We start from the raw sequence: 55295 nt of genomic DNA, 5'->3' as shown, positions 1-55295 counted from the left end.
GCGCGGTCGGCTACTGCCAGTCGGTGATCCGCGAACCGCGCAACACGATCCTGGTGCTGATCTCCGACCTGTACGAAGGCGGCGTGGCGGAGGGGCTGCTGCGCCGGGCCGCGGAACTGGTCGCGAACGGGGTGCAGTTCATCACCTTGCTGGCGCTGAGCGATGAAGGGGCGCCGGCCTACGACCGCGACCTGGCGGCCAAGCTGGCGGCGCTGGGCGTGCCGTCGTTCGCGTGCACGCCGCAGGCGTTTCCAGGGTTGATGGCGGCCGCCATTCGGCGCGACGACGTGGCCGCGTGGGCCGCAGGGCAAGGGTTGGTGACGAGTCGCGCGTAGCCCGGATGCCAATTCGGGATGTGTCCGACAAACCCCGGATTGGCATCCGGGCTACAGGAGCTGGTCCGCCAGCGCCTCGATGTCGGCCCGCTGGTGCAGGCGCACCAGCCAGCGTGCCGGGATGCCGGCCTTGCCGTAGAACGCGCCGGCCAACTGGCCGACGATGGCCGCCGTGGTGTCGGCGTCGCCGCCGAGGTTGGCGGCACGCAGCACCGCGGCCTCGAAGCTGTCGGTGTGCGCGAAGCACCACAGTGCGGCTTCGAGCGACTCGATGCAGTAGCCGGAGCCGACGATCTGCGACTCGGTTTTCTGCAGGTAGTCGCGCGCGGCCAGCGCCTGCACTTTCGGCATCGTGGGCGCCGCCAGCCGGCTCTCGAGCACGGCGTTTTTCGGCGCACCGTCCAGCGCGTTGGCGATCAGCTCGGCGAACAGCGCGCAGCTTTCGACGGCTTCGGGCGCGGCGTGCGTGGTGGTCGAGCTGCGGCGAGCCAGCTCCAGCGTCGCCTGGAGGTCGGGATGGCCGAACAGCACCGCCGGCGCCAGCCGCATCAGCGAGCCGTTGCCGGCGCTGCGAGGGTCGGTCGAGCCGGCCACCGGGTCGCGCGTGTCCAGGTAGCGCGACAGCGCGGCGGACACCGTCATGCCGATGTCGAAGCAGTCGCCGGTCGCGCTCAGGTAGCCGTGGTGCCACCAGTTCACGTAGCGGTTCATCTGGTCTTCGGCATCGAAGCCGTGGCATTCGACCAGGCTGGTCGCCAGGCACAGCGCCATCGAGGTGTCATCGGTCCACTGGCCCGGCTGCAGCCCGAACGGCCCACCGCCGACCATGTCGGTCAGCGGTTCGAAGCTGCCGCGGCGGCGGAACTCCAGCGTGGTGCCCACCGCATCGCCGCAGGCCAGCCCGAGCAGGCAGCCGCGGTAGCGGTCGAGCAGCGTGGCGTGGCTCGTCATGTCGGCGTGAGCCCGAGGAAGTGGTCGAGCATGTGGAAGTGATCGTCGAGGAACTGGTCTTCCATCGCCGGCAGGTCGCCGATCGGCGTCCACAGCGCGGCGGCGGCATCATCGCCGGCCACCACCTCGGGCAGCTCGCGGCCGCCGAGGTCGAAGTGGTGGGCGTGCGTGATGGTGCGCCCGCGCTGGCTGCGATCGGGGTGGTCGAACACCGCGGTCGCGCGCAGGCACTGGCGCATGCTGGCATCCAGCAGGTGCAGCTGGGTCTCTTCGCGCAGCTCGCGCAGCGCCGACTGGTAGGCGGTCTCGCGCGCCTCGATGAAGCCGCCCGGCACCGCGTACAAGCCCTTGCCCGGCGCCTGCCCGCGCTGCACCAGCAGCACATGGCCGGCGCATTGCACGATCGCGTCGACGGTGACGAACACCGGCGCGTACGGCGCGGCGGCCCACGAGGCCTTGTAGGCCTTCAGCATGCGCCACTCCTCGGCCAGCGCGTCGAACAGCGGCAGCCGCGACCAGGCGCGCAGGAAGCCGAGCGTGGTCGAGGGCGCCTGGCCGACCAGCGCGGCCAGCGTCGCGTCCAGGTCATCGTGGGCGCAGGCGAAGAAGGCATCGCGCAGCGCCGTGCCGTCCGCGGCGGCCACGCGCTCCACGCCGTGCAGCCGCCAGCCGGGGAAGCCCTGCAGGTACTCGCTGGTCGCATCCTTGAAATGGCCGACCAGCGCGATCCGGCTGGTGCGCGGTTCGGTGCGCTTGGCGATCAGCGACTGCACGCCGTCGTGCACCGCCTTCAGCCAGCGTGTCTCGTCGTAGTAGTCGCGCACCGGCAGGAAGTCGATGCGGGCGCGTTCGTCCTCGGGCAGCGCGAGGCGGATCATCTCGGCGCGTTCTTCCCAGGTGAACGGGTTCTTTGGCGACCGCGCCTGGTGGGCCGAGCCGATCACGACGACGACGTTCGGCGCCAGTGCGAGCGCCTGCTCCAGCAGCGCCAGGTGGCCGTTGTGGAAGGGCTGGAAGCGGCCGATGTAGACGGCGGTGTCGAAGCGGTCGCCCGGCTGTGCCGACGGATGGGAGGGGATGGTTCTCATTCGATGGTTCTCACGCAAACGCCGCCGCGATGGGCATCTGCCGTCCGCTGCCGAAGGCGCGGGGACGGACGCGGATGATGGGTGGCGCCTGGCGCCGCTTGTACTCGTTGCGCGCGATCATGCGCCGCACCCGCTCGACCAGCGCGCGGCCTTCGTCGCCGGCCTGCAGGCGCTCGACGAAGGCGGCCGCCTGGGCATGCTCGCGGCGCGACAGCCGGTCGCCTTCGATCAGCACCTTCAACACCTCGTCGAGCACCTCGTAGGGCGGCAGGCTGTCGGTGTCCTTCTGGCCGGGTGCGAGTTCGGCCGACGGCGGCTTGTCGATGATGGCGGCCGGGATCAGCTCGCGGCCGGCCGCGGCGTTGACGTGGCGCGACAGCGCGAACACCTCCGTCTTGTACAGGTCGCCGATCAGCCCGAGGCCGCCGTTGGTGTCGCCGTACAGCGTGCAGTAGCCGACCGAGATCTCCGACTTGTTGCCGGTGGTCAGCAGCAGGTGGCCGAAGCTGTTGGAGTATTCCATCAGCGCGGTGCCGCGGATGCGCGCCTGCAGGTTCTCCAGCGGCAGGCCTTTCAGCGGCGTGCCGAAGCTGCGCTCGAACTGCGCCGCGTAGCCGTTGACCAGCTCGGCGATCGGGTGGGTGAACAGCTCGATGCCGAGGTTGCGGCACAGCGTCACCGAATCGTCGACCGAGCCGGCCGACGAGTAGTGGGACGGCATGGTCACCGCGCTGACGTTGTGCGGCCCGAGCGCCTGCACGGCCAGCGCCAGCGTCAGCGCGCTGTCGATGCCGCCGGACGAGCCGACCACCGCCTGCCGGAAGCCGCAACGCCGCGCATAGTCCGTCAGGCCGAGCACGATCTGCGACTGGTAGAACGCCATCGTCGGCAAGCCGTCGGCCGGCACCGGCGGCGGCGTGTCGCCGGCCAGCGTCAGGAAGCGGCCGCGCTCGAAGCGCAGCGTCGTGACGTCCTCGACGAAGCGCCGCGCCTCGTAGACGACGCGGCCGTCGGCCTCGGTCGCGAACGACGCGCCGTCGAACACCAGCTGGTCGTGGCCGCCGATCTGGTTGACGTACAGGATGGGCAGGCCGTGGCGGCGGCTCGCGTCGCCGAAGATCTGGTGGCGCTGCTCGCGCTTGCCGATCTCGGACGGGCTGGCGTTGATCGAGACCACCAGGTCGGGCGCGGCGTCGCGCATGCGCTCGAACGGGTTCACCGCGTAGTCGCCGGCGACGTCGTTCCAGCCGTCCTCGCAGATCATCATGCCGACCTGCGCGTCGCCGATGCGCAGCACCTTGGCGACGTCCGGGCCGGGTTCGAAGTGGCGGCGCTCGTCGAAGATGTTGTAGGTGGGCAGCAGCTGCTTGGCGTAGCGCAGCACGATCTCGCCGGCATGCAGCACCAGCAGCATGTTGTGCAGCCGCTTGCCGGGGCCGTCGCGCCGCAGCGGCGCGCCGACCACCCAGTGCAGGTTGCGCAGCTGGCGCGAGGCCTGCAGCAGCGTGTCGAGCCCGTCGTCGACACGCTGCAGGAAGCCGGGCTCCTCGAGCAGGTCGGCGGGGTAGTAGCCGCTCAGGCACAGCTCGGTGAAGACGATCAGTTCCGCGCCCTGCGTCGCGGCCTGCTGCGCGGCGGCGATCATCTTCGCGACATTGCCGCTGACGTCGCCCACCGTGGGGTTCAGCTGGGCGACCGTGATCTTCAGCATGCGTTCTCCTTCAGGCCGGGACGTTGAAGACCTGGCGCAGGTAGGCGAGGAAGGTCTGGTCGTCGCACAGCGTCTTGCCCGGGCTGTCGGACAGCTTGGCCACCGGCTGGCCGTTGCAGCGCGTCAGCTTCATCACGATGTTCAGCGGCACGAGGCCGACGTCGTTCGACAGGCTGGTGCCGATGCCGAAGCCGAGCTGCGTGCGGTCGGCGAAGTGGCGGTACAGCCCGAGGGCCGTCTCGATGGTCAGCCCGTCGGAGAACACCAGCCGCTTGGTGTGCGCATCGATGCGCAGCTTGGCGTAGTGGGCCAGCGCCTTCTCGCCCCACACGACCGGGTCGCCGGAGTCGTGGCGCAGCCCGTCGAACAGCTTGGCGAAGTAGAGGTCGAAGTCGGCCAGGAAGGCGTCCATGCCGACCACGTCGGTCAGCGCGACGCCCAGGTCGCCCCGGTATTCCTGCACCCACTCCTCGAGCGCGGCCTTCTGCGAGTCGCGCAGCCGCACGCCGAGCGCCTGGAAGGTCTGCAGGTACTCGTGGGCCATCGTGCCGATCGGCACCAGGCCCAGTTCCTTGGCGAGCAGCACGTTGGAGCTGCCGCGGAAGTACTGCGGCAGCTCGGCCTTCAGCGTCGCCACCACCTCGCGCTGCCAGGCACCGCTGTAGCGCCGGCGCACGCCGAAGTCGAAGAACTCGAGCGGGTGGCGGCGCGCGGGCTCGGCCTCGAAGTGGCGCAGCGTCGCGATCTTGGCCTGCAGCCGCGCGCGGCCCTGCGCCAGCGCGGCCGCGGCATCGAAGCGGCGGAAGTACAGCTCGTTGACGATGGCCAGCACGAAGATCTCGAAGGCCATCACGTGGACCTGCGGACCCTTGGCGGTGATCTCCAGCGTGTCGCCGTTGGCCTGCGCGTGGATGAAGACGCGCTGGAACTGGAAGATGCGCAGGAAGTCGACGAAGTCCGACTTGATGAAGCGCAGCGCGCCGAGGTAGGCGAGTTCGTCCTCGCTGAAGCGCAGCGCGCACAGGTGGTCGAGTTCGCGGTTCACGTCGCCGACCAGCTCGGCCAGCGGATACGCCGGCTGGTTGCGGCAGACGAAGCTGTACTCGGTCTGCGTCTGAGGGTGCCGATGCAGCATCGTCTGCCACATCGTGAACTTGTAGAGGTCGGTCTCCAGCAGGCTGTGGATGACGGGGGGCATGCTTGCTTTCATGACAGGCGGTTCAGCATCGGGTCGCTGCCGGCGAGTTGAACACCTTGGGCCGACATCGCGGCGAAAAACCCCTGCTGCTGCGCCTCGAAGCCGCCGACCGGGCTGATGCAGTCGGTCAGCAGCACGACGCGTTCGAGCTGGCGGCGCGGCAGGTGGGCCACCACGTGCTCGACGGTCGCCTTCACGCAGTGGCTGCCGGCTTCGCCGGCGACGAGGATGCGGTCGGCCTGGTCCAGGCGCTCGATCAGCGCCTGGTTCAGCTGCGTGCCGGGGTCGGCGCTGTCGGGCACCTCGGCCTGCACCGCGCTGTAGTGCTCGGTCCACGGGTTCTCGCCCTTGCTGACCATCTCGACCTGGCCGAGGCGGCGGTCTTCCCAGGCGTTGCAGGCGGCGCGCACGTCGGCATGGACGTTGTGGCCCCAGCTGCCGATCTCGCAGTGCACCGGCCAGACCATCAGCGTGTAGCGGCCGCGGGCTTCCAGCGCGTCGAGGTAGGGCAGCGTGCGCGCCAGCGCGGCCGCGTCGCGCGGGCGGAAGGCGCCGTCGCGCACCTGGCGGGCGGTGATGGTGGTGAACGGCGTCACCGGTTCGCCCTCGCCGGTCTGCCAGAAGGTGGGGTGCGCGATGTCGACGTGGTGGTGCGAATCGAGTGTCACGGTGATGTCGGTGATCGCGTCGCCGGCCAGGCGGATGAACCGGGCCAGGCGCTGCATGTCGGCATGGGCGCCGGCCACCGGCAAGGCCGGCGCGATGGCCTTGCCGGTGAGCGGATCGAGCGGGCGCCAGGCGGCGGGCAGGTCGCAGAAGTCGTTCTGCGGATCGATGATCAGGAGCTGGGTGCGGAGGCTCATCGCGGTCTTTCGTCTTGAACGTGCTTGTACTCTAATCTTGTTAGATCAACATTGCAACTAACTAAAAGCTCTGCTTTGTATCTTTTATCGAACCGTCTTAGTTCCGGGATGGATCTAAGATCGCGGGATGCCTGCCGAGACGCTCCCGCCCGTGATCTGCACCGTCGACGTCGTGCTGCTGACGCTTCGCGATGATGCCTTGCATGTCGTGTTGCACAAGCGCGACCGCGAGCCTTTCCTGGGCGCGCTCGCCTTGCCGGGCGGGTATGTGCATCCGCAGGAGGACCAGGGCACCGAGGATGCTGCGGTCCGCGTGCTGCGCGACAAGGCCGGCCTGGAGAGCCCGTACCTGGAGCAGCTGGCGACCTTCTCGGGGCCGGGGCGCGACCCGCGCGGCTGGTCGGTGTCGGTCGCGTACTGCGCGCTGGTGCCGTCGGGGCTGGTGCCAGTCGATGCGCCGCAGCTGCGGGTGATGCCGGTCGACCGCTTGCCGGCGTTGCCGTTCGACCACAAGAGCATCGTCGACCAGGCGGTGGCGCGGGTGCGGGTGAAGAGCCAGTACTCGTCGCTGCCGGTGCACCTGTGCGGCGAGCGCTTCACGCTGCCGCAGCTGCAGGCGGTGTACGAGGCGGTGTTGGGCGAGCCGGTCAACAAGGTGAGTTTCCGCCGCAAGATGGACGAGCTGGGGATGCTCGAACCGATCGCCGGCGAACAGGAGCTGGGCCGGGCCAACCGGCCGGCCCAGCTGTACCGCGTGCGCCGGGAGTTCCGGCGCACGCTGTCGCTGCTCGACAGAGGGATGTGAGGGGCGATCCCCGGATTGGCATCCGGGCCACGAGCGCAGCGACGACTGGGGGGCCGTCATTCACGCGGCGATCAGCTCCGCCTGCAACGGGGCCGGCACCACCGCGTAGTGGTCGAACTGCATCGAGTACTGCGCCCGCCCTGACGAGAGCGCGCGCAGGCTGCCGATGTAGCCGAACATCTCCTTCAGCGGCACGTGTGCCTCCAGCGCCGTCGCGTTGCCGCGCGGATGCTGGGCGCGCACGTGGCCGCGCCGGCGGTGCAGGTCGCCGATGCTGTCGCCGAGGTAATCGGCCGGCGTGACGACTTCCACCGCCATCACCGGCTCCAGCAGCACCGGCGCCGCGCGCGCGACGCCGTCGCGGAAGGCCGCCACCGACGCCAGCTCGAAGGCCAGCACCGACGAGTCGCGCTCGTGGAAGCTGCCGTCGAGCAGCGTCACTTCCACGTCGACCACCGGATAGCCCGCCAGCACGCCCGCCTCGGCCGCGCGCCGCACCCCCGACTCGACGCCGGGGATGAACTCGCGTGGTACCGCACCGCCGGTCACCAGGTTGACGAAGCGCAGCCCGTCGCCGCGTGCCAGCGGCGCGATGCGCAGGCTGACGCCGGCGAACTGCCCGGGGCCGCCACTCTGCTTCTTGTGCACATGGCTCACCTCGACCATTCGCGTGATCGTCTCGCGGTACGCCACCTGCGGCCGGCCCACGGTCACCTCGACACGATGCCGCGTCCGCAGCTTCTCCAGCGTCACCTCCAGCTGCAGCTCGCCCATGCCCGACAGGATGGTCTGGCCGGACTCGGCATCCTGCCGGATGCGCAGGCTCGGGTCTTCCTTCGCCAGCGCGCCCAGCGCCTTGCCGAGCTGCTGCTGGTCGGCCTGCGTGCGCGGCTCCACCGCGACGTGGATCACCGGTTCCGGGATCGCGATGCTTTCCAGCACCACCGGATGGCGCTTGTCGGCCAGCGTGTGGCCGGTGGTCGTGTCCTTCAGGCCCACGAGCGCACCGATGTCTCCCGCCTGCAAGGCCGGGACTTCCACATGCTTGTCGGCATGCACTTCGTACAGGCGCGCGACGCGCTCGGCCCGGCCGGTGCTGGTGTTGAGCACGCTGTCGCCCGGCTCCAGCCGGCCGCGGTAGACCCGCACGAACACCATCGCGCCGTGGTCGTCGCTCGCGACCTTGAACGCCAGGGCCGCGAACGGGCCGTCGGCATCCGATTCGGGTTGACCCTCGGACGCGACTTCGCCCGGCGCCGGCAGGTAGTCGACGACCGCATCCAGCAAGGGCTCGACGCCGCGGTTGCGGAAGGCCGAGCCGGCCAGCACCGGCACGAAGGCGCCCGCCAGCGTGCCGGCGCGCAGGCCCGCCCGCAGCTGCTCGACGGACGGCTCCTCGCCCTGCAGCCAGGCCTGCAGCAGCGCATCGTCGCGCTCGACCACGGCCTCGACCAGGCGGGCACGCGCCAGCGTCGCCTGCGCCTGCAGCGCGGACGGAATCGCTTCCACCCGCGGCGGTGCGCTAGCGTCCGGCGCGTCCCAGACCAGGGCGCGGCGGCCGAGCAGGTCCACGACGCCGAGGAACCCGTCCTCGGCGCCGATCGGCAGGTACAGCGGCACGGCCTTCACGCCCAGGCGCTCTTCGATCATCTGCACGACACGGGCGAAGTCGGCGCCCACTCGGTCGAGCTTGTTGATGAAGGCGATGCGTGGGACGCGGTACTTGTCGGCCAGGCGCCAGTTGGTCTCGGTCTGCGGCTCGACGCCGGCGACGCCGTCGAACACGACGACCGCACCGTCGAGCACGCGCAGCGAGCGGTTCACCTCGATGTTGAAGTCGATGTGCCCGGGCGTGTCGATCAGGTTGATCTGCGCACCGTTCCAGAACACGGTGGTGGCCGCGCTGTTGATCGTGATGCCGCGCGCCCGCTCCTGCGGGTCGTAGTCCATCACGGTGTTGCCGGCGTTGACGTCACCAATGCGGTGATTCGATCCCGTGTAGAACAGGATGCGTTCGGTGGTCGTGGTCTTGCCGGCGTCGACATGGGCAATGACGCCGATGTTGCGTAGAAGTCTGGAGTTCTTGTTCATGACGAATCTTTCAAACTGGGGCTGGTTCGGCCGGCCCCGGCGAAGATCCGCCGCGGGGCTAGCCCGTAACTTGCATGGAAGTGGTGGTGTCGGACACGCCAAAGGACGAGCGCAAGCTCCCCGTGCTTCGGCGGTCTTGAATCGTGGCAATCAACTTGTCGTAGGTGCGCATGGCAGTCACAGTGCAAACTCGAAAACAAAAAACCCCGGGGGCAATGCCGACCGGGGTTTCGGGGACCGGAAGGCGCTGGGCCTTCCGATGTCGGGAAGACCTTGAACTACATGACGGCGTTCGTCAAAAGAACGGGCAACACGTCGCCACGCGACGGTGCTGCTTGCGAAATGGCTTCAAGGTTCTTCAACATGGGTGCGATTGTCCTACGGGTGCAGATCACCTGCTTTCGGTGGGGCTTCCGCTTTGGTGTGGAATGAGTTCATGACTTCAACCAAGATTTTCCTGGCCGGTGCGACGGGTGTCGTCGGAAGCCGGCTCATCCCGCTGCTGGTCGGCGCGGGGTACAACGTGTTCGGCACGACGCGCACGCAGGCGAAGTCGGCCGCGATCATGGCCGCAGGTGCCGAGCCCATCGTGCTCGACGTGTTCGATGCGGCGGCGGTGAAGGCGGCGGCGATGCGGCTGAAGCCGCAGGTCGTCGTGCACCAGCTGACCGACCTGTCGCTGCTGGCCGACCCGGCGACGCGCGACGAGGCATTGGCCCGCAACGCGCGGCTGCGCATCGAGGGCACGCGCAACCTGGTCGATGCCGCGGTGGCCAGCGGTGCGCGCCGCATGGTGGCGCAGAGCATCGCGTGGGTTTATGCCGCCGGCCGCGAGCCGCATGCGGAGACCGATCCGCTGGACCTGCAGGCCGAAGGGGTGCGCGCCCGCACCGTGGAAGCGGTCGCGACGCTGGAGCGGCTGGTGACGCAGACGCCGGGCCTCGATGGCGTGGTGCTGCGCTACGGGCAGTTCTACGGGCCGGGCACCGGGGCGGACAGCGCGGCTGGAAAACCGTCAGCCCTGCACGTGGATGCTGCTGCCTATGCGGCCCTGCTGGCGGTCGACCGCGGCGCGCCGGGCATCTACAACGTGGCCGAGCCGAGCTGGCAGGTCACCGGCGACAAGGTGCGGCGCGAGCTCGGGTGGGACGCGGCGTTCCGGTTGCGCAGCTAGGCCTGCCACACGCCATAACCGGCTTCGCGCAATGCGATGCCGAGTTCGACCTCCATGTCGCGCGCGCCGTCGTACGGCATCGGGTTGTAGACCTCGTACAGCTCGGGCCGCAGCCGCACGCCGTACTCCCGCACGAATCGGTTGGCCTGGATGCCGGCCTTGTGCTTGTCGAAGCGCAGGTCCGGATCCAGCCCGGTCATGCCGACGTAGACGAAGGGCTTGCCGAGCTGGTAGTCCGGGTTGGCCTTGCGGAAGCCCGGCTCGTTCCACACCGCGTCGGCCAGCTCCACCACGTAGACGCTGTAGTGATGCTTCGGCCGACGCGGCATGTCCTCAGGCCGGCTTGCCGCGTGCCACCAGTTCGGCGTGGCGTGTCGCGTCGATGTTGCTGCCGCACATGACCAGGCCGACGCGCCGGCCGTCGAGCTGCGCCTTCAGCGGCCCGAACAGCGCGGCCACCGCCGCCGCGGGTGCCGGCTCGACCGCGAGCTTCATGTCGACCAGCAGGTCGTGCATGCCGCGGCACATGTCGTCGTCCGACACGCGCACGATCTCGTCGACGAAACGCCGGCACACGCCGAAGCTGTAGGGCAGCGCATACGGTGCGCCCAGGCTGTCGGCGATGGTGTCGACGGCCTCCAGCCGCACCGGCGCGCCGGCCTGGAAGCTGCGGAACATCGCATCGGCACCGAGGGGCTCGACGCCATAGACGCGGCAAGCGGGGTTGAGCTGCTTGACGGCGGCCGCGATGCCCGAGATCAGCCCGCCGCCGCCCACCGGCACCACCACCGCATCGAGCCGCGGCACCTGCTGCATGAACTCGAGCCCGACGGTCGCGGTGCCCAGCGTGGTCAGCGGGCCGTCGAACGGGTGGATCATCGTGCGGCCTTCGTCGACCACCAGCGCCTGCGCGCGGGTGAACGCCTCGTGCACGTTCGGCACCAGCACGACCTTGGCGCCGAAGCCCTCGCAGGCCGCGATGCGCAGCGGGCTCGCGTGCTGCGGCATCACGACGGTGGCGCTGGTGCCGGCGATGCGCGCCGCGTAGGCGGCGGCGATCGCGTGGTTGCCGGCGCTGGCGGCGACGATGCCGCGCGGCTTCGCGTCCGCGGGGATGGCTTCGACGCAATTCAACGCACCGCGCAGCTTGAAGCTGCCGGTGGTCTGGAACAGTTCGAGCTTCAGCCAGACCTCGGTGGACGGCTGCAGGCGGGTCGCCGCAGCGCCGGTCTGCCAGCGCCACACGGGGGTCTCTCGCACCTTGCCGGCCAGGCGGGCGGCCGTGCTGCGGATGTCGTCCAGGGAGGGGAAGGGCGGGGTGTCGGGGGCCATGCGCGGATTGTCCGTGCAATGGCCGGGCCGGCGGCGGCCTCGGATAATGCAGGCCATGACCCCCACCGGCGATGGCGACAAGTTTTTCGAGCGGCTCACGCGCAGCCTGGACGACGGCAGCTTCGTCAAGCTGGTGCTGGCCAAGTACCGCGGCCCCGAGCCGGACCTGCAGCGCGCCAGCGTGCGCCGCATCCGCGTGCGCGACGAAGAGATGCTCAGCTTCGTCTACACCCACCGCACGCGCGACGTGACGAAGAACATGCCGCTGGCCGAGGGCCTGCAGAGCCTGCACGAGCGGGCGCTCGAGCTGTTCGGCCACCTGCACCTGCAGACCCGCGGCGAGGACGTGCAGCTGATGGTGAGCAAGAAGGGCCAGCAGACGCTGCGTGTCGCCGCGGTCGAGCGCGAGGCCGACGAGGCCGGCGCGCACGACCGCGAGAAGCACCGCTTCGTCGACCTGGCCAGGCCTTTCCTGACCGATCTCGGCGTCACCACGCCACAGCACCAGCTGGTGCCGGCGATGGCGCGCAAGTGGAAGCAGATCAACAAGTTCGTCGAGGTGCTGGACAGCGCGCTGAAGGCCTCGCCGCTGCGCGACGCGAAAGGCGTGCGGGTGCTCGACTTCGGCGCCGGCAAAGGCTACCTCACGTTCGCGATGCACGACTACCTGCAGGCCTCGCGCGGCATGGACGCGCAGGTCACCGGCGTCGAGCTGCGCGAGGACATGGTGCGGCTGTGCAATGCCGCGGCGCAGCGCAATCGCATGGCCGGCCTGAGCTTCCGCCATGGCGACGTGCGCACGCATGCGCGCGAGCCGGTCGACGTGATGATCGCGCTGCATGCCTGCGACATCGCGACCGACTACGCGATCGACATGGGCATCCGCTCGGGCGCGTCCATCATCATGTGCTCGCCGTGCTGCCACAAGCAGATCCGCCCGCAGTTGCTGAGCCCGCACCCGCTGCGGCCGATCCTGCAGCATGGCATCCACCTCGGGCAGGAGGCCGAGATGCTGACCGACGGCCTGCGCGCACTGCTGCTCGAATCGCAGGGCTACGACACGCAGGTGTTCGAGTTCGTCGCGCTGGAGCACACCAGCAAGAACAAGATGATCCTCGCGGTGAAGCGCGCGCAGCCCAGGCCGGTGGACGAGGTGCTGGCGCAGATCCGCGAGATCAAGGCGTTCTACGGCATCCGCGAGCACTGCCTCGAGACGCTGCTCGCGGCGGCTTGATCATCCGGCCAGGATCAGGTCGGCGGCCTTCTCCGCGATCATGATCGTCGGCGCATTCGTGTTGCCGCCGATCAGTGTCGGCATCACCGAGGCGTCGACGACGCGCAGCCCCTGCAGCCCGTGCACGCGCAGCGACGGGTCGACCACGGCCATCGGGTCGGTGCCCATCCTGCAGGTGCCGCTCGGGTGGTAGATCGTGTCGGCGCGGTTGCGGATCACGTCGCGGATCTGGTGGTCGCCCTCGACGCCGCGCGTGAACAGGTCGCGCGTGACCCGCGACGCGATCGCCGGCGCCTTCAGCAGCCGTTGCGTCAGCTTCCAGCCCTCGAGCAGCACCTCGAGGTCGTCGGGATCGTCGAAGTACTTCGGGTCGATGCGCGGTGCGTCGCGCACGTCGCCGCTTTCCACCAGCGCCGTGCCGCGGCTGCGCGGGCGCAGCAGGCAGACGTGGCAGGTCAGGCCGTGACGCAGGTGCAGCTTGCGCGCATGGTCGTCGACCACCGCGATGACGAAGTGCAGCTGCACGTCGGGTGCCGGCGAATCGGGCGACACGCGCAGGAAGCCGCCGCCCTCGGCGAAGTTGCTGGTCAAGAGGCCGGTGCGCTCGCGCCGGTAGCGCATGAACTCACGCAGCGTGTTCCAGCTGCCGGCCGGCGAGAAACCGAACAGCGCGGTGTCCGGCACGCGGTAGCCGAATGCGAAGTCGACGTGGTCCTGCAGGTTGTGGCCGACGCCGGGCAGGTGGTGCTTCAGGTGGATGCCGGTGCGCTGCAGCTGCGCGCCGTCGCCGACGCCCGACACCTGCAGCAGCTGCGGCGACTGCAGCGCGCCGGCGCACAGGATCACCTCGCGGCGCGCCATCAGCCGTTCGACGTGGCCGCCGCGCGCGATCTCGATGCCGGCCGCACGCTTGCCGTCGAACAGCACGCGCAGCGTCTGTGCCCGGGTGAACACGTGCAGGTTGTCGCGCACGCCCATCACCGGGTGCAGGTAGGCGCGCGCCGCGCTCCAGCGCTCGCCGCGGTGCTGCGTGACCTGGTAGAGGCCGAGGCCGTCCTGCTGCGCGCCGTTGAAGTCGTCGTTGATCGGGAAGCCGGCCTCGCGCGCCGCCTGCAGGAAGATCTGCTGCCATGGATTGGCGCTGCGCAGCTCGCCGACGTGCAGCGGTCCGCCCTGGCCGTGGAAGGCATCGTGCAGGCGCTCGTTGTCCTCGGCCTTGCGGAAGTACGGCAGCACCTCGTCGTAGGACCAGCCGGTGTTGCCGAGCGAAGCCCAATGGTCGTAGTCCCAGCGGTGGCCGCGCGTGTAGATCATCGCGTTGATGGCCGACGAGCCCCCCAGCGCCTTGCCGCGCGGCTGGTAGCCGCGGCGGCCGTGCAAGCCGGGTTGCGGCACGGTCTCGAAGGCCCAGTTGTTGAGCCGGGTCGGCAGCATCGCGACCGCGCCGACCGGCATCTCGAACAGCGTGCCGCGGCCCTCGCCGCCGGCCTCGACCAGGGCCACCGAGTTCGCCGGGTCGGTGCTGAGCCGGTGCGCCAGCACGCAGCCGGCCGAGCCGCCGCCGACGATCAGGAAATCGACCTCGCTCGTCACGCGCTCTCCCTGTGGTGGTGGGGCGCATGCTCGGTGCAGCGCACCGTCGCTGTCAACCGGGCCGCCCCAAGCCGGCCCGCATGCCCTCGGGGGATCGGTCGATGTACCCGTCGACCGAGGAGTCGTCCATGCTTCAGGCGACGGTGGGACCGAACTGCGAGGGCGCCGGCAGGATCAGGTCGTCGATCGACGGCAGCCCGCCCAGCAGCATCGGCGTCCAGTGCTCGGCCGGCGCCGGCGCATGGAACAGGAAGCCCTGGTAGGCATCGACCCCCAGCATCTGCAGGAAGCGCAGCTGCGCGCCGCGCTCGACGCCCTCGGCCACCACCTGCAGGTGCAGGTTGTTGGCCAGCGTGACGATGGAGCGCACGATGCGCTCGCGCCGCGCATTGCCCGGCAGGTCGAGCAGGAAGCTGCGGTCGATCTTCAGCACGTCGATCGGCAGGTCGGCCAGCTTCGACAGCGACGAGTAGCCGGTGCCGAAGTCGTCGATCGAGATCTTGAACGACCACTCGCGCAGCAGCTTCAGCTGGGCCAGCGCGCGGTCGGGCCGCTCGGCCAGGAAGGTCTCGGTGACCTCCAGGTCGAGCGCGCCGACCGGCACGTCGTAGCGGCCGACCGCGGCCAGCACGGTCTCGAACAGGTTGTCGCGGTCCAGGTCGCGCGCCGACAGGTTGACCGCGACGCGCGGCGCGGTCGCGCCGGCCGCCATCCACAGCGCGAGCTGGCGGCACACCTCGTCGAGGATGTAGTCGGTGATGCGCGACACGCAGCCCATCTGCTCGGCCACCGGCACGAACTCGGCCGGCGACACCACGCCCAACCGCGGGCTGTTCCAGCGCACCAGCGCCTCGAAGCCGAGCAACTGGCCGTTCGAGCGCACCTGCGGCTGGTAGACGACGTGCAGCTCGTTGTCGTCGATCGCGCGTTCCAGTGCCGACTCGATCGCGATGCGGCGGCTGACGGCGCGCTCGCTGACGGGCGTGCCGATCTCGTCGGCCGCGGCGCCGCCTTCGCGCGCCAGCTCCATCGCGACGCCGCTGCGGTGCATGACCTCGGCCGCCTGCGCGCTGTCGGTGGGGAACATCGCGGCGCCGATCGCCAGTTCCACCAGCACGTGGCCGCTGCCCAGCTGCAGCTGCAGCGGCAACGCGCGGCGCAGGCGCGCCACCGCCATCGTCGCCTGCGCCGCCGGCACCGGCGGCAGCGCGATGCTGAGCATCGAGCCGCGCGTGCGGGCGAGGTAGCTGTCCTTGCCGCCGGCCTCGCGCAGCGCATTCGCGAACGCGACGATGAACTGGTTGCCCTGCGCCATGCCGAAGCGCGCGTTGACCTGGCGCAGCGAGCCCATGCCGCACGAGACCACCGGGATCACCATGCCGGGCGCCAGCTCGAAGCGCTGGCGCTCCAGCCACTGCGCCATGCCCTCCGGCCGCGGCAGCCCGGTGACGAGGTCGTGCGAGGCCAGGTACTCCGCCTCGGCCTGGCTGCGCACCAGGTCGCGCTGCAGCTCGCGCAGCTCGGTCACGTCCTGCAGGCTGACCGCGAAGTGGCCGTCACCGCACGGGTAGCGGTGCCGCACCAGCAGCCGGCGCGGGGCCTCGGCATCGCCGACCCGCCATTCGGTGCCGGCATCGAAACCGGGGACAGCGCTACCTTCCGGTGCCGCCGACTGCAGCCAACGGCTCAGCGGCTGGCCGTCGACGACTGAGCCTACGAGCTGCGCGAACAGCCGGTTGCCGCGGCGCACGCGGCCGTCGTCGCGGCACACGACCACCGCGGTGCCCTGGTTCTCGAACAGGTTCTCGTACAGGTCCTGCATGCGCTGCGCATGCTGCTGCGAATGCTTGACCGCGCTCAGCACGCGGAACACCGCCAGCGGCAGGCAGAGGTTGAAGAAGGTGAACAGCAGCCCGTGGATGTACATCGGCGAGGTGTCGAGCGTGACGTCGAGGCCGAACAGGTTGGGCATCAGGATGCCGGTGGCGGCCAGCGTGAACGGCACGACGTTCAGCGCCATCAGCGCGACGGCGACCCGGTAGCCGCGCAGCAGCCCGGCGAGCAGCGGCGCCGAGTAGCAGAACACGTAGCCCAGGCGCTGCACCTCGGGGATGCGCACGCAGGTGGCGATCACCAGGCCGGCGGCGTAGACGATCACGATCAGGCCGTTGGCGCTCGCGCGCGGGTGCTGCGTCGACCAGCGGATCGCCGCCAGCAGCGCGACGTAGAACACCACCACGATGACCAGGATGTAGTAGACGCCGCGCTGCAGCCCGAGCCACGAGCTGTGCAGCGCGATCGCCGCCTCGAGCGTGATGCCGCTGAGCAGGACGATGCGCAGCGCGCTCAGCTGAACGCGGCTGTCGGTGTCCTGGGACGGGCGGCCCGGTAACAACAAGAAGGCGTGCAAGGACGCCCAGAGGCGCGCACCCGTCGAGATCAGTCGGCGGAGCATGGGGGTCTGGCGAGGGAGGCTATCCGGCAAAGTTGCTGAGTGTGCCCGGCGCTGGTGCGCAGGGGCCAGTGGCGTGCGTGAACGACTTCACGAGCCGGCGGGCTGTCCTCGGGAAAACCCCTGCATCCAGTGGCGGACGCGATCGGCGGACCGGCCTGCAGCGATGGGTCAGGACGGTGCCGCCGGCCCGATGCCGCGTGCGCGGTCGGCAGCGAACTGCCGCGCGAAGTCGGTGAAGCGTCCGGCGTCCAGCGCTTCGCGCACCTCGCGCATCAGGTTCAGGTAGTAGTGCAGGTTGTGGATGGTGGTCAGCATCGGCCCGAGCATCTCGCCGCAGCGGTCGAGGTGGTGCAGGTAGGCACGGCTGAAGCCGCGGCAGGCGTGGCAGCTGCAGGTCTCGTCGATCGGGCGCTCGTCGGTGCGATAGCGGGCGTTGCGCAGCCGCAGGTCGCCGAAGCGGGTGAACAGGTGGCCGTTGCGCGCGTTGCGGGTGGGCATCACGCAGTCGAACATGTCGACGCCGGCGGCCACGCCTTCGACCAGGTCTTCCGGCGTGCCCACGCCCATCAGGTAGCGCGGCTTGTGCGCCGGCAGCCGGTGCGGCGTGTGGGCCATGATGCGCTGCATCTCGGGCTTGGGCTCGCCGACGCTGACGCCGCCGATCGCGTAGCCGGGCAGGTCGAGCTCGACCAGCGACGCGAGCGACTCCTCGCGCAGGTTCTCGAACATGCCGCCCTGCACGATGCCGAACAGCGCGTTCGGGTTCTCGTTGCGCTGGAACTCGGCCAGGCAACGCCGTGCCCAGCGCAGGCTCAGTTCCATCGAGCTGCGCGCCTCGGCCTCGGTGGTCAGGTGGCCCTTGCTCTCGTAGGGCGTGCACTCGTCGAACTGCATCACGATGTCGCTGTTCAGCGCGTGCTGGATCTGCATGCTGGTCTCGGGCGTCAGGAACAGCTTGTCGCCGTTGACCGGGGACGCGAAGCGCACGCCTTCCTCGCTGATCTTGCGCATGTCGCCCAGCGACCAGACCTGGAAGCCGCCGCTGTCGGTCAGGATCGGCTTCGTCCAGCCCTCGAAGCGGTGCAACCCGCCGAACTGGCGCAGGATGTCGACGCCCGGGCGCAGCCACAGGTGGAAGGTGTTGCCGAGGATGATCTGCGCGCCCATCGCTTCGAGCGAGGCCGGCATCACGCCCTTGACGGTGCCGTAGGTGCCCACCGGCATGAAGATCGGGGTTTCGACGACGCCGTGGTTCAGCGTCAGGCGGCCGCGGCGCGCATGGCCTTCGGTCTTGAGGAGGTCAAACTGGAGCATCGGGCGATTGTCCCGCAAGCGCTGCGCTGCGGCGTTCCAGCAGCATCGCATCCCCATAGCTGAAGAAGCGGTAGCCCTGCGCGATCGCGTGCGCGTACAGCGCCTTCACGTGTTCGTACCCGGCGAACGCGCTGACCAGCATCAGCAGCGTGCTCTTGGGCAGGTGGAAGTTGGTGACCAGCACGTCGACCACGCGGAAGCCGAAGCCCGGCGTGATGAAGATGTCGGTGTCGCGGCTGCCGGCCTGCAGCGTGCCGCCGAGCGCGGCCGACTCCAGCGCGCGCAGCGTGGTGGTGCCGACCGAGACGACCCGGCCGCCGCTCGCGTGCGTGCGGGCGATCGCGTCGACCGTGGCCGGCGGCACCTCGAACCATTCGCTGTGCATCGTGTGCTTGGCGATGTCTTCGCTGCGCACCGGCTGGAAGGTGCCGGCGCCGACGTGCAGCGTGACGCTTGCGCTGCCGATGCCGCGCGCGCGCAGCGCGGCCAGCACCGCCTCGTCGAAGTGCAGCGCCGCGGTGGGCGCGGCGGCGGCACCCGGCCGGGCGGCGAACACCGTCTGGTAGCGGCGCTCGTCGTCGGCATCGTCGGCATGCGTGATGTAGGGCGGCAGCGGCACGTGGCCGTGCTGCTCGAGCAGCGCCAGCGGCTCGTCCGGGAAGCGCAGGTGGAACAGGCTGCCGTCGGGGCCGCCGCGGCTCAGCACCTCGGCGTCGAAGGCGTCGGCGAAGCGCACGCGCTGGCCGGCTTTGGGCGACTTGCTGGCGCGCAGGTGCATCAGCACTTCATGGCCCGGCAGCAGGCGCTCGACCAGGGCCTCCACGGCGCCACCGCTGGCCTTCACGCCATGCAGCCGGGCCTTGATCACGCGGGTGTCGTTGAAGACCAGCAGGTCGCCCGGCTGCAGCAGCGCAGGCAAGTCGCGGAAGATGCGGTCGGCCGGCGGATCGCCGCGGCCGTCGAGCAGCCGCGAGGCGCTGCGCTCGGCGGCGGGATGCTGGGCAATCAGTTCCGGGGGGAGGGCGAAGTCGAAGTCGCTGAGGGTGAACGCGCGGGAAGCGGTGGACATGGCATGCAGGCTGGACCGGCCTGGCGAAGATCGGCAAGGCCGGATTGTTTCACGCGGCAGAATCCGCGCATGCCCGGTCCCGCTGCCTCGTCCCCCGCTCCGTCCGCCGCCGAGAAGTCTGCGCCGCAGAAGGCGATGGAAAAGCTGGGCCTGGTGCGCGACATCGACCTCGCGCTGCACCTGCCGCTGCGCTACGAAGACGAGACGCGCATCACGCCGATCGCATCGCTGCGCGATGGCGACAGCGCGCAGGTCGAAGGCATCGTGCGCGAGTGCGAGATCCAGTTCCGCCCGCGGCGGCAGCTGGTCGTCAAGCTGGACGACGGCAGTGACGCGCTGTGGCTGCGCTTCCTGAACTTCTATCCCAATCACCAGAAGACGCTCGCCGTCGGCCGGCGCGTGCGCGTGCGCGGGGAGGCCCGCGGCGGCTTCTTCGGGCTGGAGATGGTGCACCCCAGCTTCAAGGGCGTCGACGAGGACACCCCGCTGGCGCAGGCCCTGACGCCGGTCTACCCGACCAGCGCGACGCTGCCGCAGGCCTACCTGCGCAAGGCGGTGGCCTCGGGGGTGCAGCGCGCCGACCTGTCCGAGATCGTGCCGGCCGCGCTGTTGCCGCCCGGCCTGATGAGCCTGCGCGATGCGCTGCGCTTCCTGCACCACCCGAGCCCCGACGCCAGCCTGGCGACGCTGGAGGACCACAGCCACCCGGCGTGGCAGCGGCTGAAGTTCGAGGAGCTGCTCGCGCAGCAGCTGTCGCAGCTGCAGGCCAAGCAGGAGCGGGCCCTGCAGCAGGCGCCGCGCTTCACGGTGCGGGCCGGCGGCCTGCAGGAGAAGCTGCTCGCTGCACTGCCGTTCGCGCTGACGGCGGCGCAGCGTCGCGTGGTCGAGGAGATCGCGACCGACCTGCAGCGCGCGGTGCCGATGCACCGGCTGCTGCAGGGGGACGTGGGCTCCGGCAAGACGGTGGTGGCGGCGCTGGCTGCGGCGGTGGTGATGAACGAGGGTTGGCAGTGCGCGCTGATGGCACCGACCGAGATCCTGGCCGAACAGCACTTCCGCAAGCTGGTCGGCTGGCTCGAGCCGCTGGGCGTGCAGGTGGCCTGGCTCACCGGCAGCCGCAAGGGCAAGGGGCGGCGCGAGATGCTGGCGCGCGTGGCCTCCGGCGAGGCCGGGCTGGTGGTCGGCACGCATGCGGTGATCCAGGGCGAGGTCGAATTCTCGAAGCTGGGCCTGGCGATCATCGACGAGCAGCACCGCTTCGGCGTCGCGCAGCGGCTGGCGTTGCGCGCCAAGCTGCAGCAGGGGGCGCTGGAACCGCACCTGCTGATGATGAGTGCGACGCCGATCCCGCGCACGCTGGCGATGACGGTGTTCGCCGACCTGGACGTCAGCACCATCGACGAGCTGCCGCCCGGGCGCACGCCGATCGTCACCAAGGTGTTCAGCGACGCACGGCGCGACAACGTGATCCTGACCATCGCCGACGAAGTGGCGCGCGGCCGGCAGGTCTACTGGGTGTGCCCGTTGATCGAGGAATCGGAGACGCTGGACCTGCAGAACGCGACCGCGACGCACCAGCAGCTGTGCGAGGCGTTGCCGGACCACCTGGTCGGGCTGCTGCACGGGCGCATGCCGGCGGCCGAGAAGGCGGCGGTGATGGCGCTGTTCACCGCCGGGGAGATGAAGGTGCTGGTCAGCACGACGGTGATCGAGGTCGGCGTCGACGTGCCGAACGCATCGCTGATGGTGATCGAGCATGCGGAACGCTTCGGGCTCAGCCAGCTGCACCAGCTGCGCGGGCGGGTCGGGCGCGGCTCTGTGGCGAGCGTCTGCGTGCTGATCTACACGCCGCCGCTGTCGCCCACCGGCAAGGACCGGCTGAAGGCGATGGCCGAGACCAACGACGGCTTCGAGATCGCGCGCCGCGACCTGGAGATCCGCGGGCCCGGCGAGTTCCTCGGCGCTCGGCAGTCGGGCGCGCCGCTGCTGCGCTTTGCCGACCTCGCGCTGGACGAGGCCCTGGTGCACCGTGCCCGCGCCGTCGCGACGACGCTGCTCGACAAGCACCCGCGCATCGCCGAGCAGCACGTGCTGCGCTGGCTGGGCGGCAAGGCCGAGTACCTGAAGGCCTGAGCCTGCGGCCATCCCCCTAGTTTCCACTGTCCTGCCCCGCGAGGGTGCGCGATAGCATCCACGACGTTCAAGCGTCAAACCACCGGAGGGAACGATGAATCTGATCCAGCGCGTTCAAGACATCCTGCTCAAGCCCAAGGAGACCTGGCCGGTGATCGACGGCGAGGCCGAGACGCCTGCGTCGCTGTACCAGCGCTACGTGATGATCCTTGCCGCGATCCCGGTGCTGGCCGCCTTCATCGGGCTGTCGGTGGTGGGCATCAGCGGTTTCGGCGCCAGCATCCGCGTGCCCTTCGTGTCGGGGCTCACGCACATGGTGGTGAGCTACGTGCTGGGGCTGGCGATGGTGTTCGTGCTGGCGCTGATCGTCGATGCGCTGGCGCCGACCTTCGGCGGGCGCAAGAGCCAGATCGCCGCAATGAAGGTGGTGGCCTACTCGTTCACCGCGGCCTGGGTCGGCGGCATCTTCAGCCTGCTGCCTTCGCTCAGCGTGCTGGGCCTGCTGGCGTCGCTGTATTCGATCTACCTGCTGTACACGGGCCTGCCGGTGCTGATGCAGGCGCCGCGCGAGAAGGCGGCGGCCTACACGGCGGTGGTGATCCTGTGCTCGATCGTGTTGATGCTGGTGCTGGCGGCGCTGTCGGCGGCCGTGCTGCCGACGCGCGGCATGTTCGGCGGCTGGGGCGGTTCGCAGGGCAACGCGGTGACGATCAAGACGCCGGACGGCGAGGTGAAGATCGACACCGCGAAGATGGACGAGCTGACGAAGAAGATGGAAGAGGCGGGCAAGCGCATGGAAGAGGCGCAGAAGTCGGGCGACCCGGCCGCCACCGCGAAGGCGATGGGCGAGGCGATGGGCGCCTTGACCGGCGCCAACGGCCAGCCGATCGCGCCGGCCGACCTGAAGGCGCTGCTGCCGGAGGCGATCGGCGAGCTCAAGCGCGAGTCGATCGAGTCGCAGGGCGGGCAGGCCATCGGCATCGCCAGTTCCAGCGCCAAAGCCTCGTACGCGGCCGGCGACAAGCGCATCGAGCTGTCGGTCACCGACCTGGGTGGGACGGCCGGGCTGGCCGCGCTGGCCGGCTGGGCCAACATGACGATGGACAAGGAGACCGCGGAGCAGGTCGAGAAGGTCTACAAGCAGGGCCCGCGCACGGTGCGCGAGGAGTTTCGCAAGGACGGCAGCCGCGGCGAGATGACGGTGCTGCTGGCCAATGGCGTGATCGTCGAGGCCAAGGGCCAGCAGGTGGATGCGGCGACGCTGAAGAAGGCGCTCGACGGCCTGGCGCTGGACAAGATCGAGGCCATCAAGCGCCCCGCCAAGGCGTAGCCCGCATGCCGATGCGGGGATCGTCGCTCACGACCCGAAGTGGATCTGGTACCGCGCGCCGTCCGAGAACTGGCAGGCCCCCGTCCCGATGCCCGGCCCGGTGATCAGGTACTCGCACTGCGCGTTGACGCCCTTCGCGCCGTACGCGTTGGCAATGCCGCGGCGGCCGCTGAAGTTGCGCTGGTTGATGCCCAGCACCTCGTTGTAGATGCGGCCGAAGGCGGCATAGCTGGCATCGACGCGCGTGCTCTCGCCCTGCAGCGTGTCGCCCAGGTAGGCCAGCGTGAAGCTGCCGCGCCCGGCGTTGTTGTCGACCACCACGGCCGTCAGCAGGCCGCCCTTGTTGGCCTGCTGGTTCAGCGGATACAGGCGTGCGTTCAGCACCGTCGGCTGCGGCGGGCCGGCCGGTGCGGGCGGGGTCACGACGGTGACGGGGGCCGGCGCGGGGCCGTCGCCGCGCGCGTCGCGGTTGATGGGGTAGCCCTGGCCGGTGCGCGGGTCGATCGGCACCACGTAGCAGGCACTGAGGGACGCGGCGGCCACGGTGGCGCCCAGCAGGGCGCGTGAACGCGAGGGTCTCATACGGTCTTTCGCTGCGCGGCACATGCCGCGGGCCGCAGGATCGACGTGCCGCGGCACGGCGGCAAGCGCCCGGCACACAGGTATCGCAGGGCGATCCCGGCGGGCGCATGACGCGCGACCGGGTGTCGGATATTCTTCCGGGCTGGGCCAGAGCGGGATGCCATGACACTCACCGAGTTGCGCTATATCGTCGCGGTCGCACGCGAGAAACACTTCGGGCGCGCGGCCGAAGCCTGCTTCGTGTCGCAGCCCACGCTCAGCGTCGCGATCAAGAAGCTGGAAGAGGAACTCGACGTCAAGCTGTTCGAGCGCGGCTCCAACGAGGTCAGCGCGACCCCGCTCGGCGAGGAGATCGTGCGCCAGGCCCAGTCGGTGATCGACCAGGCCGCCGGCATCAAGGAGATCGCCAAGCGCGGCAAGGATCCGGTGTCGGGCCCGCTGCGCGTCGGCGTGATCTACACCATCGGCCCCTACCTGTTGCCCGACCTGGTGAAGCAGGCGATCGACCGCGTGCCGCAGATGCCGCTGGTGCTGCAGGAGAACTTCACCGCGCGCCTGCTCGACATGCTGCGCACCGGCGAGCTCGACTGCGCCATCATGGCCGAGCCCTTCCCCGACACAGGCCTCGCGGTGGCGCCGCTGTACGACGAGCCGTTCATGGTGGCGGTGCCGAAGGACCACGCGCTGGCCAAGCGCAAGCGCATCACCGCCGAGGAACTGAAGCAGGAGACCATGCTGCTGCTTGGCACCGGCCACTGCTTCCGCGACCACGTGCTCGAGGTCTGCCCCGAGTACGCGCGCTTCTCGAGCGATGCCGAGGGCATCCGCAAGAGCTTCGAGGGCTCGTCGCTCGAGACCATCAAGTACATGGTGGCGTCCGGCATGGGCATCACCGTGGTGCCGCAGCTGAGCGTGCCGAAGGACCAGCAGCCGCACGTGCGCTACGTGCCGTTCAGTCCGCCGGTGCCGACGCGCCGCGTGGTGCTGGCCTGGCGCCGCACCTTCACGCGCTACGAGGCGATCGCCGCACTGCGCAACGCGATCTACGCCTGTCCGCTGGAAGGCGTCATCAGGGTCTCGTGAGGGGCCTTTGAACCCTGACTAGACTCGAACCAGAATCCCGACTCGTGAATCCTCCCGGAGAACCCCAGATGGCCAAGAAGACCAAGACCCCGTCACCTGCAGCACCCGCGGCACCGGCCGCCGGCAGCCTCGGCATCCACATCGGCATCAGCGACAAGGACCGCGCCGCCATCGCCGGTGGCCTGAGCCGCCTGCTGGCCGACACCTACACGCTGTACCTGACGACGCACAACTTCCACTGGAACGTCACCGGGCCGATGTTCAACACGCTGCACCTGATGTTCATGACGCAGTACACCGAGCTGTGGGCCGCGGTCGACCCGATCGCCGAGCGCATCCGCTCGCTGGGCCACCCCGCACCCGGCTCCTACGGGCAGTTCGGTGCGCTGGCCTCGATCAAGGACGCGCCGGCCACGCCGCCGAAGGCGCTCGACATGGTGCGCATCCTGGTGCAGGGCCACGAGGCCGTGGCACGCACCGCGCGCAGCCTGTTTCCGCTGGCCGACAAGGCCGGAGACGAACCGACCGCCGACCTGCTGACGCAGCGCCTGACGGTGCATGAACAGACTGCGTGGATGCTGCGCAGCCTGCTCGAAGAGTGAACGCCTTGAGCCCGGTGCGCCCGGTGCGCGCGGCCATCGTCACCTTCGACGGCTTCAACGAGCTCGACTCGTTCATCGCGCTCGGCATGCTGAACCGGTTGCGTGCCGACGGTTGGACGGCCGAGATTGCCGGGCCGAGCCAGCGGCTCACGTCGATGAACGGCGTGACGATCGAGACGCAGCAGCCGCTGGAGTTCGCGAACGAGGCCGACATCGTGCTGTTCGGCAGCGGCATCTACACGCGGGCGATCGCCGAGAACAGCGCGCTGCTCGACCGGCTGCAGCTCGACCCGCTGCGCCAGCTGATCGGCGCGCAGTGCTCGGGCACCTTGCTGCTGGCGCGGCTGGGGCTGCTGGCCGACATGCCGGCCTGCACCGACCTGACGACCAAGCCGTGGGTGGTGGAGGCGGGCGTGCGCGTGGTGGACGCGCCGTTCCACGCGCGCGGGCCGATCGCGACGGCCGGCGGCTGCCTGGCGTCGCAATACCTGGCGACGTGGGCGATGCTGCGGCGCGCGGGCGTCGAGAGCACCGCGAAGGCGCTGCACTACGTGGCGCCGGTCGGCGAGAAGGAGGCTTACGTCGACAAGCTGATCGGCACGGTGCGGGCGTTCATTCCGCCCGACGAATTGCTGCTGTAAACCCGGATGCCAATCCGGGTCGGTGCCTCCGGTCAATGCGGCGCCGGCACCGACCAGCGCTTCTGCACTTCCCCGGCCGCGTTGACGCTCTCCAGGTGCACGCCGAAGCCCCACAGCCGGGCCGCATGCTTCAGCACCTCTTGTGCGCCGTCGTGCAGCGGGCGGTCGTTGTGCTGCGCATGCCGCAGCGTCAGCGAGCGGTCGCCGCGCAGGTTCACGCTCCAGACCTGGATGTTCGGTTCGCGGCTGCCCAGGTCGTATTGGTGCGACAAGGCCTCGCGCACGCGCCGGTAGCCGCTCTCGTCATGGATGGCCGCGACTTCCAGGTCCTTTTCCTTCTCGTCGTCGACGATCGAGAACAGCCGGAACTCGCGCATCAGGTTCGGCGACAGGTACTGGCCGATGAAGCTCTCGTCCTTGAAATTGCGCATCGCATGGTCGATCGACTGCAGCCAGTCGGCACCGGCCAGGTCGGGGAACCAGCGTCGGTCTTCCTCGGTCGGGTTCTGGCAGATGCGCTTGATGTCGGTGTACATCGCGAAACCCAGCGCGTACGGGTTGATGCCGCTGTAACCGCGGTCGCCGACGCGCGGCTGGTACACCACGTTGGTGTGCGACTTCAGCCACTCGATCATCATGCCGTCGCTCAGGTGGCCGTCGTCGTACATGGTGTTCAGCAGGTGGTGGTGCCAGAACGTGGCCCAGCCTTCGTTCATCACCTGCGTCTGGCGCTGCGGGTAGAAATACTGCGCGACCTTGCGCACGATGCGCACGATCTCGCGCTGCCACGGCTCCAGCAGCGGCGCGTGCTTCTCGATGAAGTACAGCAGGTTCTCCTGCGGCTCCTCCGGGAAGCGCCGGGTCTCGGCCTCCTCGAGGGCGGCCTTGTCGGCCTTGCGCGGCAGCGTGCGCCACATCTCGTTGATCTGGCGCTGCGCGTAGGCCTCGCGGTCCTTCGCGTCGGCCAGCTCCTGCGCCAGCGACTTGCGGCTCGGGCGGCGGTAGCGGTCGACACCGTGGTTCATCAGCGCGTGGCAGCTGTCGAGGAAGTTCTCGACCGCGTCGAGGCCATGGCGCTCCTCGCACTCGGTGACGTAGTTCTTCGCATAGACCAGGTAGTCGATGATCGACGACGCATCGGTCCACATGCGGAACAGGTAGTTGCCCTTGAAGAAGCTGTTGTGGCCGTAGGCGGCGTGGGCGATCACCAGCGCCTGCATCGCCATCGTGTTCTCCTCCATCAGGTAGCTGATGCAGGGGTCGGAGTTGATGACGATCTCGTAGGCCAGGCCCATGTGCCCGCGCCGGTAGTTCTTCTCGGTCGCGATGAACTCCTTGCCGTAGCTCCAGTGGCGGTAGTTCACCGGCATGCCGACCGACGCGTAGGCGTCCATCATCTGCTCGGCGGTGATGATCTCGAGCTGGTTCGGGTAGGTGTCCAGGCCGAAGCGCGCCGCGGTCGCCTTGATGATCTCGTGGTACTGCTCGATCAGCTCGAACGACCAGTCGGTGGGCGAGGGCAGCGGGTCGCGGGCGCGCGGCGGCGCCGCCAGGTCGGCGGCACGGCGTCTCGGGGCTTCGATCATTTGTCGCGTGCGCCTTTCGGCGCCCCAGGGTGGTGTGACGTGGAGGTTCATGTGGGAGCACCCTCCTTCTTGAAGAGGTCGCGGAACACCGGATAGATCTGCGAGGCCTCGGTCACCTTGCGGATCGCGAAAGCCTTGGCGTCGGCGGCGAGCGTGGAGTACTCGTCCCACAGGTTCTGTTCTTCCTCGGCCACCTGCACGTAGGCGAAGTAGCGGCACAGCGGCAGGATGTTGTTGGCCAGCAGCTCGCGGCAGCGACCGCTGTCGTGGTGCCAGTTGTCGCCGTCGCTGGCCTGCGCGCCGTAGATGTTCCACTCGGCGGTGGGGTAGCGGGCGCGCGCGATCTCTTCCATCAGCACCAGCGCGCTCGACACCACGGTGCCGCCGGTCTCGGTGGAATGGAAGAAATTCTGCTCGTCCACTTCCTGCGCCTGCGTGTGGTGGCGGATGAAGACGATGTCGATCTTCTCGTAGTGCCGCGTCAGGAACAGGTACAGCAGGATGAAGAAGCGCTTGGCCAGGTCCTTGCGCGCCTCGTCCATCGAGCCGGACACGTCCATCAGGCAGAACATCACCGCCTTCGAGGTCGGCACCGGCACGCGAACGCGGCTGCGGTAGCGCAGGTCGATCGGGTCGAGGTAGGGGATGCGCTTCAGGCGGGCCCGCAGCGCCTCGATCTCGAGTTCGAGCGGCGGGATCTCGTGCGCGAACGGGTTCGGATGCGGGTGGCGCTTGAGCAGCGCGAGCTGCTCTTCGAGCTCGGCCAGGTCGCGCCTCGACTGCGAGCCGAGCGCAATGCGCCGCCCGATCGCACCGCGCATCGAGCGCACCACGTGCAGGTTGTTCGGCGTGCCGTCGCTGCTGTAGCCGGCGCGGTGGGTCTTGAACTCGGGTGTCTCGGCCAGCGTGGTGCGCGCGAGGTTGGGCAGGGCCAGGTCGTCGAAGAAGACCTGCATGAACTCTTCCTTGCTGAGGTGGAAGACGAAGTCGTCGTCCCCCTCGCCGGAATCGCTGGCCTGCCCGCCGCCGCCGCCGCCCCCGCCGCCTTTCGGCCGTTCGATGCGGTCGCCGCGCACGTAGTCCTGGTTGCCCGGGTGGACCATCTCGCGCTTGCCGCCCTGGCCGTGGCCGAACACCGGCTCCGCGATGTCGCGCTTCGGGATGTGGATGTCCTCGCCCTGCGCGATGTCGCGGATGCCGCGCCCATCGACCGCGCGCTTCACCGCCTCGCGGATCTGGTCCTTGTGGCGGCGCAGGAAACGCTCGCGGTTGCCGATGGACTTGTTCTTGCCCGCCAGCCGCCGGTCGATGATCTGCTGGAGCATGTCGGCCTTTCGCGGTCAGGAGCTCTTGCGCACGCGCAGGTACCACTCGCAGAGCAGGCGCACCTGCTTCGACGTGTAGCCCTTCGCGACCATCCGCGTGACGAAGTCCTCGTGCTTCTTCGCCTCGTCGGCGCTCGCCTTGGCATTGAAGCTGATCACCGGCAGCAGCTCCTCGGTGTTCGAGAACATCTTCTTCTCGATCACCGTGCGCAGCTTCTCGTAGCTGGTCCAGACCGGGTTGTTGCCGGCGTTGTTGGCCCGCGCCCGCAGCACGAAGTTGACGATCTCGTTGCGGAAGTCCTTCGGGTTCGCGATGCCGGCCGGCTTCTCGATCTTCTCGAGTTCGGCGTTCAGCGAGCCGCGGTCGAACACCTCGCCGGTGTCGGTGTCGCGGTATTCGTGGTCCTGGATCCAGTAGTCGGCGWAGGTGACGTAGCGGTCGAAGATGTTCTGGCCGTACTCGCTGTAGCTTTCGAGGTACGCGGTCTGGATCTCCTTGCCGATGAACTCGGCATAGCGCACCGCCAGATGCTCCTTGATGAAGGCCAGGTACTTCTGCTCCAGCTCGGCCGGGAACTGTTCGCGCTCGATCTGCTGCTCGAGCACGTACATCAGGTGCACCGGGTTGGCGGCGACCTCGGTGCTGTCGAAGTTGAACACCTTGCTGAGGATCTTGAACGCGAAGCGCGTCGAGATGCCGCTCATGCCCTCGTCGACGCCGGCGTAGTCGCGGTACTCCTGGAAGCTCTTGGCGCGCGGGTCGGTGTCCTTCAGGTTCTCGCCGTCATAGACCAGCATCTTGGAGTAGAGGCTGCTGTTCTCGGGCTCCTTCAGCCGCGTGAGGATCGCGAACTGCGACATCATCTTCAGCGTGCCGGGCGCGCAGGTGGCCTGGGCCAGCGACGAGCCGCGCAGCAGCTTCTCGTAGATCTTCACTTCCTCGCTGACGCGCAGGCAGTACGGCACCTTGACGATGTAGATGCGGTCGAGGAAGGCCTCGTTGTTCTTGTTGTTGCGGAAGGCCTTCCATTCGCTCTCGTTGCTGTGCGCGAGCACCACGCCGTCGAACGGGATCGCGCCGAAGCCTTCGGTGCCCTTGTAGTTGCCTTCCTGCGTGGCGGTCAGCAAGGGGTGCAGCACCTTGATCGGCGCCTTGAACATCTCGACGAACTCGAGCAGGCCCTGGTTGGCCAGGCACAGGCCGCCGGAGTAGCTGTAGGCGTCCGGATCGTCCTGCGCATAGGTCTCGAGCTTGCGGATGTCGACCTTGCCCACCAGCGACGAGATGTCCTGGTTGTTCTCGTCGCCCGGCTCGGTCTTGGCGATGCCGACCTGCTTGAGCACCGACGGGAAGCGCTTGACGATGCGGAACTTGCGGATGTCGCCGCCGAACTCGTCGAGCCGCTTGACGGCCCACGGCGACAGGATGCGCTGCAGGTAGCGGCGCGGGATGCCGTATTCCTTCTCGAGGATGGGGCCGTCCTCGATCGCGTCGAACAGGCCCAGCGGCGATTCATTCACCGGCGAACCCTTGATCGCGTAGAACGGCACCTCCTGCATCAGCGACTTCAGCCGCTCGGCGATCGACGACTTGCCGCCGCCCACCGGGCCGAGCAGATACAGGATCTGCTTCTTTTCCTCCAGCCCCTGCGCGGCGTGCCGGAAATAGGACACCACCTGCTCGATGGAGTCTTCCATGCCGTAGAACTCGGCGAAGGCCGGGTAGATCTTGATCACCTTGTTCGCGAACAGACGCGACAGCCGCGGGTCGTTGCGCGTGTCGATGGTCTGGGGGTCCCCGATCGCCTTGAGCATGCGCTCGGCGGCGGTGGCGTAGGCCACGGGGTTGCGCTTGCATTCGGCGAGGTACTCTTCGAGCGAGAGTTCCTCTTCACGCGTGCGCTCGAAGCGTGCGGCGAAATGGCTGATCACATCCATGCTGACCTCCTAAGGCATCGGGATGGCGACAGCGAAGGGGCCACCTTCTCTGTCATCCGGGGAAGTTCTGATGAAGTCCCGGTAGCAGGGCTCCATCAGAGCTTTCCTTGTGGGTCAGCTCATGTCGTGGTTCAAGCTTGCGGCATTTCGGGGTCGGGGATGTCCTGAGAAGTGGAGAAATAAGACCGCTGTTCGGGGCTTGCCTGTACCGACGGTGTACAGCAAATAGTGTGCCCCTGTCTGTTGCTGCGTGTCACCACCTGCATGAGGTGATGCCTCCTGGCCGTGATGATGCATGCAATGAGGGGCGTGCGGCGACGGAAGTTCCTCATGGAATGTTCGGTCAACCGGAGGCGGCGTGGCATGGGTCAGGTGCTGGTGAGCCCGAGCTTGTCGAGCAACCCATTCAACTCCTCCAGCGAGCCGAAGGCAATGGCGACTTCGCCTTGTTCGCCGCGCTTGGTGCGTTTCTTGACGCGAATCTCGACCTGTGCCGTGAGGGCGTCGGAGAGTTGCTCCTCGATGCGGGCCAGGTCGCGCGGCTTCTCCTTCGGCACGCGCAGCAGCGGCTGCTGGCGCGACGAGCCCATCTTCGCGACCAGCTTCTCGGCCTCGCGCACGCTGAGCTTCTTCGCGACGATCTCGCCGGCCCCGAGGATCTGGTGTGCGCCGTCGAGCGACAGCAGCGCACGCGCATGGCCCATGTCGAGGTCGCCGCTCATCAGCATCTGCTGCACCGGCTCGGCCAGGTTCAGCAGGCGCAGCAGGTTGCTGGTGGCGCTGCGCGAGCGGCCGACGGCCTGCGCGGCCTGCTCGTGGGTCAGGTGGAATTCGTTGACGAGGCGGGTGATGCCCTGTGCCTCTTCGAGCGGGTTCAGGTCTTCGCGCTGGATGTTCTCGATCAGCGCCATCGCGGCAGCGGCTTCGTCGGGCACCTCGCGCACCAGCACCGGCACCTCGTCGAGGCCGGCCAGCTTGGCGGCGCGCGTGCGGCGTTCGCCGGCGATGATCTCGTAGCGGTTCGGCCCGACCGCGCGCACCAGCACCGGCTGCATGATGCCCTGCGCCTTGATGCTCTCGGCCAGCTCGTACAGCGAGCCCTCGTCCATGCGCGTGCGAGGCTGGTACTTGCCCGGTTGCAGCTGGGCGAGCTTCAGCGTGCGGGGCGTGCCATCGTCGGTGGGAGCGGGGGCGTCGGAGACTTTGGGGCCGAGCAATGCTTCGAGGCCCAGGCCGAGGCCTTTGGGTTTCTTGGTGACCATCGGGGCATTTTCCCCGATCACCCGGGGTGCGCCGCCAGCGACTGCAACATCGCCCGCCCTTCGGCCCATGGACCGAGCCCGGAATCGCTGTTGATGTGGCCGCGCGGGCCGATGTCGACGCGCCGGCTGCCCCAGGCGGTGGCCATGGCGGCCGCGCGTTCGGGGGCGCAGAACGGGTCGTCGCTGCTGACCACGGCGATGCTCGGGAAGGGCAGTGGCTGGCGGACGATCGGCCGCCAGGGCGCGAGCTGCGGCGGCATGTCGGGGCGCTCGATGTCGGGCGGGGCGACCAGCAGGGCGCCCGTCACGCGTGCCGTGTGCCGCGAATGCGCGGCCCAGGCGGCGACGAGCTGGCATCCCAGGCTGTGGGCAGCGAGCAGCGACGGGCGCTCATCCTGCAGCAGCACCTCTTCGAGGCGCGCCAGCCAGTCGCCGCGCTTGGGCCAGGTCCAGTCGTTCTGCTCGACCCGCAGGTCGCCGTGTTCGTCCTCCCAGCGGCTTTGCCAGTGGCCGGGGCCGGAGTTCAGCCAGCCGGGAAGCAGCAGCACCCGCACCCCAGGGGCGGATGGGCGTTGGGTGTTTGTCATGCAGGTGGCTTATCCTCGCGGTCTGTTTGCAACATGAGTGTGGCGGGACGATCCAATGAAGCATCGCGTGTTTGTCGACGGCCAGGAAGGCACGACCGGTCTGCGCATCAACGAGTACCTGGCCGCGCGCAGCGACGTCGAAGTGTTGCGCATCGACGCCGATCGACGCAAGGATGCTGCCGAGCGGGCCCGGCTGCTGAACGAGGCTGACGTCGCGTTCCTGTGCCTGCCGGATGCAGCGGCGCGCGAGGCCGCGGCGCTGGTGACGAACCCGAAGACCTGCCTGATCGATGCCAGCACCGCGCACCGCACGCTGCCGGGCTGGGCCTTCGGCCTGCCGGAACTGGCACCCGACCAGCGCGATCGCATCCGCGCCAGCAAGCGCATCGCGAACCCGGGCTGCCATGCCAGTGCCTTCATCCTGCTGCTGCGCCCGCTGGTGGACGCGGGCTTGGTGCCGGCGTCGCTGGGTGTCAGCGCGACCTCGATCACCGGCTACTCCGGTGGCGGCAAGAAGATGATCGAACAGTACGAGGCCGGTGGCGATGCCCGGCTCGACTCGCCGCGCCCCTATGGGCTGACGCTCGCGCACAAGCACATCCCGGAGATGGTGGCCCACACCGGGCTCACCGTGAAACCGGTGTTTCTGCCGATCGTTGCCAAGTTCTACAAGGGTTTGGCAGTGAGTGTGCCCTTGCACTTGTCGACCCTGGCGAGCGGCGCGAGCGCCGAATCCCTGCACGCCGCGCTGAGCCGGCGCTATGCCGGCGAGCGCTTCATCCGCGTGATGCCGCTGCGCGACGCGCAGACGTTGGAAGAGGGCTTCTTCGACGTGCAGGCCTGCAACGACACCAACCGGGTCGACGTGTTCGTGTTCGCGAACGACGAGCAGGTGCTGCTGATGTCGCGTCTGGACAACCTGGGCAAGGGCGCCAGCGGCGCCGCGGTGCAGTCGATGAACGTGCACCTGGGCGTCGACGAAGGGTTGGGGCTCTAGGCGGGCAGCGGGTCTTTCACCCGCTCGACCATCTCGGCCGCGAATTCGATGAAGGCCTGCGCACCGCGTGAGGCCGGGTCGAACACCACGCCGGGCAGCCCGTAGCTGGGCGCCTCGGCCAGGCGCACGTTGCGCGGGATCACGCTGTTGAACACCTTGTCGCCGAAGTGCGTCTTCAGCTGTTCGCTGACCTGCTGCTGCAGCGTGATGCGCGGATCGAACATCACACGCAGCAGCCCGATCAGCTGCAGGTCGGGGTTCAGGTTGGCGTGCACCTGCTTGATGGTGTTGACCAGGTCCGACAGGCCCTCGAGTGCGAAGTACTCGCACTGCATCGGAACCACCACCCCATGGGCGCTGCACAGGCCGTTCAGCGTCAGCAGGCTCAACGACGGCGGGCAGTCGATCAGCACGAAGTCGTAGTCGCCCGACACCGCCTCGATCGCGGTCTTCAGCCGCTTGTCGCGGCGCTCCAGCTCGACCAGCTCGACCTCGGCACCGGCCAGCTCGCGGTTCGCGCCCAGCACGTCGTAGCCGACCTTCTCGCTGCGCTGGCGCGCCTCGGCGATCGTGGCCGACTCCAGCAGCACGTCGTAGACGCTGAGCGTCAGGGCCCGCTTGTCGATGCCCGAGCCCATGGTCGCATTGCCCTGGGGATCGAGGTCGACGACCAGCACGCGCTGGCCGATCAGCGCCAGGCCGGCGGCCAGGTTGACGGTGGTCGTCGTCTTGCCGACGCCGCCTTTTTGGTTCGCGATGCAGAAGATGCGGGTCATGAAGGGGCGTGCTGGGGAAGAGGGATCGGGGGTCAGTTGCTGCCGAGGCGAATGCCGAAGCCGACCAGGAAGATACCAGCCGCCTTCTGCAACCAGGCGACCAAGCGGCGATGTTGCCGCACTTTGCTCGACACCGAGTTGGCGAAAGCGCACAGCGCGAGGCAGTAGGCGAGGGTGATCAGCGCGATCGTGGCGGCCATCGCGGCAAAGGTGACGGCGCCCCGGTGCGTGGTCGGATTGATGAAGAGCGGGAAGAAGGCCATGTAGAACACGATGGCCTTCGGGTTCAGCAGCGTGATCAGGAAAGCCTGGCGGGCGTACTGGCGGGGTTCGATGCGGATCGGCGGCGCATCGCCCTCCTGGGCCAGCAGCAGGCGCAGGCCGATCCACACCAAGTAGGCGGCACCGCCGTACTGCACGAGCCGGAAGGCTGCCGGATGCGAGGCCAGCAAGGCGGCCACACCGCCGACCGCCAGCCACAGCAGCACCTGGTCGCCGACGATGATCCCGAAGGTCGCCGCCGCGCCGGCGCGAAATCCCCCCTTGGCCGATGAGGTCAACAGGGCCAGCGTGCCGGGGCCGGGCAGCGCCAGGAACAGCAGCACGGCAAGGCAGAACGAGCCGTAGTCGGAAATGCCGAACAGCGTCATGCGGTGTCCTTCGGCCGCATCCAGACCAGGCAGCGCTCCGCATCCAGGCCGGGGACGTCCAAGGGTTCCACGTGGAACACCTCCACGCTGGCCGGCAGCGCGGCGAGTTCCGATTCAGGCGTCTTGCCCTTCATGGCCATCCAGACGCCACCGGGCGCGAGGTGCGAGCGGGTGAGGGTGACGAAATCGGCCAGCGAGGCGAATGCGCGAGACGTGACCACATCGGCGTGGGCAGGCGGCAATTCCTCGACACGGGCGTGCGCTGAGCGGAGCTGGCGCAGGCCCAACTCGGCCGCAGCCTGCTGGATGAAGCTCGCCTTCTTGCCGACCGTGTCGACGCAGGTGACCTGCCAATGCGGCTCGGCGATGGCGAGCACCACGCCCGGCAGGCCGGCACCGCTGCCGACGTCCAGGATGCGCAGCGCCTTCGATGCGGCATGGCGGCGCAGCGGCGCGACGACCGCCAGGCTGTCGAGCAGGTGGTGCGTCAGCATCTCGGCCGGGTCGCGCACGGCGGTCAGGTTGTAGACGCGGTTCCACTTGGCGATCAAGGCCTGGTAGGCGAGCAGGTTGGCCTGCTGGTCGGCGGACAGCGCCAGCCCGAGCCGATCGAGCCCGTCGGCGAGGACGCGGGCCTCAGGCGGCTGCATCGGCCGGCGCTGCGTCGGTGGTCATGAATCCCTTGAAGCGACCCTTCTTCAAATGGATCAGCAGCAGCGACACTGCGGCGGGCGTGATGCCGGAGATCCGCGACGCCTGGCCCAGCGTTTCCGGTCGGTGCTTCGCCAGCTTCTGGCGGGCTTCGAAACTGAGCGCGGTGACCTGGGCGTAGTCCAGTTCGGCCGGCAGCCGCAGGTTCTCGAAGTGCGCCGAGCGCTCGACCTCGTCGTTCTGCTTCGTGATGTAGCCGGCGTACTTGATGCTGATCTCGACCTGCTCGATCACGGTGTCGGCCAAGGCCGGACCGAACTCGGCGCGCAGGGTTTCACGTGAAACAGCGGCCTCCGGCTTGGCGATCAGCGCGACGGCAGTGATCGCGTCGAAATCGACGACAGGACGGCGCAGCAGGTCGGCCAGGCTGTACTCGCGCTCGATCGCCTTGCCCAACAGGCGTTCGGCGTCCGCCGCGGGCAGGGCGTTCGGATGCACCCAGGTCGACCTCAGCCGCTCGGTTTCACGTAAAACAGCGTCGCGCTTGCGGTTGAAGGCGGTCCAGCGCTCGTCGTCGACGAGGCCCATTTCGCGTCCGATCTCGGTGAGGCGGGCGTCGGCGTTGTCCTCTCGCAGCTGCAGCCGGAATTCGGCGCGGCTGGTGAACATGCGGTACGGCTCGGTGACGCCCTTGGTGATCAGGTCGTCGACCAGAACACCCAGGTAGGCCTGGTCGCGGCGCGGCGTCCAGGCCTCCCGGCCCTGGACCTGGCGGGCGGCGTTGATCCCCGCGAACAAGCCCTGGGCAGCGGCTTCTTCGTAGCCGGTCGTGCCGTTGATCTGCCCGGCGAAGAACAAACCCTGGATCGACTTGGTCTCGAAGCTGGCCTTCAGCCCACGCGGGTCGAAATAGTCGTACTCGATCGCATAGCCGGGGCGCAGGATGTGGGCCTGCTCCAACCCGCGCATCGACCGCACGGCGGCCAGCTGGATGTCGAAGGGCAGGCTGGTGCTGATGCCGTTCGGGTAGTACTCGTGCGTCGTCAGGCCTTCCGGCTCCAGGAAGATCTGGTGCGAGTCCTTGTCGGCGAAGCGATTGATCTTGTCTTCGATGCTGGGGCAGTAGCGCGGSCCCACGCCTTCGATCACGCCGGTGWACATCGGRCTGCGGTCGAACCCGCTGCGGATGATTTCGTGCGTGCGTTCGTTGGTGTGGGTGATCCAGCAGGGCAGTTGCTGCGGGTGCTGGGCGGCGCTGCCCATGAAGCTGAACACCGGCATGGGGTCCAGGTCGCCGGGCTGCTCGGTCAGCTGGGTGAAATCGATACTGCGGCCATCCAGGCGCGGCGGGGTGCCGGTCTTCAGCCGGCCCTGCGGCAGCTGGAGTTCCTTCAGGCGGGCGGACAACGAGAGGGCTGGCGGATCGCCGGCACGGCCGCCCGCGTGGTTCTGCAGGCCGACGTGGATTCGGCCATCGAGGAAGGTCCCGGCCGTCAGCACGACCGCACGGGCGCGGAACCGGATGCCGACCTGCGTGACGGCACCGACCACGCGGTCGCCCTCGACAATCAGGTCATCGACCGCCTGCTGGAACAGGGTCAGGTTGGGTTGGTTCTCGAGGCGCCGGCGGATCGCCGCCTTGTACAGGATGCGGTCGGCCTGCGCACGCGTGGCGCGGACGGCCGGGCCCTTCGAGCCATTGAGGATGCGGAACTGGATGCCGGACTCGTCGGTGGCCGCGGCCATCGCGCCGCCCAGCGCATCGACCTCCTTGACCAAGTGACCCTTGCCGATGCCGCCGATCGATGGGTTGCAGCTCATCTGCCCGAGGGTCTCGATGTTGTGGGTCAGCAGCAGCGTGTTGCAGCCCATGCGCGCCGCGGCCAGCGCGGCCTCGGTGCCGGCATGGCCGCCGCCGACGACAATCACGTCGAAATCTTGGGGGAACAGCATGGAAACTCCGGTTGGGATCGCAGCGTTCGCGCGTGACGCTGACGGCGCAGGGCGTGAGGGACGCCGGCGAGGGCTGAATTTTAGGCGGCCCGTGACGTGCCGTCACTCGCCATCGGCAGGGGCCGTGCGCCCGGCGTGGTTTCATTGAGAAGCTGTTTCACGTGGAACACGACGTCCTGAGCTGCCGGGCCGGGTGCGGGGCCTGTTGCATCGCACCATCGATCAGCACCGCCATTCCCGGGATGCCGAACGGCAAACCTGCGGGCGTTCCCTGCGTGCAACTGGACGAGGAGCTGCGGTGCCGGATCTTCGGGCAGGCGCAACGGCCGGCCGTCTGCGCCTCGTTGCGGCCGAGCCGCGACATGTGCGGCGCCGACGCCGTCCACGCCATGCAGTGGCTGGGGCACCTCGAGCGCGACACCCGGCCCGCGTGAGAGCCGCCCGGGTGGCACCGGCGGCTGCGGGTACCCCCAATGGCCGGCCGGCCTTCGCTGCCTAGACTCGAACTCCCCCCAACGCCGCGGAGCGCCGACCATGCGATTCACATCACTGTCCCGCCGGGATTGGCTCGGCTGCGCGCTGGCCGGTGCCTCGCTGCCCGGCTGGGCGCAGACGGCTGCCTGGCCCTCGCGGTCGATCCGGTTCGTCGTGCCGTTCGCACCTGGCGGCAGCTCCGAGATCGTGGCCCGTTCAACGGCCGTCGAACTGAGCAAGGGCCTGGGCCAGACCGTCTATGTCGAGAACAAGCCCGGTGGCGGTGGCAACGTGGCGATGGCGGACGTGGCCCATGCCGACGACCAACACACGCTGATCCTTGGCCACATCGGCACGCTGGCGGTCAACCCCTACATGTACGACAAGCTGCCGTACGACCCGAACAAGGACTTCAAGCCGATCACGCTGCTCGCCAAGGTGCCCAGCCTGTACGTCGTCCACCCCGATGTGCCGGCGAAGACGCTGAAGGAGTTCATCGCGCTGGTGCGCAGCAAGCCGGGCCAGATGAACTTCGGTTCCGCCGGCAACGGCAGTGCCGGGCACCTGGCGATGGAATACCTGAAGGCGGTCGCGAACCTGTTCATCGTCCATGTGCCCTACCGAGGCACCGGGCCGCAACTGACCGACCTGCTGGCAGGGCGGCTCGATGCCGCGTCGGTCGGCGCGCCGGCGATCCTGCAGTTCATCAAGGCGGGCAAGCTGCGCTGCCTGGCCACCGGCTCGAAACAACGGCTGGCGTTGCTGCCCGATGTGCCGACGGTCGCCGAACAGGGCTTTCCCAACTTCGAGATGACGCAGTGGTATGGCCTTTTGGCCCCATCCAGCCTTGCGCAAACGTATGCGGACCGCCTGGCGGTGGAGGCGGCGAAGGCCATCCGCTCGCAGGGCGCGAAAGAGCGCCTGGAGGGCGACGCCGCCGAGGCGGTCGGCAACACGCCGGCGCAGTTTGCGCAGTTCATCGCGCAGGAGCAGGCGCGCTGGAAACCGGTGATCGCGCGCGCCCGCATCAAGCCGGATTGAGCTGAACAGGCACCGGAAGGCCTTGTTTCCCCGGCCTTTGCGGGCCGAACCCGCATGGGAGCATGCGCAGGGCATGGTGTATCGGGCAGCGCTGGGATGCTGTCGGCACCGGCGCCGGGGTCTCCCTGCATGGTCTCGAACGTTCGTCTGCTGTTGCGTCGCTTTGCTGCGTCGGTCAAGTTCAAGATCGTCGCGGCCGGCGTGGTCACGGCCGTCGCCGCGACTTCGGTGACGACGCACTTCATCCTGTCGACCACGCAGAGTCGCACCCGGCAGCTGCTGATGCTGCAAAGCGCCAACGACGTCGAGCGCACGGCCAGCCTGCTGTCCAGCAAGCTCGAGGTCTTCCAGACGGCGCTGGTCGGCGTGGCCAGCCAGGTGCGTCCCGACCTGCTGCGCGACCGCCCGGCGCTGACGCAGTTCCTGGTCGACAAGCCCTCGGCCGGGCTGCTGTTCGATGCGGTCTTCATTGCGGCACCGGACGGCGAGCTGCTGGTGCGGCTGGAGAAGGGCGTGCCGGGCACGATGCTGCCCAACCTGAGCCAGCGCGAGTATTTCCAGCGGGTGATGCGCGAGAAGCTGCCGGTGATCTCGCAGCCCCTGGTGGGGGGCATCAGCCACGCGGCCATCCTCGTCTTCGCGGTGCCGGTGCGGCGTGTCGACGGCGAAGTCATCGCGGTGGTGGGCGGATCGCTGCGAMTGGACAAGACCGGGCTGTTGTCTTTCCTGCGCGACTCGTCCGGGCGCGACAACTCGCGCGATCTCGTGATCGACCGCAGCGGCGGCATCCTTGCGCATGCCGACCCGCAGCGCATCCTGCGCAGTGCGCGCGACGAGCCCGGGCTCAGCGCCGAGTTCCAGCGCTGGGTGCTCGACGGCAGCACCATCCACTCCGAAGGCTCGGCCACGCTGAGCAACGGCTACCTGGTCGCCCTGGCCGGCGTGCCGGCGGCCGAATGGATGCTGGTCCACATCACGCCCGAGGAAGACGCGATGCACCCGCTGGCGGCTGCGCGCAGCACGGCCTGGCGCGTGGGCACGCTGGTCGGCCTCGTGGCGGCCTTGCTTGCAGGCTTGCTGGCCTGGGCCATCACCCGGCCGATCTCGCGCCTGCATGCGCGGGCGGCCAGCCTGCTCGACGACGATGCGCCGGTCACCGGCGACTGGCCGCGCGACGCTGGCGAGATCGGTGCACTGTCCCGCGCCTTCCAGCACGTGGTCGAGCAGCGGCATCGGCGGGGGGTCGAGACGCATCGGCTGCTGAAGCAGCTGGAGGCGGTGCTCGATGCAGCGCATGCGGGCATCGCGCTGACGCGCGACGGACATTTCGAACTCGTCAGCCAGCACTTCTGCGACCTGTTCGGTCGCGACAAGTCCGAACTGCTGGGCCATGACACGCGGCAGATCTTCACGTGCGAGCAGCAGCACCAGATGCTGAGCGAGGAGTCGCGCAGCGCGCTGCGCGAACGGGGCAGGTACGAGGTCGAGTCGCAGCTGGTGCGCCGCAACGGCAGCACGTTCTGGGGCCACATCCGCGGCAGCCTGCTGCCCGACAGCGACCAGCGCGCCGGCATCATCTGGATCGTCGAGGACGTGACCGAGGCACACGAACGCAACGCGAGGCTCTCGTGGTCGGCCACGCACGATGCGATGACGCGCCTGGCCAACCGGGTGCAGTTCGAGAAGGTGCTGGAGGACGCGACGGCGCAGGCTGCGCGGCAGCCGTTCTGCGCGCTCTTCATCGACCTGGACCGCTTCAAGGCAGTCAACGACAGTGCCGGCCATGCCGCCGGCGACGCGCTGCTGCGCGACATCGCGCAGCAACTGCAGGGGCGCGTGCGTCCATCGGACACGGTGGCGCGATTGGGTGGCGACGAGTTCGCGGTGCTGCTGCCGCAGTGCCCGCTGAAGCGCGCGCTGGCGCTGGCGGAGAGCCTGCGATCGGCCGTCAGCGCCTACCGGTTGACCTGGGAAGGCCGCGGCTTGAGCGTAGGCGCGAGCATCGGGCTCGTGCGCGTCGATGCCGCCTTCAGCAGCGCGGCCGAGGTGCTGCGTGCGGCCGACATGGCCTGCTACGCGGCCAAGCGCGACGGGCGCAACCAGGTGGTGGTCTATACCACTGCATTGGCAGCTGCCCAAGTGGCCGTGGGCGCTTGAGGGGAACCGGAGTGTCTGGGTGGGGGTCTGGAGCCAGCCTCGCGGGATGCTGAGGCGGCCGGGCCAGGTCTGTTGGCACTTCGCGCTCGAAGCGCAACAGACCCGGCATGGCTCGACTTGACGTTGACGAGATCAGGGACATCCCTGTCTCTTCGAGGGAACCTCGCTGCGGTGATGGCCGCTCACGGGTTCCTCTTCGATTTACTACTTCCTCCGCTGAGTTCGCTGCAGTGGCCCCGGGACTTCGGAGCACCCGGCCACTGCCCGATCAACTTCTACCTTCGTCTAACCCATCACGTGCATTGCTGTTGACGCAGCAATCCGAAGCTCTCACCAAGTCTTGTTCGGCTGGTCGGTGCCGCCGCTGATCAGTCGCAGAAACTTGTCGTCGAGAACGATCGGCTCGCTGCGATTCACCTTCGACTGGGCTTCGAACACGACTTGCTCGTTCGATTGCGTCGACGGGATCAGGTTGATTGCTTGTTGCATGAGGGGCTCCTGGCTTGCTGTGCACGCCAACTCGTGCACGGGCTCAATTCCAGCAGTCCTCTTCGTTTGCGGTAACTGTCAGCTCTTACAGGTATCGCTTTTTTCCGAGATCGGGCAGGGCAGAAATCAGCGGATCAGGCCCATGCGCAAGGCCTTCAAAACGGCCTGATGTTTGTTGACGCAGCCCAGTTTGTGCATCGCATTGTTCACATGCAGTACGGCTGTTCGCTCGCTGATACCGAGGATGTTGCCGACCTCCCACGCCGTCTTGCCGTCCATGGTCCAGCGCAAGGTTTCGACCTCGCGTGGTGTCAGCGGCGACGCGCCGGCTTCCTGGGCCGCCGGGATCAGGATGCGCGACGCCGTTTCATAGGCGTGCACGGTGAACAGCTGCAGGTCGGCGACGATGCGGGTGAGCTCGTGCCGGTCGGTCGGCAGCGCCTGGTCGCGCTCGACGCCGAACATGAAGTGCTTGCCGTCCGGCAGGTGCAGCGTGAGCCCGATGCCGTGCGAATAGCCGAAGCGCGCCTGCTGCTCCCACTTCTCGCCCTGGCCGACCGAGGTGTAGGTCTTCTGGTCCCAGATGATGGGCACGCTCTGGCGCTTGCAGTGCTGCATCACCGGGTCGGTGCGGCCGTTGCCGACCTCCTCGAACGAGTCGCGGTAGGCGGCCGGCGCATTGTCGACGGCGATGAACTCCGGTTCGCCCAGGAAGTGATCGATGACCGTGATGGCGCTGACCTTCTCGAACCCGAGTTGCTGTGCGAAGCGAACGATCTCGCTCTGGAACTCCTCGCGGGTCCCCGCCTGCAGCACCGACATGTACCCACCTTGCAGCATGGTCCTCTTTCACCTCGCGAGCATCTGTGGCCGGCGCGTCTGACCTCGAAAACCCTGAAAGGTCTTACAGCTGACAGAGATTACAGCTGGCAAGGTTTACAGCTTGGCGCGTCCGAGACTTCACCACATTATTGGCCAATCACAAAACTCAGGGATCAACACGATCAACCGCTATGACGCCCGCATGGACCATCTACGCCTGGCCGCCCGTCAAGTGGCAAGCGGCTTGCACGCCCGATCTTCACTTCGTGCACCTTGGCACGAGGGTGTTAAGCCCCGGTGACGACGACGGCCCGAGCACGGGCCAGACGCTGTGGGGCGGGCCGCTGTCGGAAGGCGCGGCGGGGGTGGCGTGGGATTGGGTCCAGCTCGAGCAAGGCATCGTTGCCATGGCCGATCCGCTCGGCCTGATCACCAACCTGCAGTTGCTGGGGGCCGGCGGCGAGAAGCTCAGCGGCATGGAAGTCGCGATGCGCCTGAACGAGATCGTCCACACGCTGCCGTGGCAGACCGAGGTGCAGCGGGCCCTCGAACGCGCCGCCTGAACGGCTGGCCGCCGTCGGGCTTGCAGCTGTCACACGGGCTTACGAAATCGCGGCCCGCACCATCTCCGTGTGCGGGATCCCGTCTTCCAGGTAGCGCTCGCCGACGATCTCGAAGCCGAAGCCCTGGTAGAAGGCTTCGAGCCGCGACTGCGCCGAGATGCGCAACCCATGGCCCGGCAGCACCTGGGCGGTGTGCGCGATCACGCGCCGCACCAGCTCGCGCCCGAGCCCCGTGCCGCGCGCCGCGTCGGTGGTGATCACGCGGCCCATCGATGGCTCGTCATACTTGATGCCGGGCGGGATCAGCCGCGCATAGGCCAGCAGTTGGCGTTCGCCGGGCACCCAGGCCGCGACGTGCCAGGCCTGCTCATCGCAGCCGTCCACGTCGAGGTAGGCGCAGTTCTGTTCCACCGAGAACACCTTCTGGCGCGCCTGGTAGATGTCGTGCAGTTCGCGCAGCGTCAGGTCGTCGAAGCGGGAGAAGCGCCAGTCGAGCGCAGCAGGGGAAGGGGAGATCGTGTTCATCCCGACATCATGCCGCGTCGCCCGGGGCGTCACCGGACCGCGGCCGTGCGCAGCCGGTGCACGACGAACGCGATCGCCGCCGTGGTCAGCACCCCGCACACCACCAGCGACACCAGCACCGGCTGCGCCGCGAGTGCCTCGCCCTTCAGCACCCGCGTCATCAGGTCGTACTGCGCCAGCGCCGGTACCCAGGCATGCCACGGCGCCTCGCCGCCCTGGTTGAACAGCGTCACCAGCGGCAGCAGCGACGCCGCCAGCACCACCACCGTGCTGTTCGCCTGCGCCTCCTTGAAGGTGCGGCAGCGGATGGCCACCGCCATCAGCAGTGCCGACAGCGCCGCGGCCAGCGGCAGCAGCAGGGCGATGAACAGCAGCGCCTCGACCCAGCCGAACTGGAACATCGCCTGCAGCGTGTCGCTGCGCAGCAGCCATTGCGCCGGCAGGAAGCTCAGGCAGCTCAGCACCGCGATCAGCATCGCGAGCGAGAACACCGCACCCCACTTGCCGCCCACCAGCGCCCAGCGCGGCGCCGGGTTGGCCAGCAGCGGCTCCAGCGAGCCGCGCTCGCGCTCGCCGGCCGTCGTGTCGAGCGCCGCATTCAGCGCCCCGTAGACCACGGCCATGATGACGAAGAACGGCAGCATGCCGGTGAGCTGCGCCGCGCGGCCCTGCGCGCTCGCCAGGTCGCGCTCCTCGACCTGCATCGGCTCCAGCAGCTGGCTCGACACGCCGCGCAGCGCCAGGCTCAGCGCGCCGCGCTCGCGGCCGTAGCCGGCCAGCAGGCGCGACACCCGGCCGGCCCCGGCCTCGGCCGGCTTGTTGCCGCTGTCGGAGACGATCTCCAGCACCGGCTGCTCGCCGCGCAGCAGCGCGGCCTCGAAGCCGGGCGGCACCACCAGCACCGGGTCACGCAGCGTCTGAGCCCGCAGCTGCGCCTCGTAGTCGGCCGGTGCGGGCTTCACCGCGTAGCTCTGCCGCTCGATGAAGTTGCGCAGGCCCGGGGCCTGCTCGATGCCGGCCACCACCACCACGCGCTTCTCGGCCTGCGCCTCCAGCGTCGCGACCAGGCCCGACAGCGCCACCAGCACCAGCGGCCCGAGCAGCACGCTGGACACCAGCACCACCAGCAGCGTGCGCCGGTCGCGCAGCGCGTCGCTCAGCTCCTTGCGCAGCACGATGGACAACAGGCGCCAGCCGTTCACTGGAGTACCTTCGTGCTGCGCACTGCGGTATTCGCCCTTGGGGCGGCCCGGCGCGCTCATGCGCGATGACCCCCGTGCCTGAGTTCTTCGGCGAAAGCCAGCTTCACGAACGCCTCCTCGAAATCCTGCTCGCCGGTCTGCGCCAGCAGGTCGGCGACGCTGCCGCGGGCCACCGTGCGGCCGTGCGCGACCACGACGACGCTGTCGCACAGCCGTTCCACCTCTTGCATGATGTGGGTGGAGAAGACGATGCACTTGCCGCCGCCCGCCGGGCTGCGCAGGTGGCGCAGCACCTCGCGCAGCGAGCGCGTGGCCAGCACGTCCAGCCCGTTGGTCGGCTCGTCGAGCACGATGTTGGCCGGGTCGTGCACCAGCGCGCGGGCCAGGGCGGTCTTCATGCGCTCGCCCTGGCTGAAGCCGTCGGTGCGGCGCTCGAGCAGCGGCCTCATGTCCAGCGATCCGGCCAGCGACTCGGCTCGCGCCTGCGCCGCGTCGTGCGACAGGCCCTGCAGCCGGCCGTAGTAGACGATGTTCTCGCGGGCCGTCAGCCGCGGCGACAGCCCGCGCGCATCGCCCAGCACGCCCATGCGGGCGAGCGCGTCATGCGGCCGGCTCGCAACGTCGATGCCGTCGACCGCCAGCCGCCCGCCGTCCGGCGCGATCAGCCCGGCCAGCATGCGCAACGTCGTCGTCTTGCCGGCGCCATTCGGGCCCAGCAGCCCGGTGATGCAGCCGTCGGGCGCCTGCAGGTGCACGTCCTGTACTGCCTGCACGGTGCCGAAGCGCTTCGCGACGTGTTCGATCGCGATCATTTCGGCGTCCCCGGCTGCACCGGCACGAAGGCCGGTGGGCGCGGCACCGCGAGCAGGCAGGCGGCGTCGACCGCCAGCGCGGCGCGGTCGTGCGGCGCATCGATGAAGCGCTGGACCAGCTCGCCGGCGCAGCCCACCCCCAACACGCCGTGTCCGGCGTTCGGCACCACCACCGCGCGCGCCTGCGCGCCCAGCGCCTTCGCAACCCGCTCGGCATGCCGCGGCGGCGTGATCGGGTCCAGCCCGCCGCTCAGCAGCAGCACCGGCGTCATGCTGGCCGGCAATGTGTAGAAGTCGGCCGGCACCGCGCCGCGCGGCCAGCCGGCGCAGACGCGCTGGTACAGCTCGCCCAGCGTGCGCCCGAAGTCGGCCCCCGGCGCGTCGGTGGCCTGCGCCATGCGCGGCGCATCCTCGGCACAGATGACCGAGAAATGCATGCCCATCGCGAGGCCGGCGCTCTTGCGCGCACCGAGCAGGCCGCCCAGGCCGACCAGCCCCTCGAAGCGGCCCTGGCCGGCCTGCTGCAGCGCGGCCGGCAGCGCGGCAGCGATCCACGGCGCGTACAGCGTGCCGCGCACCGCGCCCAGCACCATCTCGCGCGTCAGCACCAGGCGCTCGGGCCGGCCTGTCAGCGGGTGGGCCACCGCGATCTCGCGCGGCAGGCTGGCCAGCAACGCGGTCCAGTCGCTGCGCAGCGCCGGGTGCGCCGCCTTGCATGCCGGCTCGGCCTCGCAGCCCGCCAGCAGCGCGTCGAAGGCGTGCTGGCCGTCGGTCGAGAAGCTGGCCGGCAGCACCATGTCAGGCGGCGCGACGCCATCGAGCACGCTGCGCCGCACGTGCGACGGGAACTGGCGCTGGTACTCGAGACCGGCCCGCGTGCCGTACGACGCGCCGACCAGGTTGATGGTGGGCGCGCCCAGCTGCAGGCGCACGGCGTCCAGGTCCTGCATCGCGAGCGTGGTCGTGAAGAAGCCCAGGTCGCCCACGCCGCCCAGCGGCGCCCGCCGGGCCAGCCGGTCACGGCAGGCGGYCATCAGCGCGAACTGCCGCGCCGGGTCGGCCTCGTCGGCCAGGCTGCCGGAGGGCGCGTCGTCGCAGGCCAGCGGGGCCGAGCGCCCGGTGCCGCGCTGGTCGACGAAGACGATGTCGCGCCGGTTGTTCAGGCGCTGGAACAGCGGCATCACGCTGCCGGCGAGCGAGATCGCGCTCTGGCCCGGGCCGCCGGCGAGCAGGAACACCGGGTCGGGCAGCTTGCGCCGCGCCATCGCCGGCACCACGACGTAGTGCACGTCGACCTGCGGACCGGCCGGGCGCGCCGGGTCCAGTGCGCGTTTCACGACGCCACACTGCACCTCGTTGCGCAGGCCCGGCACGCGACAGGGCGTGGCCGGGCCGGCGGCCGTCGCTTGCTGCACGGCGCCGGCCAGCACCAGCACGGCCCACCAGCGCTTCATTCGCCGAGCAGCCGCTTCAGCTCGCCGCTGGCCAGCAGCCGCTGCACGTCGGTGTTGCCGCCCACCAGCGTGCCCTTCACGAACACCATCGGAAAGGTCGGCCAGCCGGTCCACATCTTCAGCGCCGCGCGCGGGCGCCACTGGCTCAGGTAGCTGCCGTACTCCAGGTAGTGGTGGGCGATGCCGGCCGCGTCGAGCGCGCGCCGCACCTTGCGGCAGTGCGGGTTGATCGCCATGCCGACCACCAGCACCGGGTTCGTCGACGCCGCGGCCTGCACGTTGTGGACGATCTCGGCATGGCGCGTCGCCACCGTCTCGCGGATCGCAGGGTGCAGTCGGGATTCGTCGAGGACCGGGCGCGGCATGGCATCTCCTGTGCAAAGCCGGGAGGTTAGCCGACGCGCGTCCCCGAGCTGGCACGTCCCCGGCACTCGCTGTGTAATACCGCCACTGCCACTTCCGACCAAGGCCCTGCCATGAAGCTCTACTACAGCCCCGGAACCTGCTCGCTGTCGCCCCACATCGTGCTGCGCGAGGCGGGCCTGGCGTTCGAGCCGGTGCTGGCCAGCACCAAGACGCACCAGCTGGCCGACGGCACCGACTACTACACCATCAACGCCAAGGGCTACGTGCCGCTGCTGGAGCTGGACACCGGCGAGCGCCTGACCGAAGGCCCGGCGATCGTGCAGTACATCGCCGACCAGGTGCCGACGAAGAACCTGGTGCCGGCCAACGGCACGATGCTGCGCTACCGGGTCCAGGAGTGGCTGAACTTCATCACCAGCGAGCTGCACAAGGGCTTCGGCGTGCTGTTCAACCCGGCGATGCCGGAAGAGGCCAAGGCGGTGATGCGCACCAAGCTGCAGGGTCGCATGGCCTGGGTCGAAGGCCAGCTGGCCGGCAAGGCCTACCTGACGGGCGAGCATTTCTGCATCGCCGATGCCTACCTGTTCACCGTCAGCCGCTGGGCGCCGCGCATGGGCGTCGACCTTGCCGGCCTGCCGAACCTGACGGCCTACGTGGCGCGCGTCGCGGCGCGGCCGGCGGTGCAGGACGCGTTGAAGGCGGAAGGGCTGACATGACGCGAGGCGGGTGGATGGCCGGGCTGCTGCTGTGCTCGGCAGGCGTGCAGGCAGCGCCTGCCGTCGGTCGCTATGAAGCGCAGCTGTGCGTGGCGACGTCGGACGCCAGCCGCAGCTGCGGCCCGGCCGAGGTCGACTGGCGCAGCGGCCAGCGCGTGCACGTGCAAGTGGCCGACATCGTCTACCGCCTGAAGCTGCGCAGCAGCCAGCTCGACGTCGTGCTGATGCAAGGCGGCATGCAGCTCGACGAGTTCACCGCCGATTACGCGTGGGCCGGCAACACGCTGCAGTTCGCCGACAGCGAGAAGGGTGCGCGCTACGAGGTGCAGCTCGGGACGCGGAAAAGAAAATGACGCAGCCCGGATGCCGATCCGGGGCGTGTCCGACACCTCCCGGATTGGCATCCGGGCTACAGCAGCGCCTCGCAGGTGCGGCGCTGGCTGTCGCCATCGGGCAGCTTGCGGCACACGCCATCGAGCTGGGCCTGCAACCTCTTGAACGCGGCGGCATGGCCCGGCTTCCAGGCCAGCAGCTTCCCGCTCGCGCGCTGCAGCGCCGACGCACTGCGCTCGTGGAAGGCATCCGGCTGCCCGGCCGCCTCGGTGAAGAGCTGCTGCGCCGCGCGCTCGATGCGCGCATCGTCCTGCGGCGACAGCTCGACCAGCGCCGCCACGTAGCGCGCGCCCCATTGCAGCCGCGTCGCCGGTCCTTCGCTCTTGTTGAAGGATTCCTCGTACCAGTGCAGCGCGCCGGCCTTGTCGCCGCGCTTCTTCGCGTTGCCTGCCAGCCCCAGCATCAGGTAGTACGGCGAATGGCTCTTCGCCAGGTTCGTCTTCAGCAGCGCATCCGATTCGTCCAGCAACCCGGCCATCTCCAGCATGTCGGCGGCGCCGGTGATCACCGCCTGGCGTTCGTAGCCGTCGGTGATCTCGCGGTCGGCGCGCGCTGCCGTGTCGCGCACGTCGGCCAGCAGCGCTGCGGGCAGCGTCGGTTTCGCATCCTTCGCGAGGTCGATGCGCGCCAGGTCGACGCGCGCGATCAGCGCCGTCAACCGGTCGGCGCGCGACAGCGTGGCGTCGGCCTGCAAGCCCTGCAGCGACGTGTCGAAGGCGACCAGCAGCTGCGCTCGCTCGGGCGTCTGCGGCGCCGACAGCACGCGCACCAGGTCGGCCGCGCTCACCGTCAGCACGTCCATCTGCACGCGCGACTGCGCCGCATCGGCCAGCAGGCCCAGCACGCGTTCGCGCTCATTCTGCGTCGGCTGCACCGCCTTCGCGTCACCGGCGGTGAGTGACTTCAGCAGCAGGCGCTGCGCGATCTCGGGCTGGTCGGCCGGGCAGCCGGCGGCGAGCTGCTTCAGCACCGCCACCGCCTGGTCCTTCGGCAGCACCTGCTGCTCGTCGGTTTCCCACGAATAGAAGGCCAGCAGCTTCCAGTCGTTGGCGGTCAGCCCCGCGCCGCCGCTGCGCGCATCGGCCAGCACCGCCTTCACTGGCCGCTGCGCGCTCATGCCCAGCGTCAGCAGCTGGGTGTACTGCGCCGCGTCGACCTCGCCCGGCAGCCGGGTCAGCTCGGCACCGGCCGGGTTGAACAGCAGCATCGTCGGATATCCGCGCACCGCGAAGCGGCTGCCCAGCTTCTGCGCGCCGGGGCTGTCGCCGTCGATGTAGACCGGCACGAAGGCGCGCGAGCGCTCGATGAAATCCTGCCGGTTGAAGAGGGTTGCCTTCACCTGGTTGCAGGGCGGACACCACTTGGCGCCCCAGTAGACGAAGACCGGCTTGTTGGCGGATTTCGCCAGGGCGAAGGCGGCGTCGACGTCGGCGTCGCTGGCCGCCGGGTGCCAGGCAATGCCGGCCGCGTCGTGCGGGGCGGCAGCCACCGAGGCGGCCGAGGTCGGCGCGGCAGCGGCCGGCGAGGGCGCCTGCTTCGAGCAGGCGGCGAACAGCGCAAGGCCCGCGAGGGCGAGGTGCGTCTTCATGCGGAGGGCTCCGGATCGAGGGGGCCAGTGTGGCTCAAGTCGGACCCGAGCCAGCCTTGGCTGTCATCGCCACCACAACCCTCCAGGGGTGTCGCGCGTGCCAGCGCCATCCACAGGTGGAAGGGCATCTTCATCGGCCGGCGCGGCGCCGGCCGTTCCACCTGCAGCCCGTCGGCACGCGCCACCAGCACGCCGCACTCGGGCGGGATCTCGTCGGCCTGCGCGATGCCGTCGGCCAGCACGTACCAGCACTCGCTGCTCAGCTGCAGGTAGGCGGCGCGCTTGGAGGCCCGCCGCAGGTCGGACAGCAGGTCGCTGCGCTGCACCTTGACCTCGTGCACGATCGGCTCGAGGTAGGCCTCGACGGTGGTGTGTCGGATCGAGAACACGTCGGGCATCGCCATCACCCAGCCCTCGTCGACCTTGGCCCGCACCGCCAGCCCGCGCCAGGCCAGGCGGCCGGCGCGCGTCATCTCGCGCGCGACGCGCTCGACCAGCCCCTCGTGTGCATCGCGCCGTGCGCGATTGCGCTGCAGCGTCTCGGCCAGCACCGCGATGCCGGCCTCGGTGACGCGCAGCGTCTCGTGGCCCGAGCCATGCTGCACGCGCTCGAGCAGCCCGAGGAACAGCAGCTCCACCTCGACCAGGTCCTGGCAGGGCCAGCCGGCCGAGCGCCAGATCTCGCGCAGGCGGCGGCGGTGCACGCCGGTCAGCAGGTGGTGGGGCGCATTCATGCGACCGGCAGTCTGGCGCCTTGGCCGAGCGCGTGCAACAGCAGCCGGCCCTTCGCATAGGTTTCCGCCAGTTCCTCGCGTGGGTCGGAATCGGCCACCACCGCACCGCCCACCTGCACCATCACGCGCTGCCGGTGGACGATGGCGGTGCGGATCACGACCGACAGGTCCATGCCTCCGGCCGCGTCGAGGTAGCCGATCGCGCCGGCATACGGGCCGCGGCGCACCGGCTCCAGGCCCTCGATGACCTGCGTCGCGCGCACCTTGGGCGCGCCGGTCATCGAGCCCGGCGGCCAGCAGGCGCGCAGCAGCTCGGCGATGCCGGCGCCGTCGCGCAGCCGCGCGCGCACCGTCGACACCATCTGCCAGACGCTCGGGTGCGCCTCGATCTCGAACAGCCCGTCGACGCGCACGCTGCCCACCTGCRCGACGCGGCCCAGGTCGTTGCGCATCAGGTCGACGATCATCAGGTTCTCGGCCTGGTCCTTGACGCTGGCGGCGAGTGCGCTGCGCTGCCGCGCGTCGGCGTCGAGCTCGGCGCCGCGCGCGCGCGTGCCCTTGATCGGTCGCGCGCTGACCTCGCGCCCCTCCAGCCGCAGGAAGCGCTCGGGCGAGACGCTCGCGATCGCGCCGTCGGCAAGCGGCAGGTAGGCCGCGAACGGCGCCGGGTTCAGCGCGGTCAGCGTGCGGTACAGCGCGAACGGATCGCCTTCGAACGGGCCGTCGAGCCGGTGCGACAGGTTGGCCTGGAAGAGGTCGCCCTGCGCGATCAGCGCCAGCACCTCGTCCACCTGGCGCAGGTAATGCGCGGATGCCGTGCGCGAGCGCATCTCGCCGGCACGGAATTGGGTGTCGGCCGGCGGCGGGCCGGCCGCCCGGGCCAGCGTCGCGGCCCAGGTCTCGTCGCGCGGCGCCACCAGCTGCGGCCAGCGGCTGTGGCAGGCATGCCAGCGCCGCGTCGCATGCTCGTAGGCCAGCACCTGGTCGCACAGCAGCAGCCGCATCGCCGGCAGCGCCGGGTCGGCCGCGGCCTGCACCGGCAGGCGCTCGACGTGGCGCGCCAGGTCGTAGCCGAGGTAGCCCAGCCAGCCGCCGGCGAAGGCCAGTCCCGCCGGCCGCTCGCCGGTGGGCAGCGCGCTGCGGGCCAGCACCTCGCGCAGCGCGTCGAACGGGTCGGCCCATTGCGCCAGCAGCGCGCCCTGCGCATCGCGCAGCCAGGTGCCTCGTTCATCGGTTTCCAGCACCGCGGCCGGCGGCCCGGCGACATAGGACCAGCCGGACAACCCGGGCATCGACTTGCTGCTTTCCAGCAGCGCGGCCGGCCCGTGGGCCAGCAAGCGGGCGCAGACGTTTTGCGGCGAGCCTGCCCACGGCAGGGTTAGGATGGACGAACCGACATCAGCCACGCAGTACACGCACAGGACCCAGGGCGCATGAGTGTAGAGCGGCAACTTTTCCCATCGCAGGCGCAGCATGAACCGCTGCGCCGGCTGCTGTTGGCGCAGGATGGTTCCACCACCCGCACCTGCTCGGCGATGTGCGGGCTGCCGGTGCAGGTCCTGCTGCACCGCCAGCACCGCACGCACGAGGTGCCGCGCAGCGTCGCCGAGCAGCTCGGCGGCGAGGCCTGGCTCGAACGCGTCACCAGCCTGGTGGCCGGCGGCCGGGTGCTGATGGACAACCTGTCGTACACCCGCATGGACTCGGTGCCCGACTGGTTCCTGCGCGGGCTCGACGAGGGCACGGCGCCGATCGGCCACCTGCTGGCGCAGCTGTTCGTGCAGCGCCAGCCGATCGAAAGCGAGCCGGCGCTGCAATCCGGGCTGTGGAGCGTGGTCGGCCTGCCCGATCCGAAATCCAGCCGGGCCTACCGCATCGTCACGCCGGAAGGCCCGCTGATGCTGATCTTCGAGGTGTTCCGCGGCGGCATGGTGCCTGCCGCGCACTGACCCTCAGGCGCTGACGAACGGCCGATCCCGCATCCACTTCGTCGCGACCCACTTCTCGCCCTGCAGCACCGGCCGGCTCGCATGCAGCGAGGCCTCGTCCAGGCCGTCGTACTCGAAGCAGACCGCGTTGCCGCGCTGCGGCGTCACCTGCCACGCGCGCTGCGGGAACACCGTTTCGCCGCCGGCCGGCACGTCGTTCAGGTAGCACACCAGCGTGCTGATGCGCTGCCCGCTGCGGGCGATCGATGCGCGGTTGGCTTCGTTGACCGGCTGCAGGAAATCGAAGTGCGGCGCGCTGCCGGCCCCGGTCGGGTAGTGCAGCAGCTGCAGCCCTTCGCCATGCGAGGCCGGCAGGTTCATCAGCTCGGCCAGGCGCCGGTCCAGGCGCGCGATCAACGGCGTTTCCTGCGGGCGGAAGAACATGCCCAGGCTGCTGCGCAGGCCGGTCTGCACGTCGCGCCCGGTGGCCGGGTCGACAAGGGTGGACGGCTGCAGCCGCGGCCGCGCCAGCGCGATCAGTTCCTCGCACTCGCCCGGCGACAGCACGTCCTGCAGCACGGCCAGCAGCGGGCCGGTGGCGCAGGATGCGACGCGGATGCGCCGGTCGCCGGTCTCGATCACCGGGCCGCGCGCGAGCCGCGGGCCCAGGTCCACCGAATCGACCGGCGGCGCGCTGCCGAGTTCGCGCGCCAGCACGAAGGCGTCGACGATGGCCTGCGCCGCGGTGCGCGCCATCTGCCGCGCCAGCATCGCGTCGACCAGGGCGGCCGGCGCCTCGCCCTGCTGCAGGTGCTGCGCGACCCAGTCGCCCAGCGCCGGCGCGAAACGCACCAGCGTGGTCATGAACCCTGCAGGTCGACCGCGACCCAGCCTTGCGCCGTGCGGTTGAAGTTCTCCTCCAGCCGCGCGCTGCCGGCGCTGCGCATCAGGTTGGCGATGACCGGGAACACCTTCTGCGCCTCGGCGTCCTGCATCCACGGCGCGGCCTCGATCGTGTAGGTGTAGGTCACGAGCGCGTGCGAACCCGCGCCTTGCGGGCCGCTGCCGAGCTGCCAGCCGACCACGCGGTCCAGGCTCAGCCTGGCGGCGCAGAAGTCGCTGTGCGTCGCGTCGCGCTGCACCATGAAGCGCCGGCCGGCCCCGGTCAACGCGTAGCGCCGCACCTGGATCGGGTGCTTCGTGCCCTCGTCGTCGATGACCGCGTCGGCGACCGACGAGCTGACCAGGCCCAGCCGCTCCAGCACCGGCATCTGCACCGCGTTGCGCGCGCCGCTGTCGATGTCGCGCTGCGTCACGTCGATCGGCCAGCGGTCCTTCGCCAGGCACAGGTCGCCGCGCTTGGCAAGGTAGGTGTTCATCGCGGTCGTGAAGGTGGCCGCGTCGGGGTCGGCGGTGCAGCCGGCCAGCGCGAGCAGTGCGGTGGCGGACAGGAGGAAGAAGGCTTTCATTCGGTACAGGCGGCGGTGGTGGGCGGTGGCGACAGGTCGCCGTCGGTCAGCGTGTTCAGGAAGCAGATCAGGTCGGCCATGTGGCGTTCGCTCATCGGCGGTGCGCTGTGCGGCTGGCGGCCGTCCAGCGGCATCTGCGTGTCGATGTTGGCGACGAACTGCGGCGGCAGGTCGTCGTATTTCTTCACGCTGCCGCCGACGTACTGCGTCTTCACCAGCCCGTAGGTCGGGAAGTCGGCATCGGGACGGGCCTTCGGCGTGCCGCCGACCGTGGGGTACCAGAGCTCGGGCATCGTGTCGCGCGTGTTGTAGAAGCGGATCACCTGCTCCAGCGAATGCATCACGCCGTTGTGGAAGAAGCTCTTGCGCACCGCGACGTTGCGCAGCGTCGGCGCCTTCACCATGCCGCAGAAGGTGTTGCCGGCGGCAGCCGGGTGGTCGGTGCGCAGCGGCCCGCAGATGCCGGTGTCGAAGTACGCCGGGTCGGCATTGGCCGGGATCGCCGCGTTGCGCGGTACGCCGATGGCCTCGTACGAGAAGTCGGTGAACATCGCCGAGCTGCCATTCAGCCCGGCGCCGTGGTAGTGGCACGAGGCGCAGTTGCCGAGCTGCGGGTCGGTGAACACCTTCAGTCCGCGCGCCTCGGCCGGCGTCAGGTTGCCGCCGATCTTGTTGGCGGCGTACAGGTCGAACTTGCTCGAATACGGATGGAAGCTGCGGTCTTCCAGCTGGTAGGCCTGCAGCGCCTGCGTGGCCTTCGCGAACGCGACGCCGTCGCTCGCGAACACGTCGGCGCCGAACGCGCTGCGGAACAGCTGCGCATAAGGGCCGGCCTTCAGCTTCGCGACCACCGCGGCGGCATCGGCGTTCGCCATCTCGTTGGCGGCCAGCAGCGGGATCGCCGCCTGCTCGGCCAGCGTGGCCGCGCGCCCGTCCCACGTGAAACCGCCGCCGGGGCCGGGCACGCTGATGCCGTCCGGGTTGTCCAGCAGGTCGGCATACGGCGGCGTGACCTCCTTGTAGCGCAGCGAGGGCACGGCCCGCGTGCCGCTCGCCTTCAGGTCGGTGCCGCCGGGCTGCACCGCCAGGTCGTTCGGTGCCGCATGCGCCGACTTCGGGTCGTGGCAGCTCGCACACGAGAGCCGGCCCGAGCCCGACAGCGAGGCGTCGGCGAACATCTTCTCGCCGACCTGCGCGGCCAGGCTCAGCCGCGGCGTGGCCGCCGCGGCGGCGCCGGCCGCGGGGGCCTTGGC

The 55295-nt window shown here is 69.5% G+C and carries 52 protein-coding genes (1 of these 52 running past the window's edge); 17 read left to right on the top strand and 35 right to left on the bottom strand.

All coding sequences use genetic code 11. The annotated features are described in order from the left end of the window. On the top strand, positions 1-335 hold the final stretch of the coding sequence (locus AC1DYN_RS12365) for a VWA domain-containing protein (RefSeq protein ID WP_477959818.1). 850 nt of this gene lie to the left of the window's left edge; only the last 335 of its 1185 coding nucleotides appear in the window; its start codon lies beyond the left edge, outside the window; it ends in the stop codon at positions 333-335. 51 nt (positions 336-386) lie between these two features. On the opposite strand, the gene AC1DYN_RS12360 is transcribed toward AC1DYN_RS12365, so the two are convergent. The 5 genes from AC1DYN_RS12360 to AC1DYN_RS12340 are packed head-to-tail and all read right to left on the bottom strand — an operon-like array spanning position 387 to position 6146. Next, positions 387-1286 carry an ADP-ribosylglycohydrolase family protein gene (locus AC1DYN_RS12360; RefSeq protein WP_477959816.1) on the bottom strand — a complete coding sequence of 300 codons (900 nt, stop codon included), beginning with the start codon at positions 1284-1286 and terminating at the stop codon, positions 387-389. After that, positions 1283-2374 carry a bifunctional nicotinamide-nucleotide adenylyltransferase/Nudix hydroxylase gene (locus AC1DYN_RS12355; protein WP_477959814.1) on the bottom strand — a complete coding sequence of 364 codons (1092 nt, stop codon included), beginning with the start codon at positions 2372-2374 and terminating at the stop codon, positions 1283-1285. The genes AC1DYN_RS12360 and AC1DYN_RS12355 overlap by 4 nt, the downstream gene beginning before the upstream one ends. A 10-nt stretch (positions 2375-2384) precedes the next feature. Beyond that, positions 2385-4085 (bottom strand): NAD+ synthase, encoded by a 1701-nt coding sequence (locus AC1DYN_RS12350; RefSeq protein WP_477959812.1) that lies wholly within the window; start codon positions 4083-4085, stop codon positions 2385-2387. 10 nt (positions 4086-4095) lie between these two features. Beyond that, entirely contained in the window at positions 4096-5283 is a 1188-nt protein-coding gene (gene pncB, locus AC1DYN_RS12345) for a nicotinate phosphoribosyltransferase (protein WP_477959810.1), read from the bottom strand. A gap of 8 nt (positions 5284-5291) precedes the next feature. After that, complete coding sequence (locus AC1DYN_RS12340) at positions 5292-6146, bottom strand: cysteine hydrolase family protein (protein WP_477959808.1); 855 nt, start codon at positions 6144-6146, stop codon at positions 5292-5294. A 127-nt stretch (positions 6147-6273) separates the two neighbouring features. Between AC1DYN_RS12340 and AC1DYN_RS12335 the strand changes: the two genes are divergently transcribed. Further along, the gene (locus AC1DYN_RS12335) at positions 6274-6951 is read left to right on the top strand and encodes an NUDIX hydrolase (protein WP_477959806.1); all 678 of its coding nucleotides are present in this window, start codon (positions 6274-6276) and stop codon (positions 6949-6951) included. Positions 6952-7011: 60 nt separating this feature from the next. Here AC1DYN_RS12335 and fusA read toward each other — a convergent pair whose 3' ends face one another. Next, a complete protein-coding gene (gene fusA, locus AC1DYN_RS12330; protein WP_477959804.1) occupies positions 7012-9042 on the bottom strand; it encodes an elongation factor G in 2031 nt (676 codons plus the stop codon). A 436-nt stretch (positions 9043-9478) separates the two neighbouring features. On the opposite strand from fusA, the gene AC1DYN_RS12325 reads away from it, so the two are divergent. Beyond that, positions 9479-10216 (top strand): NAD-dependent epimerase/dehydratase family protein, encoded by a 738-nt coding sequence (locus AC1DYN_RS12325; protein WP_477959802.1) that lies wholly within the window; start codon positions 9479-9481, stop codon positions 10214-10216. On the opposite strand, the gene AC1DYN_RS12320 is transcribed toward AC1DYN_RS12325, so the two are convergent. Both AC1DYN_RS12320 and AC1DYN_RS12315 read right to left on the bottom strand, forming a co-directional pair. Further along, complete coding sequence (locus AC1DYN_RS12320; RefSeq protein WP_477959800.1) at positions 10213-10545, bottom strand: hypothetical protein; 333 nt, start codon at positions 10543-10545, stop codon at positions 10213-10215. The genes AC1DYN_RS12325 and AC1DYN_RS12320 overlap by 4 nt on opposite strands. A 4-nt stretch (positions 10546-10549) precedes the next feature. Further along, positions 10550-11548 (bottom strand): threonine ammonia-lyase, encoded by a 999-nt coding sequence (locus AC1DYN_RS12315; RefSeq protein WP_477959798.1) that lies wholly within the window; start codon positions 11546-11548, stop codon positions 10550-10552. A 55-nt stretch (positions 11549-11603) separates the two neighbouring features. On the opposite strand from AC1DYN_RS12315, the gene AC1DYN_RS12310 reads away from it, so the two are divergent. After that, complete coding sequence (locus AC1DYN_RS12310; RefSeq protein ID WP_477959796.1) at positions 11604-12782, top strand: class I SAM-dependent methyltransferase; 1179 nt, start codon at positions 11604-11606, stop codon at positions 12780-12782. Here the strand turns inward: AC1DYN_RS12310 and AC1DYN_RS12305 are convergent, their stop codons facing one another. The 4 genes from AC1DYN_RS12305 to queA all read right to left on the bottom strand — a co-directional run bounded on the left by AC1DYN_RS12305 (position 12783) and on the right by queA (position 19213). Next, positions 12783-14375, bottom strand: a complete 1593-nt coding sequence (locus AC1DYN_RS12305) for a GMC family oxidoreductase (RefSeq protein WP_477959794.1) — start codon at positions 14373-14375, stop codon at positions 12783-12785. A 133-nt stretch (positions 14376-14508) separates the two neighbouring features. Beyond that, positions 14509-16830, bottom strand: a complete 2322-nt coding sequence (locus AC1DYN_RS12300) for a putative bifunctional diguanylate cyclase/phosphodiesterase (protein WP_477959792.1) — start codon at positions 16828-16830, stop codon at positions 14509-14511. A 168-nt stretch (positions 16831-16998) separates the two neighbouring features. Further along, positions 16999-18144: a tRNA guanosine(34) transglycosylase Tgt gene (tgt, locus tag AC1DYN_RS12295; RefSeq protein WP_477959790.1), complete on the bottom strand. Its 1146-nt coding sequence runs from the start codon at positions 18142-18144 to the stop codon at positions 16999-17001. Further along, positions 18131-19213, bottom strand: coding sequence for a tRNA preQ1(34) S-adenosylmethionine ribosyltransferase-isomerase QueA (gene queA / locus AC1DYN_RS12290; RefSeq protein ID WP_477959788.1), 1083 nt, complete (start codon positions 19211-19213; stop codon positions 18131-18133). Before queA ends, tgt begins: the two co-directional genes overlap by 14 nt. 69 nt (positions 19214-19282) lie before the next feature. On the opposite strand from queA, the gene recG reads away from it, so the two are divergent. Beyond that, a complete protein-coding gene (gene recG, locus AC1DYN_RS12285; RefSeq protein WP_477959786.1) occupies positions 19283-21346 on the top strand; it encodes an ATP-dependent DNA helicase RecG in 2064 nt (687 codons plus the stop codon). Positions 21347-21440: 94 nt separating this feature from the next. Further along, on the top strand, positions 21441-22676 hold the full coding sequence (locus AC1DYN_RS12280; protein ID WP_477959784.1) for a Yip1 family protein: 1236 nt from the start codon (positions 21441-21443) through the stop codon (positions 22674-22676). Positions 22677-22703: 27 nt separating this feature from the next. Here AC1DYN_RS12280 and AC1DYN_RS12275 read toward each other — a convergent pair whose 3' ends face one another. Beyond that, complete coding sequence (locus tag AC1DYN_RS12275) at positions 22704-23258, bottom strand: hypothetical protein (RefSeq protein WP_477959782.1); 555 nt, start codon at positions 23256-23258, stop codon at positions 22704-22706. A gap of 162 nt (positions 23259-23420) precedes the next feature. Between AC1DYN_RS12275 and AC1DYN_RS12270 the strand changes: the two genes are divergently transcribed. From AC1DYN_RS12270 to AC1DYN_RS12260, 3 genes are all read left to right on the top strand, one after another. Beyond that, positions 23421-24341, top strand: a complete 921-nt coding sequence (locus tag AC1DYN_RS12270) for a LysR substrate-binding domain-containing protein (RefSeq protein WP_477959780.1) — start codon at positions 23421-23423, stop codon at positions 24339-24341. Between the two features lie 68 nt (positions 24342-24409). Beyond that, complete coding sequence (locus tag AC1DYN_RS12265; RefSeq protein WP_477959778.1) at positions 24410-24943, top strand: Dps family protein; 534 nt, start codon at positions 24410-24412, stop codon at positions 24941-24943. A gap of 23 nt (positions 24944-24966) precedes the next feature. Further along, on the top strand, positions 24967-25584 hold the full coding sequence (locus AC1DYN_RS12260; protein WP_477959831.1) for a DJ-1/PfpI family protein: 618 nt from the start codon (positions 24967-24969) through the stop codon (positions 25582-25584). A 32-nt stretch (positions 25585-25616) separates the two neighbouring features. On the opposite strand, the gene AC1DYN_RS12255 is transcribed toward AC1DYN_RS12260, so the two are convergent. The 5 genes from AC1DYN_RS12255 to AC1DYN_RS12235 form a co-directional block, all read right to left on the bottom strand. Beyond that, positions 25617-27170, bottom strand: a complete 1554-nt coding sequence (locus AC1DYN_RS12255; RefSeq protein WP_477959776.1) for a SpoVR family protein — start codon at positions 27168-27170, stop codon at positions 25617-25619. A gap of 47 nt (positions 27171-27217) precedes the next feature. Beyond that, positions 27218-28495, bottom strand: coding sequence for a YeaH/YhbH family protein (locus AC1DYN_RS12250; RefSeq protein WP_477959774.1), 1278 nt, complete (start codon positions 28493-28495; stop codon positions 27218-27220). A gap of 15 nt (positions 28496-28510) precedes the next feature. Next, entirely contained in the window at positions 28511-30433 is a 1923-nt protein-coding gene (locus AC1DYN_RS12245) for a PrkA family serine protein kinase (protein WP_477959772.1), read from the bottom strand. A 368-nt stretch (positions 30434-30801) separates the two neighbouring features. Next, a complete protein-coding gene (locus AC1DYN_RS12240; RefSeq protein ID WP_477959770.1) occupies positions 30802-31695 on the bottom strand; it encodes a ParB/RepB/Spo0J family partition protein in 894 nt (297 codons plus the stop codon). 17 nt (positions 31696-31712) lie between these two features. Then, positions 31713-32282, bottom strand: coding sequence for an RBBP9/YdeN family alpha/beta hydrolase (locus tag AC1DYN_RS12235; protein WP_477959768.1), 570 nt, complete (start codon positions 32280-32282; stop codon positions 31713-31715). A 55-nt stretch (positions 32283-32337) separates the two neighbouring features. Between AC1DYN_RS12235 and argC the strand changes: the two genes are divergently transcribed. After that, complete coding sequence (gene argC, locus AC1DYN_RS12230) at positions 32338-33279, top strand: N-acetyl-gamma-glutamyl-phosphate reductase (RefSeq protein ID WP_477959766.1); 942 nt, start codon at positions 32338-32340, stop codon at positions 33277-33279. Here argC and AC1DYN_RS12225 read toward each other — a convergent pair. Genes AC1DYN_RS12225 through mnmG form a run of 4 tightly spaced genes read right to left on the bottom strand, consistent with a single transcriptional unit; the run spans position 33276 to position 37309 of the window. Continuing rightward, positions 33276-34055, bottom strand: a complete 780-nt coding sequence (locus AC1DYN_RS12225; protein ID WP_477959764.1) for a ParA family protein — start codon at positions 34053-34055, stop codon at positions 33276-33278. The two genes, argC and AC1DYN_RS12225, sit on opposite strands and share 4 nt — an antisense overlap. Positions 34056-34087: 32 nt before the next feature. After that, the gene (locus AC1DYN_RS12220; RefSeq protein WP_477959827.1) at positions 34088-34699 is read right to left on the bottom strand and encodes a LysE family transporter; all 612 of its coding nucleotides are present in this window, start codon (positions 34697-34699) and stop codon (positions 34088-34090) included. Positions 34700-34701: 2 nt separating this feature from the next. Next, a complete protein-coding gene (rsmG, locus tag AC1DYN_RS12215) occupies positions 34702-35355 on the bottom strand; it encodes a 16S rRNA (guanine(527)-N(7))-methyltransferase RsmG (RefSeq protein ID WP_477959762.1) in 654 nt (217 codons plus the stop codon). Next, a complete protein-coding gene (gene mnmG / locus AC1DYN_RS12210; RefSeq protein WP_477959760.1) occupies positions 35342-37309 on the bottom strand; it encodes a tRNA uridine-5-carboxymethylaminomethyl(34) synthesis enzyme MnmG in 1968 nt (655 codons plus the stop codon). Before mnmG ends, rsmG begins: the two co-directional genes overlap by 14 nt. Before the next feature lie 176 nt (positions 37310-37485). On the opposite strand from mnmG, the gene AC1DYN_RS12205 reads away from it, so the two are divergent. From AC1DYN_RS12205 to AC1DYN_RS12195, 3 genes are all read left to right on the top strand, one after another. Then, complete coding sequence (locus tag AC1DYN_RS12205) at positions 37486-37743, top strand: YkgJ family cysteine cluster protein (protein ID WP_477959825.1); 258 nt, start codon at positions 37486-37488, stop codon at positions 37741-37743. Positions 37744-37843: 100 nt separating this feature from the next. Next, the gene (locus AC1DYN_RS12200) at positions 37844-38824 is read left to right on the top strand and encodes a Bug family tripartite tricarboxylate transporter substrate binding protein (RefSeq protein WP_477959758.1); all 981 of its coding nucleotides are present in this window, start codon (positions 37844-37846) and stop codon (positions 38822-38824) included. A gap of 129 nt (positions 38825-38953) precedes the next feature. After that, a complete protein-coding gene (locus AC1DYN_RS12195) occupies positions 38954-40981 on the top strand; it encodes a sensor domain-containing diguanylate cyclase (RefSeq protein WP_477959756.1) in 2028 nt (675 codons plus the stop codon). A gap of 330 nt (positions 40982-41311) precedes the next feature. Here AC1DYN_RS12195 and AC1DYN_RS12190 read toward each other — a convergent pair whose 3' ends face one another. Further along, positions 41312-41509 carry a hypothetical protein gene (locus AC1DYN_RS12190; protein WP_477959754.1) on the bottom strand — a complete coding sequence of 66 codons (198 nt, stop codon included), beginning with the start codon at positions 41507-41509 and terminating at the stop codon, positions 41312-41314. A gap of 87 nt (positions 41510-41596) precedes the next feature. Further along, entirely contained in the window at positions 41597-42310 is a 714-nt protein-coding gene (locus AC1DYN_RS12185) for a helix-turn-helix transcriptional regulator (protein ID WP_477959752.1), read from the bottom strand. 173 nt (positions 42311-42483) lie between these two features. On the opposite strand from AC1DYN_RS12185, the gene AC1DYN_RS12180 reads away from it, so the two are divergent. Beyond that, positions 42484-42855 carry a DUF4902 domain-containing protein gene (locus AC1DYN_RS12180; RefSeq protein WP_477959750.1) on the top strand — a complete coding sequence of 124 codons (372 nt, stop codon included), beginning with the start codon at positions 42484-42486 and terminating at the stop codon, positions 42853-42855. A gap of 39 nt (positions 42856-42894) precedes the next feature. Here AC1DYN_RS12180 and AC1DYN_RS12175 read toward each other — a convergent pair whose 3' ends face one another. From AC1DYN_RS12175 to AC1DYN_RS12155, 5 genes are read right to left on the bottom strand one after another with little or no spacing between them, the layout of a single operon-like run. Next, positions 42895-43380: a GNAT family N-acetyltransferase gene (locus AC1DYN_RS12175; RefSeq protein WP_477959748.1), complete on the bottom strand. Its 486-nt coding sequence runs from the start codon at positions 43378-43380 to the stop codon at positions 42895-42897. Between the two features lie 29 nt (positions 43381-43409). Further along, a complete protein-coding gene (locus tag AC1DYN_RS12170; protein ID WP_477959746.1) occupies positions 43410-44642 on the bottom strand; it encodes an ABC transporter permease in 1233 nt (410 codons plus the stop codon). Next, positions 44639-45394, bottom strand: coding sequence for an ABC transporter ATP-binding protein (locus AC1DYN_RS12165; RefSeq protein ID WP_477959744.1), 756 nt, complete (start codon positions 45392-45394; stop codon positions 44639-44641). The genes AC1DYN_RS12170 and AC1DYN_RS12165 overlap by 4 nt, the downstream gene beginning before the upstream one ends. Further along, the gene (locus AC1DYN_RS12160; protein WP_477959742.1) at positions 45391-46848 is read right to left on the bottom strand and encodes an alpha/beta fold hydrolase; all 1458 of its coding nucleotides are present in this window, start codon (positions 46846-46848) and stop codon (positions 45391-45393) included. Before AC1DYN_RS12160 ends, AC1DYN_RS12165 begins: the two co-directional genes overlap by 4 nt. After that, the gene (locus AC1DYN_RS12155; protein ID WP_477959740.1) at positions 46845-47213 is read right to left on the bottom strand and encodes a glutaredoxin; all 369 of its coding nucleotides are present in this window, start codon (positions 47211-47213) and stop codon (positions 46845-46847) included. The genes AC1DYN_RS12160 and AC1DYN_RS12155 overlap by 4 nt, the downstream gene beginning before the upstream one ends. A gap of 111 nt (positions 47214-47324) precedes the next feature. Between AC1DYN_RS12155 and gstA the strand changes: the two genes are divergently transcribed. Both gstA and AC1DYN_RS12145 read left to right on the top strand, forming a co-directional pair. Next, complete coding sequence (gene gstA, locus AC1DYN_RS12150) at positions 47325-47930, top strand: glutathione transferase GstA (RefSeq protein WP_477959738.1); 606 nt, start codon at positions 47325-47327, stop codon at positions 47928-47930. Then, positions 47927-48283 carry a hypothetical protein gene (locus AC1DYN_RS12145; protein ID WP_477959733.1) on the top strand — a complete coding sequence of 119 codons (357 nt, stop codon included), beginning with the start codon at positions 47927-47929 and terminating at the stop codon, positions 48281-48283. Before gstA ends, AC1DYN_RS12145 begins: the two co-directional genes overlap by 4 nt. 56 nt (positions 48284-48339) lie before the next feature. On the opposite strand, the gene AC1DYN_RS12140 is transcribed toward AC1DYN_RS12145, so the two are convergent. The 3 genes from AC1DYN_RS12140 to pabB are packed head-to-tail and all read right to left on the bottom strand — an operon-like array spanning position 48340 to position 51982. After that, positions 48340-49911, bottom strand: coding sequence for a thioredoxin family protein (locus AC1DYN_RS12140; RefSeq protein ID WP_477959727.1), 1572 nt, complete (start codon positions 49909-49911; stop codon positions 48340-48342). Continuing rightward, a complete protein-coding gene (locus AC1DYN_RS12135; protein ID WP_477959726.1) occupies positions 49908-50645 on the bottom strand; it encodes a hypothetical protein in 738 nt (245 codons plus the stop codon). Before AC1DYN_RS12135 ends, AC1DYN_RS12140 begins: the two co-directional genes overlap by 4 nt. Continuing rightward, positions 50642-51982: an aminodeoxychorismate synthase component I gene (gene pabB / locus AC1DYN_RS12130; protein ID WP_490363523.1), complete on the bottom strand. Its 1341-nt coding sequence runs from the start codon at positions 51980-51982 to the stop codon at positions 50642-50644. The genes AC1DYN_RS12135 and pabB overlap by 4 nt, the downstream gene beginning before the upstream one ends. 96 nt (positions 51983-52078) lie before the next feature. Between pabB and AC1DYN_RS12125 the strand changes: the two genes are divergently transcribed. Then, a complete protein-coding gene (locus tag AC1DYN_RS12125; protein WP_477959721.1) occupies positions 52079-52594 on the top strand; it encodes a chorismate--pyruvate lyase family protein in 516 nt (171 codons plus the stop codon). 3 nt (positions 52595-52597) lie between these two features. Here AC1DYN_RS12125 and AC1DYN_RS12120 read toward each other — a convergent pair whose 3' ends face one another. The 3 genes from AC1DYN_RS12120 to AC1DYN_RS12110 all read right to left on the bottom strand — a co-directional run. Next, the gene (locus AC1DYN_RS12120) at positions 52598-53437 is read right to left on the bottom strand and encodes a 2OG-Fe(II) oxygenase (protein ID WP_477959715.1); all 840 of its coding nucleotides are present in this window, start codon (positions 53435-53437) and stop codon (positions 52598-52600) included. Further along, positions 53434-54042 carry a hypothetical protein gene (locus AC1DYN_RS12115; RefSeq protein WP_477959713.1) on the bottom strand — a complete coding sequence of 203 codons (609 nt, stop codon included), beginning with the start codon at positions 54040-54042 and terminating at the stop codon, positions 53434-53436. Before AC1DYN_RS12115 ends, AC1DYN_RS12120 begins: the two co-directional genes overlap by 4 nt. Continuing rightward, a partial coding sequence (locus tag AC1DYN_RS12110) for a cytochrome-c peroxidase (protein ID WP_477959711.1) occupies positions 54039-55295 on the bottom strand: 1257 nt, incomplete at its 5' end. The genes AC1DYN_RS12110 and AC1DYN_RS12115, both read right to left, overlap by 4 nt.

This window comes from Rhizobacter sp. P2_D12 (genome assembly GCF_056404395.1).
Note: the sequence above shows the minus strand (reverse complement) of the source record. Positions and strands in the feature narration are given on the sequence as shown.

What these genes read in the sequence shown, in the direction of transcription:
- AC1DYN_RS12360 (WP_477959816.1), bottom strand. Translation starts at nt 1,286, where the DNA reads ATGACGAGCCACGCCACGCTGCTCGACCGCTACCGCGGCTGCCTGCTC.
- AC1DYN_RS12355 (WP_477959814.1), bottom strand. Translation starts at nt 2,374, where the DNA reads ATGAGAACCATCCCCTCCCATCCGTCGGCACAGCCGGGCGACCGCTTC.
- AC1DYN_RS12350 (WP_477959812.1), bottom strand. Translation starts at nt 4,085, where the DNA reads ATGCTGAAGATCACGGTCGCCCAGCTGAACCCCACGGTGGGCGACGTC.
- pncB (WP_477959810.1), bottom strand. Translation starts at nt 5,283, where the DNA reads ATGCCCCCCGTCATCCACAGCCTGCTGGAGACCGACCTCTACAAGTTC.
- AC1DYN_RS12340 (WP_477959808.1), bottom strand. Translation starts at nt 6,146, where the DNA reads ATGAGCCTCCGCACCCAGCTCCTGATCATCGATCCGCAGAACGACTTC.
- AC1DYN_RS12335 (WP_477959806.1), top strand. Translation starts at nt 6,274, where the DNA reads ATGCCTGCCGAGACGCTCCCGCCCGTGATCTGCACCGTCGACGTCGTG.
- fusA (WP_477959804.1), bottom strand. Translation starts at nt 9,042, where the DNA reads ATGAACAAGAACTCCAGACTTCTACGCAACATCGGCGTCATTGCCCAT.
- AC1DYN_RS12325 (WP_477959802.1), top strand. Translation starts at nt 9,479, where the DNA reads ATGACTTCAACCAAGATTTTCCTGGCCGGTGCGACGGGTGTCGTCGGA.
- AC1DYN_RS12320 (WP_477959800.1), bottom strand. Translation starts at nt 10,545, where the DNA reads ATGCCGCGTCGGCCGAAGCATCACTACAGCGTCTACGTGGTGGAGCTG.
- AC1DYN_RS12315 (WP_477959798.1), bottom strand. Translation starts at nt 11,548, where the DNA reads ATGGCCCCCGACACCCCGCCCTTCCCCTCCCTGGACGACATCCGCAGC.
- AC1DYN_RS12310 (WP_477959796.1), top strand. Translation starts at nt 11,604, where the DNA reads ATGACCCCCACCGGCGATGGCGACAAGTTTTTCGAGCGGCTCACGCGC.
- AC1DYN_RS12300 (WP_477959792.1), bottom strand. Translation starts at nt 16,830, where the DNA reads ATGCTCCGCCGACTGATCTCGACGGGTGCGCGCCTCTGGGCGTCCTTG.
- tgt (WP_477959790.1), bottom strand. Translation starts at nt 18,144, where the DNA reads ATGCTCCAGTTTGACCTCCTCAAGACCGAAGGCCATGCGCGCCGCGGC.
- queA (WP_477959788.1), bottom strand. Translation starts at nt 19,213, where the DNA reads ATGTCCACCGCTTCCCGCGCGTTCACCCTCAGCGACTTCGACTTCGCC.
- recG (WP_477959786.1), top strand. Translation starts at nt 19,283, where the DNA reads ATGCCCGGTCCCGCTGCCTCGTCCCCCGCTCCGTCCGCCGCCGAGAAG.
- AC1DYN_RS12280 (WP_477959784.1), top strand. Translation starts at nt 21,441, where the DNA reads ATGAATCTGATCCAGCGCGTTCAAGACATCCTGCTCAAGCCCAAGGAG.
- AC1DYN_RS12275 (WP_477959782.1), bottom strand. Translation starts at nt 23,258, where the DNA reads ATGAGACCCTCGCGTTCACGCGCCCTGCTGGGCGCCACCGTGGCCGCC.
- AC1DYN_RS12270 (WP_477959780.1), top strand. Translation starts at nt 23,421, where the DNA reads ATGACACTCACCGAGTTGCGCTATATCGTCGCGGTCGCACGCGAGAAA.
- AC1DYN_RS12265 (WP_477959778.1), top strand. Translation starts at nt 24,410, where the DNA reads ATGGCCAAGAAGACCAAGACCCCGTCACCTGCAGCACCCGCGGCACCG.
- AC1DYN_RS12255 (WP_477959776.1), bottom strand. Translation starts at nt 27,170, where the DNA reads ATGATCGAAGCCCCGAGACGCCGTGCCGCCGACCTGGCGGCGCCGCCG.
- AC1DYN_RS12250 (WP_477959774.1), bottom strand. Translation starts at nt 28,495, where the DNA reads ATGCTCCAGCAGATCATCGACCGGCGGCTGGCGGGCAAGAACAAGTCC.
- AC1DYN_RS12240 (WP_477959770.1), bottom strand. Translation starts at nt 31,695, where the DNA reads ATGGTCACCAAGAAACCCAAAGGCCTCGGCCTGGGCCTCGAAGCATTG.
- AC1DYN_RS12235 (WP_477959768.1), bottom strand. Translation starts at nt 32,282, where the DNA reads ATGACAAACACCCAACGCCCATCCGCCCCTGGGGTGCGGGTGCTGCTG.
- argC (WP_477959766.1), top strand. Translation starts at nt 32,338, where the DNA reads ATGAAGCATCGCGTGTTTGTCGACGGCCAGGAAGGCACGACCGGTCTG.
- AC1DYN_RS12225 (WP_477959764.1), bottom strand. Translation starts at nt 34,055, where the DNA reads ATGACCCGCATCTTCTGCATCGCGAACCAAAAAGGCGGCGTCGGCAAG.
- rsmG (WP_477959762.1), bottom strand. Translation starts at nt 35,355, where the DNA reads ATGCAGCCGCCTGAGGCCCGCGTCCTCGCCGACGGGCTCGATCGGCTC.
- AC1DYN_RS12200 (WP_477959758.1), top strand. Translation starts at nt 37,844, where the DNA reads ATGCGATTCACATCACTGTCCCGCCGGGATTGGCTCGGCTGCGCGCTG.
- AC1DYN_RS12185 (WP_477959752.1), bottom strand. Translation starts at nt 42,310, where the DNA reads ATGCTGCAAGGTGGGTACATGTCGGTGCTGCAGGCGGGGACCCGCGAG.
- AC1DYN_RS12180 (WP_477959750.1), top strand. Translation starts at nt 42,484, where the DNA reads ATGACGCCCGCATGGACCATCTACGCCTGGCCGCCCGTCAAGTGGCAA.
- AC1DYN_RS12175 (WP_477959748.1), bottom strand. Translation starts at nt 43,380, where the DNA reads ATGAACACGATCTCCCCTTCCCCTGCTGCGCTCGACTGGCGCTTCTCC.
- AC1DYN_RS12170 (WP_477959746.1), bottom strand. Translation starts at nt 44,642, where the DNA reads ATGAGCGCGCCGGGCCGCCCCAAGGGCGAATACCGCAGTGCGCAGCAC.
- AC1DYN_RS12165 (WP_477959744.1), bottom strand. Translation starts at nt 45,394, where the DNA reads ATGATCGCGATCGAACACGTCGCGAAGCGCTTCGGCACCGTGCAGGCA.
- AC1DYN_RS12155 (WP_477959740.1), bottom strand. Translation starts at nt 47,213, where the DNA reads ATGCCGCGCCCGGTCCTCGACGAATCCCGACTGCACCCTGCGATCCGC.
- gstA (WP_477959738.1), top strand. Translation starts at nt 47,325, where the DNA reads ATGAAGCTCTACTACAGCCCCGGAACCTGCTCGCTGTCGCCCCACATC.
- AC1DYN_RS12145 (WP_477959733.1), top strand. Translation starts at nt 47,927, where the DNA reads ATGACGCGAGGCGGGTGGATGGCCGGGCTGCTGCTGTGCTCGGCAGGC.
- AC1DYN_RS12140 (WP_477959727.1), bottom strand. Translation starts at nt 49,911, where the DNA reads ATGAAGACGCACCTCGCCCTCGCGGGCCTTGCGCTGTTCGCCGCCTGC.
- AC1DYN_RS12135 (WP_477959726.1), bottom strand. Translation starts at nt 50,645, where the DNA reads ATGAATGCGCCCCACCACCTGCTGACCGGCGTGCACCGCCGCCGCCTG.
- AC1DYN_RS12125 (WP_477959721.1), top strand. Translation starts at nt 52,079, where the DNA reads ATGAGTGTAGAGCGGCAACTTTTCCCATCGCAGGCGCAGCATGAACCG.
- AC1DYN_RS12120 (WP_477959715.1), bottom strand. Translation starts at nt 53,437, where the DNA reads ATGACCACGCTGGTGCGTTTCGCGCCGGCGCTGGGCGACTGGGTCGCG.
- AC1DYN_RS12115 (WP_477959713.1), bottom strand. Translation starts at nt 54,042, where the DNA reads ATGAAAGCCTTCTTCCTCCTGTCCGCCACCGCACTGCTCGCGCTGGCC.